Origin of the sequence: Streptococcus suis, assembly GCF_019794615.1 — a bacterium.
GTDB lineage: Bacteria > Bacillota > Bacilli > Lactobacillales > Streptococcaceae > Streptococcus > Streptococcus suis_AI.
Map to the genome: position 1 here is coordinate 1 of NZ_JAIMDU010000015.1, position 52,453 is coordinate 52,453.

At 39.0% G+C, this 52,453-nt stretch carries 58 protein-coding genes; 37 read left to right on the top strand and 21 right to left on the bottom strand.

All coding sequences use genetic code 11. The annotated features are described in order from the left end of the window. The coding region (locus K6V43_RS05375; RefSeq protein WP_222382102.1) for a helix-turn-helix domain-containing protein at positions 1–191 on the bottom strand (191 nt) is incomplete at its 3' end. 173 nt (positions 192–364) lie between these two features. Here K6V43_RS05375 and K6V43_RS05380 point away from each other — a divergent pair. The 13 genes from K6V43_RS05380 (at position 365) to trpB (ending at position 9,884) form a co-directional block, all read left to right on the top strand. Then, on the top strand, positions 365–586 hold the full coding sequence (locus K6V43_RS05380; RefSeq protein ID WP_024405128.1) for a YqgQ family protein: 222 nt from the start codon (positions 365–367) through the stop codon (positions 584–586). Next, positions 583–969 (top strand): rhodanese-like domain-containing protein, encoded by a 387-nt coding sequence (locus tag K6V43_RS05385; RefSeq protein WP_024405129.1) that lies wholly within the window; start codon positions 583–585, stop codon positions 967–969. The genes K6V43_RS05380 and K6V43_RS05385 overlap by 4 nt, the downstream gene beginning before the upstream one ends. A 99-nt stretch (positions 970–1,068) precedes the next feature. Then, the gene (locus K6V43_RS05390; RefSeq protein WP_024405130.1) at positions 1,069–1,692 is read left to right on the top strand and encodes a hypothetical protein; all 624 of its coding nucleotides are present in this window, start codon (positions 1,069–1,071) and stop codon (positions 1,690–1,692) included. After that, complete coding sequence (locus K6V43_RS05395; protein WP_172016049.1) at positions 1,664–1,876, top strand: hypothetical protein; 213 nt, start codon at positions 1,664–1,666, stop codon at positions 1,874–1,876. The genes K6V43_RS05390 and K6V43_RS05395 overlap by 29 nt, the downstream gene beginning before the upstream one ends. Before the next feature lie 2 nt (positions 1,877–1,878). After that, entirely contained in the window at positions 1,879–2,310 is a 432-nt protein-coding gene (locus K6V43_RS05400) for a protein-export chaperone SecB (RefSeq protein ID WP_172016050.1), read from the top strand. Between the two features lie 201 nt (positions 2,311–2,511). Beyond that, positions 2,512–3,303, top strand: coding sequence for a hypothetical protein (locus tag K6V43_RS05405; protein WP_024405133.1), 792 nt, complete (start codon positions 2,512–2,514; stop codon positions 3,301–3,303). Positions 3,304–3,400: 97 nt separating this feature from the next. Next, positions 3,401–3,940 carry a 16S rRNA (guanine(966)-N(2))-methyltransferase RsmD gene (gene rsmD / locus K6V43_RS05410; protein ID WP_172019433.1) on the top strand — a complete coding sequence of 180 codons (540 nt, stop codon included), beginning with the start codon at positions 3,401–3,403 and terminating at the stop codon, positions 3,938–3,940. After that, positions 3,930–4,418, top strand: a complete 489-nt coding sequence (gene coaD / locus K6V43_RS05415) for a pantetheine-phosphate adenylyltransferase (RefSeq protein WP_222382104.1) — start codon at positions 3,930–3,932, stop codon at positions 4,416–4,418. Before rsmD ends, coaD begins: the two co-directional genes overlap by 11 nt. Next, entirely contained in the window at positions 4,405–5,454 is a 1,050-nt protein-coding gene (locus tag K6V43_RS05420; RefSeq protein ID WP_222382107.1) for a SepM family pheromone-processing serine protease, read from the top strand. The genes coaD and K6V43_RS05420 overlap by 14 nt, the downstream gene beginning before the upstream one ends. A gap of 284 nt (positions 5,455–5,738) precedes the next feature. Continuing rightward, positions 5,739–6,392: a YutD family protein gene (locus K6V43_RS05425; RefSeq protein WP_222382109.1), complete on the top strand. Its 654-nt coding sequence runs from the start codon at positions 5,739–5,741 to the stop codon at positions 6,390–6,392. An 8-nt stretch (positions 6,393–6,400) separates the two neighbouring features. Further along, a complete protein-coding gene (gene rlmN, locus K6V43_RS05430) occupies positions 6,401–7,513 on the top strand; it encodes a dual-specificity RNA methyltransferase RlmN (RefSeq protein WP_024391183.1) in 1,113 nt (370 codons plus the stop codon). Then, positions 7,510–8,034, top strand: coding sequence for a VanZ family protein (locus K6V43_RS05435; RefSeq protein WP_222382111.1), 525 nt, complete (start codon positions 7,510–7,512; stop codon positions 8,032–8,034). The genes rlmN and K6V43_RS05435 overlap by 4 nt, the downstream gene beginning before the upstream one ends. 674 nt (positions 8,035–8,708) lie before the next feature. Beyond that, positions 8,709–9,884: a tryptophan synthase subunit beta gene (gene trpB, locus K6V43_RS05440; protein WP_222382114.1), complete on the top strand. Its 1,176-nt coding sequence runs from the start codon at positions 8,709–8,711 to the stop codon at positions 9,882–9,884. Between the two features lie 35 nt (positions 9,885–9,919). Here trpB and nadE read toward each other — a convergent pair whose 3' ends face one another. The 4 genes from nadE to K6V43_RS05460 form a co-directional block, all read right to left on the bottom strand. Continuing rightward, positions 9,920–10,744 carry an NAD(+) synthase gene (gene nadE, locus K6V43_RS05445; protein WP_222382116.1) on the bottom strand — a complete coding sequence of 275 codons (825 nt, stop codon included), beginning with the start codon at positions 10,742–10,744 and terminating at the stop codon, positions 9,920–9,922. A 12-nt stretch (positions 10,745–10,756) separates the two neighbouring features. Beyond that, complete coding sequence (locus tag K6V43_RS05450) at positions 10,757–12,217, bottom strand: nicotinate phosphoribosyltransferase (protein ID WP_222382118.1); 1,461 nt, start codon at positions 12,215–12,217, stop codon at positions 10,757–10,759. Between the two features lie 104 nt (positions 12,218–12,321). After that, positions 12,322–12,966 carry a prepilin peptidase gene (locus tag K6V43_RS05455; protein ID WP_024396740.1) on the bottom strand — a complete coding sequence of 215 codons (645 nt, stop codon included), beginning with the start codon at positions 12,964–12,966 and terminating at the stop codon, positions 12,322–12,324. Between the two features lie 40 nt (positions 12,967–13,006). Then, a complete protein-coding gene (locus tag K6V43_RS05460) occupies positions 13,007–13,825 on the bottom strand; it encodes a cation diffusion facilitator family transporter (protein ID WP_222382120.1) in 819 nt (272 codons plus the stop codon). A 121-nt stretch (positions 13,826–13,946) separates the two neighbouring features. On the opposite strand from K6V43_RS05460, the gene K6V43_RS05465 reads away from it, so the two are divergent. Genes K6V43_RS05465 through K6V43_RS05475 form a run of 3 tightly spaced genes read left to right on the top strand, consistent with a single transcriptional unit; the run spans position 13,947 to position 17,057 of the window. Then, positions 13,947–14,465, top strand: a complete 519-nt coding sequence (locus K6V43_RS05465) for a TetR/AcrR family transcriptional regulator (protein WP_222382122.1) — start codon at positions 13,947–13,949, stop codon at positions 14,463–14,465. A 9-nt stretch (positions 14,466–14,474) separates the two neighbouring features. Continuing rightward, positions 14,475–15,023 (top strand): tRNA 5-(aminomethyl)-2-thiouridylate-methyltransferase MnmM, encoded by a 549-nt coding sequence (gene mnmM, locus K6V43_RS05470; RefSeq protein ID WP_222382124.1) that lies wholly within the window; start codon positions 14,475–14,477, stop codon positions 15,021–15,023. Positions 15,024–15,080: 57 nt separating this feature from the next. Continuing rightward, the gene (locus K6V43_RS05475; RefSeq protein ID WP_496108337.1) at positions 15,081–17,057 is read left to right on the top strand and encodes a cation:proton antiporter; all 1,977 of its coding nucleotides are present in this window, start codon (positions 15,081–15,083) and stop codon (positions 17,055–17,057) included. Positions 17,058–17,186: 129 nt separating this feature from the next. On the opposite strand, the gene K6V43_RS05480 is transcribed toward K6V43_RS05475, so the two are convergent. After that, positions 17,187–17,969, bottom strand: a complete 783-nt coding sequence (locus tag K6V43_RS05480) for an ABC transporter ATP-binding protein (protein WP_222382126.1) — start codon at positions 17,967–17,969, stop codon at positions 17,187–17,189. A 134-nt stretch (positions 17,970–18,103) separates the two neighbouring features. Here K6V43_RS05480 and K6V43_RS05485 point away from each other — a divergent pair, with 134 nt between their 5' ends. From K6V43_RS05485 to K6V43_RS05500, 4 genes are all read left to right on the top strand, one after another. Then, on the top strand, positions 18,104–19,441 hold the full coding sequence (locus K6V43_RS05485; RefSeq protein WP_172024943.1) for a hemolysin family protein: 1,338 nt from the start codon (positions 18,104–18,106) through the stop codon (positions 19,439–19,441). 109 nt (positions 19,442–19,550) lie between these two features. Continuing rightward, entirely contained in the window at positions 19,551–20,153 is a 603-nt protein-coding gene (locus K6V43_RS05490) for a dihydrofolate reductase family protein (RefSeq protein ID WP_222382128.1), read from the top strand. Between the two features lie 54 nt (positions 20,154–20,207). Further along, positions 20,208–20,999 (top strand): pyruvate formate-lyase-activating protein, encoded by a 792-nt coding sequence (gene pflA, locus K6V43_RS05495; RefSeq protein ID WP_024391193.1) that lies wholly within the window; start codon positions 20,208–20,210, stop codon positions 20,997–20,999. A 20-nt stretch (positions 21,000–21,019) separates the two neighbouring features. Next, positions 21,020–22,162, top strand: coding sequence for a glycoside hydrolase family 3 N-terminal domain-containing protein (locus K6V43_RS05500; protein WP_222382130.1), 1,143 nt, complete (start codon positions 21,020–21,022; stop codon positions 22,160–22,162). A 38-nt stretch (positions 22,163–22,200) separates the two neighbouring features. Here K6V43_RS05500 and K6V43_RS05505 read toward each other — a convergent pair whose 3' ends face one another. The 4 genes from K6V43_RS05505 to K6V43_RS05520 form a co-directional block, all read right to left on the bottom strand. After that, positions 22,201–23,043: a VOC family protein gene (locus K6V43_RS05505; protein ID WP_222382132.1), complete on the bottom strand. Its 843-nt coding sequence runs from the start codon at positions 23,041–23,043 to the stop codon at positions 22,201–22,203. 86 nt (positions 23,044–23,129) lie between these two features. After that, positions 23,130–23,531, bottom strand: a complete 402-nt coding sequence (locus tag K6V43_RS05510) for a nuclear transport factor 2 family protein (protein WP_222382134.1) — start codon at positions 23,529–23,531, stop codon at positions 23,130–23,132. A gap of 14 nt (positions 23,532–23,545) precedes the next feature. Then, complete coding sequence (locus tag K6V43_RS05515) at positions 23,546–24,166, bottom strand: thioredoxin (protein WP_222382136.1); 621 nt, start codon at positions 24,164–24,166, stop codon at positions 23,546–23,548. A 167-nt stretch (positions 24,167–24,333) separates the two neighbouring features. Continuing rightward, positions 24,334–24,873 carry an NADPH-dependent FMN reductase gene (locus K6V43_RS05520; protein ID WP_099780129.1) on the bottom strand — a complete coding sequence of 180 codons (540 nt, stop codon included), beginning with the start codon at positions 24,871–24,873 and terminating at the stop codon, positions 24,334–24,336. A 155-nt stretch (positions 24,874–25,028) separates the two neighbouring features. On the opposite strand from K6V43_RS05520, the gene K6V43_RS05525 reads away from it, so the two are divergent. Further along, positions 25,029–25,376: a winged helix-turn-helix transcriptional regulator gene (locus K6V43_RS05525; RefSeq protein WP_014736211.1), complete on the top strand. Its 348-nt coding sequence runs from the start codon at positions 25,029–25,031 to the stop codon at positions 25,374–25,376. 24 nt (positions 25,377–25,400) lie between these two features. On the opposite strand, the gene K6V43_RS05530 is transcribed toward K6V43_RS05525, so the two are convergent. Further along, positions 25,401–27,098 carry a M3 family oligoendopeptidase gene (locus K6V43_RS05530; protein ID WP_222382138.1) on the bottom strand — a complete coding sequence of 566 codons (1,698 nt, stop codon included), beginning with the start codon at positions 27,096–27,098 and terminating at the stop codon, positions 25,401–25,403. Between the two features lie 136 nt (positions 27,099–27,234). Here K6V43_RS05530 and K6V43_RS05535 point away from each other — a divergent pair, with 136 nt between their 5' ends. From K6V43_RS05535 to nmlR, 3 genes are all read left to right on the top strand, one after another. Next, the gene (locus K6V43_RS05535) at positions 27,235–28,170 is read left to right on the top strand and encodes a manganese-dependent inorganic pyrophosphatase (RefSeq protein ID WP_024411200.1); all 936 of its coding nucleotides are present in this window, start codon (positions 27,235–27,237) and stop codon (positions 28,168–28,170) included. 86 nt (positions 28,171–28,256) lie between these two features. Then, entirely contained in the window at positions 28,257–28,721 is a 465-nt protein-coding gene (locus K6V43_RS05540) for a DUF8821 family protein (RefSeq protein WP_222382139.1), read from the top strand. Between the two features lie 97 nt (positions 28,722–28,818). Then, on the top strand, positions 28,819–29,229 hold the full coding sequence (gene nmlR, locus K6V43_RS05545) for a stress response transcriptional regulator NmlR (protein WP_172006559.1): 411 nt from the start codon (positions 28,819–28,821) through the stop codon (positions 29,227–29,229). A 12-nt stretch (positions 29,230–29,241) separates the two neighbouring features. Here the strand turns inward: nmlR and K6V43_RS05550 are convergent, their stop codons facing one another. Continuing rightward, complete coding sequence (locus K6V43_RS05550) at positions 29,242–29,559, bottom strand: DUF3270 domain-containing protein (RefSeq protein WP_172065951.1); 318 nt, start codon at positions 29,557–29,559, stop codon at positions 29,242–29,244. Between the two features lie 159 nt (positions 29,560–29,718). Between K6V43_RS05550 and K6V43_RS05555 the strand changes: the two genes are divergently transcribed. Next, a complete protein-coding gene (locus K6V43_RS05555) occupies positions 29,719–30,648 on the top strand; it encodes a peptidase U32 family protein (protein WP_222382140.1) in 930 nt (309 codons plus the stop codon). 111 nt (positions 30,649–30,759) lie between these two features. Continuing rightward, positions 30,760–32,046 (top strand): peptidase U32 family protein, encoded by a 1,287-nt coding sequence (locus tag K6V43_RS05560; protein ID WP_222382141.1) that lies wholly within the window; start codon positions 30,760–30,762, stop codon positions 32,044–32,046. Between the two features lie 203 nt (positions 32,047–32,249). On the opposite strand, the gene K6V43_RS05565 is transcribed toward K6V43_RS05560, so the two are convergent. Then, on the bottom strand, positions 32,250–32,606 hold the full coding sequence (locus tag K6V43_RS05565) for a hypothetical protein (protein ID WP_171988873.1): 357 nt from the start codon (positions 32,604–32,606) through the stop codon (positions 32,250–32,252). 92 nt (positions 32,607–32,698) lie between these two features. Between K6V43_RS05565 and K6V43_RS05570 the strand changes: the two genes are divergently transcribed. Beyond that, positions 32,699–32,914, top strand: a complete 216-nt coding sequence (locus K6V43_RS05570) for a YdbC family protein (protein WP_024391204.1) — start codon at positions 32,699–32,701, stop codon at positions 32,912–32,914. Positions 32,915–33,173: 259 nt separating this feature from the next. Further along, entirely contained in the window at positions 33,174–33,950 is a 777-nt protein-coding gene (locus K6V43_RS05575) for an InlB B-repeat-containing protein (protein WP_222382142.1), read from the top strand. Between the two features lie 257 nt (positions 33,951–34,207). Here the strand turns inward: K6V43_RS05575 and K6V43_RS05580 are convergent, their stop codons facing one another. Beyond that, entirely contained in the window at positions 34,208–35,002 is a 795-nt protein-coding gene (locus tag K6V43_RS05580) for a LacI family DNA-binding transcriptional regulator (RefSeq protein ID WP_172019183.1), read from the bottom strand. A 63-nt stretch (positions 35,003–35,065) separates the two neighbouring features. On the opposite strand from K6V43_RS05580, the gene K6V43_RS05585 reads away from it, so the two are divergent. The 4 genes from K6V43_RS05585 to K6V43_RS11495 all read left to right on the top strand — a co-directional run bounded on the left by K6V43_RS05585 (position 35,066) and on the right by K6V43_RS11495 (position 40,373). Then, entirely contained in the window at positions 35,066–36,766 is a 1,701-nt protein-coding gene (locus K6V43_RS05585) for a glycoside hydrolase family 13 protein (RefSeq protein WP_222382143.1), read from the top strand. A 9-nt stretch (positions 36,767–36,775) separates the two neighbouring features. After that, positions 36,776–38,230, top strand: coding sequence for an extracellular solute-binding protein (locus K6V43_RS05590; RefSeq protein WP_222382144.1), 1,455 nt, complete (start codon positions 36,776–36,778; stop codon positions 38,228–38,230). An 8-nt stretch (positions 38,231–38,238) separates the two neighbouring features. Then, positions 38,239–39,549 carry a carbohydrate ABC transporter permease gene (locus K6V43_RS05595; RefSeq protein WP_222382145.1) on the top strand — a complete coding sequence of 437 codons (1,311 nt, stop codon included), beginning with the start codon at positions 38,239–38,241 and terminating at the stop codon, positions 39,547–39,549. Between the two features lie 290 nt (positions 39,550–39,839). After that, a complete protein-coding gene (locus tag K6V43_RS11495) occupies positions 39,840–40,373 on the top strand; it encodes an ABC transporter permease subunit (RefSeq protein WP_261311785.1) in 534 nt (177 codons plus the stop codon). A 77-nt stretch (positions 40,374–40,450) separates the two neighbouring features. On the opposite strand, the gene K6V43_RS05605 is transcribed toward K6V43_RS11495, so the two are convergent. Further along, positions 40,451–40,990: a biotin transporter BioY gene (locus tag K6V43_RS05605; protein ID WP_222382146.1), complete on the bottom strand. Its 540-nt coding sequence runs from the start codon at positions 40,988–40,990 to the stop codon at positions 40,451–40,453. Positions 40,991–41,195: 205 nt separating this feature from the next. On the opposite strand from K6V43_RS05605, the gene K6V43_RS05610 reads away from it, so the two are divergent. Further along, complete coding sequence (locus K6V43_RS05610; protein WP_222382147.1) at positions 41,196–41,933, top strand: cyclase family protein; 738 nt, start codon at positions 41,196–41,198, stop codon at positions 41,931–41,933. Positions 41,934–41,982: 49 nt separating this feature from the next. Here K6V43_RS05610 and gorA read toward each other — a convergent pair whose 3' ends face one another. Continuing rightward, positions 41,983–43,332, bottom strand: a complete 1,350-nt coding sequence (gene gorA / locus K6V43_RS05615) for a glutathione-disulfide reductase (protein ID WP_024404440.1) — start codon at positions 43,330–43,332, stop codon at positions 41,983–41,985. 218 nt (positions 43,333–43,550) lie between these two features. Here gorA and K6V43_RS05620 point away from each other — a divergent pair, with 218 nt between their 5' ends. The 4 genes from K6V43_RS05620 to K6V43_RS05635 all read left to right on the top strand — a co-directional run bounded on the left by K6V43_RS05620 (position 43,551) and on the right by K6V43_RS05635 (position 47,834). Beyond that, positions 43,551–44,714, top strand: a complete 1,164-nt coding sequence (locus tag K6V43_RS05620) for an efflux RND transporter periplasmic adaptor subunit (protein ID WP_222382148.1) — start codon at positions 43,551–43,553, stop codon at positions 44,712–44,714. Further along, positions 44,695–45,390: an ABC transporter ATP-binding protein gene (locus K6V43_RS05625; RefSeq protein WP_024396781.1), complete on the top strand. Its 696-nt coding sequence runs from the start codon at positions 44,695–44,697 to the stop codon at positions 45,388–45,390. The genes K6V43_RS05620 and K6V43_RS05625 overlap by 20 nt, the downstream gene beginning before the upstream one ends. Beyond that, positions 45,391–46,641: an ABC transporter permease gene (locus K6V43_RS05630; protein WP_222382149.1), complete on the top strand. Its 1,251-nt coding sequence runs from the start codon at positions 45,391–45,393 to the stop codon at positions 46,639–46,641. A gap of 128 nt (positions 46,642–46,769) precedes the next feature. After that, the gene (locus K6V43_RS05635) at positions 46,770–47,834 is read left to right on the top strand and encodes an LLM class flavin-dependent oxidoreductase (protein WP_222382150.1); all 1,065 of its coding nucleotides are present in this window, start codon (positions 46,770–46,772) and stop codon (positions 47,832–47,834) included. A gap of 634 nt (positions 47,835–48,468) precedes the next feature. On the opposite strand, the gene lysS is transcribed toward K6V43_RS05635, so the two are convergent. The 5 genes from lysS to K6V43_RS05660 all read right to left on the bottom strand — a co-directional run bounded on the left by lysS (position 48,469) and on the right by K6V43_RS05660 (position 52,347). After that, positions 48,469–49,959, bottom strand: a complete 1,491-nt coding sequence (gene lysS, locus K6V43_RS05640) for a lysine--tRNA ligase (protein WP_024391212.1) — start codon at positions 49,957–49,959, stop codon at positions 48,469–48,471. A 101-nt stretch (positions 49,960–50,060) separates the two neighbouring features. Beyond that, positions 50,061–50,687, bottom strand: a complete 627-nt coding sequence (locus K6V43_RS05645) for a histidine phosphatase family protein (protein WP_222382151.1) — start codon at positions 50,685–50,687, stop codon at positions 50,061–50,063. Continuing rightward, positions 50,684–51,169 (bottom strand): aminoacyl-tRNA deacylase, encoded by a 486-nt coding sequence (locus K6V43_RS05650; protein ID WP_222382152.1) that lies wholly within the window; start codon positions 51,167–51,169, stop codon positions 50,684–50,686. Before K6V43_RS05650 ends, K6V43_RS05645 begins: the two co-directional genes overlap by 4 nt. Continuing rightward, positions 51,169–52,011: a DUF368 domain-containing protein gene (locus K6V43_RS05655; protein ID WP_172055391.1), complete on the bottom strand. Its 843-nt coding sequence runs from the start codon at positions 52,009–52,011 to the stop codon at positions 51,169–51,171. Before K6V43_RS05655 ends, K6V43_RS05650 begins: the two co-directional genes overlap by 1 nt. 102 nt (positions 52,012–52,113) lie before the next feature. Further along, positions 52,114–52,347: an energy-coupled thiamine transporter ThiT gene (locus K6V43_RS05660; protein WP_337250528.1), complete on the bottom strand. Its 234-nt coding sequence runs from the start codon at positions 52,345–52,347 to the stop codon at positions 52,114–52,116. Positions 52,348–52,453 lie beyond the last annotated feature (106 nt).

Here is a 52,453-nt window from a genome sequence, read left to right on the forward strand (position 1 = left end):
TTAAGTAGAGGGCAGGCCTCACAATTAGAGGTCGTAGAGTTCTCTTTAACCACCCTATTTCTCCGAACTTCTTTTGAGATTGTGGACGGGTCTTTTCCTAACTTAGCAGCTATAGCTGAGAAGGGCTTTAGCTGTTCAATTCCTATTTGAATATCATTGCGATCAGAGAGAGTTAAGTGTTTGTTTTTCATTGTCAGTTACCAACTTGTCCCATAGTAAGTTCTACCTTATTTTTTTGTCTCAGTCTAATTTCCAGCTTTTGTGTTAGACTAGAACTTACTTTGAGAAGTTAGCAATAATAAAACTGTAGGTATCAGATAAAGTCATTCTTGAAAAAATACTAAAATTCTGCTACAATTTTTTTATGAAAAGACTTTACGATGTACAACAATTGCTCAAACGTTTTGGTATCATTGTTTATATGGGGAATCGTCTGTACGACATTGAAATGATGCAGATTGAGCTCAATCGAGTTTATCAGGCAGGTTTACTTGAACGATTGGACTATTTGGAAGCTGAACTTGTTTTGAGGCGTGAACATCGTTTGGAGTTAGAGTATCAGAAATTGAAGGAGAGTAGAAAATGAACACATTGTGGGTATTTTTAGTATTTTTAATTATTTTGGGAGCCTGGATGGGCTTTAATTATTGGCGACTACGCCGTGCGGCATCTGTAATTGATAATGCAGAATTTGCAGAGAAAATCCACGGGGGCCAGTTGATCGATTTACGCGATCCAAGTGAGTTTAATAGAAAACACATTCTCGGGGCCCGTAATATTCCTTATCAACAGTTGAAAATGAGCACAGCTGCTCTTCGTAAAGATAAACCTGTTTTGATTTATGAAAATGACCGTGGTCAGTTGGTAACACCAGCAGCCCTCCATTTGAAGAAACAGGGCTTTAATGAAATCTATATTTTAAGCTATGGTTTGAATGGTTGGAATGGGAAAGTGAAGGCAAGTAAATAGTTCGTTATTCATGTATTTGAATAGTGTTTTTTAAGTTTTTCATGTCTATTTTATGGTAGAATGGATAGAAAACATCTTGTTCGGAGGAGATAATCTTTTATGGCTGTAGATGTGATTCACGCGTGGCATGGAACCACGCAGAAAAACGCACAGCAAATAAGGAATCAAGGTTTCAAAAAAACAACCATTGACTTTAATAACACAAATCTTCGAAATCCAAATGATTTGGGAGAAGGGATTTATTGTTTTGTTGATTCGATGTATGGGAATGGAAAACAAATGGCAGCGCGATATGCTCATAGCTACCGCGATAGCATCGCAAAAAAACAAGGTTGTTCAATTGAAGTTATTGAAGTAGAGGCTGCAGTGCAGTCTTCTATGATGTTAGATTTAGATGATGCAGATACAAGGGAAATATTTATTCAGTTTTCTCAAAAACATGAAATGGAGCGGACAAAGATACAATACCGTCTTCGAAACGATGGAGCAAATCGTAGAAAAAATTACGATGGGATTATGGTTGAATTGTTCGTGCGTCATATAAATAAACAACTGAAAGAGAATACGGTTCAGGCTGTAAAAAAAGACACTTGTACAATATTTGATGGGATTATTAGCAATTTTCCTAATGGTACAGAACTTTGTATTAGAGATACAACATGTGTTACTTTAATAGAAAAGGAGAAGATGAGTCATGGGGATGAATTTAAAAAATTTCTTTGATTTAGATAAGGTCAAATTTACCGATTGGGAATTAGAAGCTCCTTATGAGACTTATGATCTTTCTAAATTGAAGTACAGGAATTTTAGCTACACGTCGGCTGAACTACCTGTTTATACTACTCTTCCTCCTAAAAAGGTTGTTGTTCGTCCATCACAACATTCACAGAGAGGATGGGTTGCTTGATTATGGCAAATGATTACTTATCGACTTTAACATTTGATAATTATTTGGTTACAGAATTATCTTATAAACAAAATAGAAAATTTGATTTTGATACGGATGAGCTTGATGTTCCTTTTACTATTCATGCGAAGGTCCAATTGTCAGATGATAAAGAATCAGCTGTTACATTAACTGTTCATTGTGGAGATGAGGAAAATTCTGCTTGTCCATTCTTAATTAGTGTCGAGGTTCTTGGTGTATTCAAATTTGAGGAGATAGGCGAAAGCATGGAAGAACTAGCCACTACAAGCGCCCTAGCAATTTTGTTTCCCTATGTACGAAGTCTTGTAAGCGATTTGAGTAGCAGAAGCAACGTATATCCTCAATTTAAATTGCCACTAATGAACGTGGTTGAATTTGTTAATGCCAACAATACTTTGGAAGTAATTAAATAGTTCGGGGAACTGTGTTACTTCCGTGCCCATTTTAAAATGATGTGGTTTTCCATTTTTATTTCAGAATTTATTGCCATTCCCTAATAGTTATGGCAAAGATTTTTCAGAATCCTTGTTTTGCATGGTTGGAATGGGAAAGTGAAGGCAAGTAAATAAGATTTTAATCGTATATCGCATATATAGAATAGAGTGAAGTAAATAATGATAAGAAAAATCCAAGAATATTTTAAAAATACCAATCTAGCTGAGCGTGTCTTCACTCTCATTGCATTAGCCTTATTAGTGATTACTGTATTGATTTGGTTTGTTGGGACACGTTCAAATGATACTAGTTCATCACAAGCTGTGTCTAGTACCAAAACACTAGAAGCTAATAATGTATTAGCGGCTGAGAAAGCTGTCAAAGCTTTAGAAGAGTCTAATACAGATGAGAACTTACTGTCCGCACAAGCTGCAGTTGATAAGTTGACTGACAAAAGTAAGAAAGACGCACTTCAAAAAAGAATTGATACGGTCGCTACTGCTATGAAGAAAAAAGCGGAGGACATTCAGAAAGCTAAGTTAAAAGCAGAGTTAGTTCGAGCAGAAGCTGCTAAAAAATTGGCAGAGGAGCAGAAAAAAACTGAAGAAAGTTCGACAACGGCTGAATCAACCTCTTCAACTGAAGAAGTAATTGCTAATGAAGCAACTACTGAGACATCAACTGAATATTCAGAATCGTATGTTGAAGATACTTATTCAGAAGATTCCTATACATATCAACCTTCTTACGATTATGTTGAACAAGGCAATTCATCTGTTTATACTCCATCAAGTAGTTCTTCAACAACACAGTCGTCTAGTTCTTCAACGACAACAGAAGTCGTTCCTCCAAGTAGTTCGGAAACTGTTGTTCCGAGCACACCAACACCAGTTGAGCCATCTAGTTCTACTGAAACCGATGTTCCGGCAGATTCGTCTTCAACGACAACAGAAGACCTATCGCAGAGGTAGAAATGAATATGAGGAGAATATGAGGAGAGATATTTCTCCTCTTTTAATTTTCCCTAAGTTAAGTGATTTTCATTTGATTTGTGCTATAATGGTGTTTATGAGAATTGTATCAGGTATTTATGGTGGAAGACCGCTCAAAACATTAGAAGGGAAGGTAACACGTCCTACTTCTGATAAGGTTCGCGGTGCCATGTTTAATATGATTGGTCCATATTTTGAGGGTGGGCGGGTCTTAGATTTATACGCTGGTAGCGGTGGCTTGTCTATTGAAGCGATATCCAGAGGGATGAATCAGGCAGTCTTAGTAGAACGTGACCGGAAAGCACAAGCTGTTATCAAAGAAAACATTCAGATGACTAAGGATTCAGATAAATTTCAACTCATGCAGATGGATGCAAGGCAAGCATTGGCGACATTGAGCGGAACATTTGACCTTGTTTTTCTGGATCCGCCATATGCAGAGCAGGAAATTGAGGCTGTTATCTCAGAGCTTTGTCGTCGTCACTTATTGGCAGAGGATGTGATGGTTGTCTGTGAGACAGATAAGAACGTCCAGCTCCCTGAAGAGATTGCAGAGCTCGGAATTTGGAAAGAAAAAGTATATGGAATTAGTAAGGTAACTGTATATGTCAGATAGAATCGGAATGTTTACAGGGTCTTTTGACCCGATTACAAATGGACATATGGACCTCATTGAGCGAGCAAGTGGCTTGTTTGAAAAATTATATGTCGGAGTGTTTACCAATCCGAAAAAGTCTGGCTTGATGACAGGTGAGGAACGATTGGTTATTTTGAAAAGACTTTTTGCCGGCTTAGAGAACATCGAGGTCATTCTCGTTGAGAATGAATTAGTTGTCGATGTTGCCAAACGATATGGTGTGACTCATTTGGTTAGGGGCTTGCGTAATGCAACGGACTTGGAATATGAATCTAATTTTGATTTTTACAACCGTCAGCTAGCACCAGATTTGGAAACGATCTATTTGATTGCAAAGCCAGAGCTCAAGTTCGTATCATCCAGCCAGGTTCGGGAGTTGATCTATTTTAAACAGGATATTAGTTTATATGTACCTGCAGTTGTAAATGAGGAGATAAAAAAGTATGAAGAAAAATAAGAAATGGCTTTTGATTGTTTCAATTATTATGGGGACGTTATTGATATGGTTTTCCGTTTTTGTTCGACTACCATATTATATTGAAAGTCCTGGAGGGGCTTCGGATATTCGGGAAGTATTGACAGTCAACAATGAAGAAGATAAAGAGCCAGGTTCTTATAATTTTACCTATGTATCAGTCTTGCAGGCAACAGCCTTACAGTTGCTGATTGCTCAGTTTAACCCTTACGCAGATATTGTTTCTGCAGAAGAAATGACGGGCGGTGCAGACAGTGAAGAATACTATCGGATAGCTCAATTTTATATGGAAACCTCTCAAAACATGGCTAAATATCAAGGTTTAACCTTGGCAGATAAGGATGTGGAGATGGATTTCTTCGGTGTTTACGTGTTGGACTTAGCAGAAGATTCTACATTTAAAAATGTTTTGAATATCGCTGATACGGTTGTTAGTATAAATGGTCAAACGTTTGAATCTTCTCAGGATTTAATCAAATATGTTTCAGGTTTAGAACTGGACAGTGATGTGACAGTGGGCTATGTTAGTGGTGGAGAAGAGAAGTCTGCTGACGGAAAAATTATCAAACTATCAAATGGTAAAAACGGTATTGGTATTACTCTGGTGGACCATACGGAGGTAAAAAGTTCTGTCCCAATTGACTTCCAAACAGGAGGAATTGGTGGTCCAAGTGCTGGTCTGATGTTTACATTAGCTATTTATACACAGCTGGCTGAGCCAGACTTGCGTGATGGACGTGTTATTGCTGGAACTGGAACGATTGAACAAGATGGTTCCGTTGGAGATATTGGAGGAGCAGATAAAAAAGTATTATCTGCGATTAATGCTGGTGCAAGTGTTTTCTTTGTTCCAAATAATCCAGTGGACCCAGAAATTTTGAAAAAGGATCCAACAGCTAAAACAAACTACGAAGAGGCAAAAGAAGCAGCAGAAAAGGCCAATGCTGATATTGAAATCGTACCAGTGACGACTGTTCAAGAAGCCATTGATTATTTGAAGAATACTAAGAGCGAGTAAGTCGCTCTTTTTTGCATCAGTCGTTCGAATTAGCTTTGATACATTGTCACGTTTGGCTTGCCGTACTCTACGAATGTGACTTGCTGTGTATGTCTTATTTCTACCCTAGAACATACTAGAGGCTGTTCTGGCTAACGGCACCCAGGAAAGTAAATTCAATCAACCATGCTAAAATTAAAATCGTCTGAAATTTCTCTGAAATGGTTGAAGAGTGCTATTTCAGCTGGTTTCATGTTATAATAATAAGGTTAGATATACGAATATTTCATTAGATAGGAGGAACAATGAAGAAAGAAATTTCACCAGAAATGTATAATTACAATAAATTTCCAGGTCCGAGTTTTGCACGTGTTGGGAATAAGGTTGTTTCAGAGAATATTGAACTCAATGTTGTTGATGATTTCAAAGATGCTTTTGATCAGACTGCTTTTGGGCAACGCTTTTCGCCCATCATGTTGAAATTTGATTATATTGTTGGAGATTGGGGAAATGAACAACTTCGGTTAAAAGGGTTTTATCGTGATGAGAAACCGGTCAAGTCTGATTTAAAAATTGGGCGGTTAGATGATTATTTAACCGAATTTTGTAATTTTGGATGTGCCTACTTTGTTCTTGAAAATCCAAATCCACAAGAGTTAGAAGAAGAACCTGAAGAAAAAACAAGTCGCAAACGTCACCGTAGTCGGAATCGAAACCGACAAAAACAACGTACAGAAGAATTGGTATCGAAGGATAAGAAAGTCAGCCGTAATGAACCAAAACGATCTAAGTCAACTTTAGATACTTCAAAAGAACAGGGCCGTCATTTTACCGTAAAAAACAATAAACCGTCCACAGGTAAGCAACAGAAACAAGAGCGAGCGCAAAAACACGATAAGAAACAGCACCATCGTGAAATGAATGAAGCCAAACGTGGATTTGTCATCCGCCAAAAATAGGGAGAAACATGAAACCATCAATTTATGCCTTTACACAAGCCAATCTAGTTGATTGGATTATTGAAAATGGAGAAAAGAAATTCAGGGCCACTCAAATTTGGGAATGGCTCTACCGGTCCCGTGTCCAATCGTTCGCGGAAATGACCAACTTACCAAAATCTTTAATCGAAAAGCTTGAAGAAGAATTTGTCGTCAATCCACTCAAACAACGAATAGTACAAGAGTCCAAAGATGGTACTATCAAATACTTATTTGAATTACCTGATGGAATGTTGATTGAGACAGTGTTGATGAATCAACATTATGGACTCTCAGTCTGTGTAACGACTCAAGTTGGTTGTAATATCGGCTGTACATTCTGCGCATCTGGTTTGATTCCTAAGCAAAGAGATTTGACGAGTGGTGAGATTGTAGCACAGATTATGTTGGTACAAAAATACTTAGATGAGCGCAATCAAAATGAACGTGTTAGCCATATTGTCGTGATGGGGATTGGTGAGCCACTCGACAACTACGATAATGTTATGACCTTCTTGCGTGTTGTGAATGATGACAAGGGCTTGGCAATTGGTGCCCGTCACATTACGGTATCTACTTCTGGCTTAGCACCAAAAATTCGTGATTTCGCACGTGAGGGAGTTCAAGTGAACTTGGCAGTTTCTCTACATGCGCCAAATAATGACCTTCGTTCGAGCATTATGCGGATTAATCGCAAATTCCCGATTGAAGTATTGTTTGAGGCAATTGAAGATTATATTCAGACAACCAATCGTCGTGTTACATTTGAATATATTATGCTGAACGAGGTCAATGATGGTGTGGAACAGGCTCAAGAATTGGCTGATTTGACCAAGAACATTCGTAAATTGTCTTATATCAACCTGATTCCTTATAACCCAGTTAGCGAACATGACCAATATAGTCGTTCAACCAAGGAACGTACTCTTGCTTTCTTTGATGTTTTGAAGAAAAATGGTGTTAACTGTGTCGTTCGTCAGGAACATGGTACAGATATTGATGCTGCCTGTGGTCAATTGCGCTCCAATACGCTCAAGAAAGACCGTGAAAAAGCACGTGCTCGTATTGCAGCCGCAAAAGCTAAGGCAGGTATTCGTGCATGAGAAAATTCTTTCAAGTAGACGGCAACTTGACCAAGCTTGGGAGACGGATTTGTACAACTTTAGCTGGGGTTTACGCTCTGGCTATTGTTTTACTCTGTTTTCTTCCTCAGACTTGGTATCCACAGTATAAGGATTTCTCGACCCCAGGAATTATTCAAATCGGGCGACTGTATCTTTTGCCAACTCCGTTTAATAGTATTGTCAATGGAGACAAGGTAGATAGTCTAGGAGACTTTGGTTGGATTATCCTACAAAATGCGACCAATATTTTTCTTCTCTTTCCTCTCGTTTTTCTGCTTCTTTTTCTTCTAGAGGAATGGCGGAGCCTTAAAGCAGTTCTTTCTTATACATTTTGTTTCAGTCTGTTTATTGAATGTACACAGTTGTTACTTGATTTGCTGATTGATGCCCAACGTGTTTTTGAAATCGATGATTTATGGACCAATACATTAGGAGGAGTATTAGCCTATTGGCTTTATCGTCTGAGTGTTAGAGGATGGAATCTATCAAAGAGTTCATAAATTATCAGATTGTTTAGAAAATTTAGAAAAGATGCTTGACATTGTCTTATGATTACCGTATAATCTTTTTAATCAGAAGAAGTAGTAAAGCAGAAGACTTCAGGGAGCCTGTGGTACTGAGAACAGGTGTCGGAGTTTTATGAAATGGGCTGATGTGCAGAATTGTCTATTTGTAGACATAGATGTGCAAATGATTGTTTGGTAAAAAATACTTTGAGTGACTGTTTTGACTTCGTGCAAGGCAGGTCGATATATCTTATACTGGTAGTATAGCAAGGGTAGCTAACGAAGGTTTTAGCTGAAACAGTCAAACAAAAGAACTTAAAACAATGATAGTTCGGTCAGCACACCTTACAGTGCAACTCCTTGTTAGAGGAGATGAGATATGGGAGGATTCTAGATAATTCCCATAAGTGAGGTGGCACCGTGTCATTGACGCCCTCGCAGGTTGGTTTTTCCTGCGGGGGCTTTTTCCTATTTGTCTTCGTAGATTGCTTTTATAATGCGTCACGTTCGGCTTGCCTAACTTGAGTTATGTCTGCGCCTCCGTTCCTAATCTAAAAGCAATCTACTTTGACAATTACTAACAAAATGAGGTAATCAAGATGAAACGATGGCGAAGCTAAAATGAGATAATCTAAAAAATGTTTAAATAAATAGAAAGAGGAATGAATATGGCAAATAAAGGTTATTTTGGACAATTTGGTGGTAGCTTTGTACCAGAGCAAATTCAGGTTTTGTTGGATCAGCTGGAGGAAACATTTGAACAGTATCGTAATGATCCAGAATTTTTAGCAGAGTATCAAGCATATTTAAAAGACTATTCTGGGCGAGAAACTCCACTTTATTTTGCAGAATCCTTGACCAATGAACTGGGTGGCGCGAAAATCTATCTGAAACGGGAAGATTTAAATCATTTAGGATCCCATAAGCTGAACAACGTCCTCGGACAGATTTTGCTAGCAAAAAGAATGGGGAAAACTCGAGTGATTGCAGAAACTGGTGCTGGTCAACATGGGGTTGCGACGGCTGCTGTTGCGGCACGATTTGGCTTGGGATGTGATGTCTATATGGGGGCTGAAGATGTCAAACGCCAACGACTCAATGTTTTTCGAATGGAGATGATGGGGGCGCGTGTTCATGCTGTAACGGATGGCACTCAAACCTTGAAAGAGGCAGTTGATGCAGCATTCGGTGCTTGGATGGCAGATTTAGATGCCTTCTATGTTTTGGGATCAGCAGTCGGTCCTCATCCTTATCCGACTATTGTACATGAGTTTCAAAAGATTATTAGTCTAGAATCTCGACGTCAGATTTTAGAAAAAGAAGGTCATTTGCCAGACTACGTTATTGCCTGTGTGGGTGGCGGTTCCAATGCTATTGGTGCGTTTTCTCAATATCTACCAGATGAGTCAGTCAAGCTTATCGGTGTAGAAGCTGCTGGTAAAGGAGTTGATACAGAGCTACATGCAGCGACTATGACTAAGGGAACAGTTGGTGTGGTTGATGGTATGAAGACGATCTCCCTCTTTGATGAAAATGGTGGAGTTGCACCCGTTTATTCCATTTCAGCAGGTTTGGATTATCCTGGTGTCGGTCCAGAGCATGCCCACTATAAGGAAACTGGTCGAGTTCAGTATGTAGCGGCAACAGATGATGAGGCAGTTAATGCACTTCTGACCTTAAGTCGTACTGAAGGCATTCTGCCTGCTATTGAAAGTTCTCATGCAATTGCAGAAGCTATTCGATTAGCACCACAACTAGATAAAGATAAAATCATTATCATCAATATTTCTGGTCGTGGTGATAAGGATGTAGCAGCTATTGCAGATTATTTGGAGAATAGATAAAAGAAATCCCCTGACGGTCGTCAGGGGCTATTTGTTTATTTCCAAAAGTCATCAAAAATAGTAATTGGCAAGTGGCGTTTATGGGCTGTCTTATTCCACCAGCCTTCGATAATGGTTTGCGCTTGAGGATCAATGGTTTTTCCTTCAAGGTAATCATCAATTTGATTGTATGTGACACCAAGTGCGACCTCGTCAGCAAGGCCTGGTTTGTTTTCCTCCAAGTCAGCAGTAGGAACTTTGAGGTAGAGTTTTTCATCAGCCCCCAATTCAGCGAGCAGTTGCTTGCCTTGGCGTTTATTTAGGCGGAAGAGGGGAAGGATATCAGCACCACCATCACCGTGTTTGGTGAAGAAGCCAGTAATGTTTTCAGCTGCATGGTCGGTACCAATAACAGCTCCCTTGCGTTCACCAGCGATGGCATATTGGGCGATCATGCGCATGCGGGCTTTAGCATTTCCCTTATTAAAATCAGACATTTCTAGTCCATTTGCATTGACTGCAGCTACCATGGCATCTGTTGATTCCTTGATGTTGATGGTTAGGCTGATATCTGGTTTGATAAAGGCTAGAGCTGCTTGGGCGTCCGTCTCATCAGCTTGCACACCATAAGGTAGGCGGATAGCGATGAATTGGTAGCTATCGTCACCTGTTTCTGAGCGCATTTCTTCCATGGTTAGTTGGGCTAAGCGTCCGGCCAAGGTTGAATCTTGTCCACCAGAGATTCCTAAAACATAGGTTTTCAAAAAAGGATGCTTTTTGAGGTAGTCTTTGAGAAAATCGATGGAACGTCGGATTTCTTCTTTTGGATCAATCGTTGGTTTTACACCTAATTCTTTGATGATTGTTTCTTGTAAAGTCATATGGCACCTGCCTTAAATTGCTTTTGTTTGGCTTTGTTGACGGATACGATTGATGAGGTTCATCTTATTATCCCATACGTCTTGAGCCAGGTCCACTGGATAGAGTTGTGGATTGAGCACACGCTTGTATTCATCCCAGAGTTTATCAAATTCCTGGTTGGCGTAGTCTTGAATTTCCGCTAAACTTGGCAACTCGTAAACTTGTTTACCATTCTCAAAAATAGGAACGAGAAGTGGACGTGCTTCAAAGTTTTCAATGGTTTTATTGATGTAGGTGTAGGTTGGATGGAACATGTAGATACTGTCTAGATGAGTGACATCTGTATCAGCGAAGGTAATGTAATCCCCTTCAGATTTCCCTTTTTCTTTAGAGGTGATTCGCCACACTTGTTTTTTACCTGGAGTAGATACTTTTTCCGCATTGGAAGACAACTTAATGGTATCGCGCATATTTCCATCTTCATCTTCAATGGATACAATCTTATAGACTGCTCCCAATGCTGGTTGATCATAAGCAGTGATGAGTTTTGTGCCCACACCCCAGACATCAATTTTTGCTTTTTGCATTTTTAGGTTCAAAATGGTATTTTCATCAAGATCATTGGAGGCATAAATTTTTGCATCTGTAAATCCAGCATCGTCTAATTGTTGACGAACTTTTTTAGAAATGTAAGCCATGTCTCCAGAGTCGATACGGACTCCTCTAAAGTTTATCTTGTCTCCCATCTCTTTTGCAACTCGGATAGCTGCTGGAACACCAACGCGTAGCGTATCATAGGTGTCTACTAAGAAGACACAGTCTTTATGTGTTTCCGCATAGGCTTTGAATGCTTTGTAATCATCGCCATAGGTTTGAACCAAGGCATGAGCATGGGTACCAGCTACAGGTATGCCAAAGATTTTTCCTGCTCGAACATTGGAAGTCGCAGACGCTCCACCAATAAAGGCTGCCCGTGTACCCCAAATTGCAGCATCCATTTCTTGAGCACGACGGGTTCCAAATTCCATCAATGGCTCATCTTCAATAACTGCCTTGATACGACGAGCTTTTGTAGCAATGAGTGTTTGGTAGTTGACGATGTTTAACAAAGCTGTTTCAATCAATTGGCATTGTGCCAAAGGACCTTCGATTTGGAGAATAGGTTCGTTCGCATAAACCAAATCACCTTCTTTTGCAGATCGGACGGTTAAGGACATTTCTAATTGAGCTAAATAATCTAGGAAATCCTGTGGATATCCCAATTCTGTTAGGTAGTCAATATCTGTTTGACTAAAACTAAGATTGTTAAGGTAGTCCACCACGCGCTCCAAGCCTGCAAAGACCGCATAACCATTTTTAAAGGGTTGAGAACGGAAGTACACTTCGAAAACGGCATTTTTATTGTGAATATTTTGGTCAAAATAGACCTGCATCATATTGATTTGATAAAGGTCGGTGTGCAGTGTCAAACTGTCATCCTGAAATAGTGTCATAAGATTTCTCCTTTTGTCTTCCTAAGTGAAGACCATTCAGTTACTATTGAAACTGAACTCTAATATGCCTACTATTATAACAAAAAAATCGAGAAAAACTCGATTTAGATGCACAGAATGACGAAAATACTCGCAAGAAAAAGGAATGGTATGTAAGGGATGGATCTTGGCTTGTATATTGTAAAGACGAGTAAGCCTAAAAGTGAGCTGATTTGAATAATCCATAGGATTTCAGTCAAGCCACAAATTAGGGACAGACTAGCCAAATATAGAAAATCACCCGAACCGATATTGAACTGCCATTTCTCTGTCAGAAAAGCCAAGGCTAAAAAGCAACAAAAGAGCCAGTTTAGCTGGGAGAGTAACAGAGCTACCAAAGTAAAAACGAGCCAGACGGCAAAAGGATATTCCTGATGCTTGATGTCGTAAATGGTCAAAACCAACCCTGCAAGGATGAGGATGGTTTCGGTTAGGCTTAGGAGTTGAAAATGGCAGAGCAGGACAGCCAGTCCAGTTAAGAATTCTAGTCCAGCATACCAATAGGGAATATTTACCTTGCAATAACGACATTTGGATGCGGTTGAAAGCTGAGAAAGAATGGGAATTAGGTCCCAAACCTTGAGTTGCTTCTTACAAGAACCACAATGACTAGAGGGTCGGATAATGGATTGTTCAGGGAACCGGTCAATGACCAGTCCCAAAAAGGAGCCAATTGAAGCTCCGAGGAAAAATAGGATACAGATCTTCATACCTATTTATTCGTAATCCATTTGGAAAATGAAGAGAAAGTTACACCGTTTCAATGGTCGTTTGGAGAATTCCATAGGTGATAAGAGAATTCCGTATTCTTTCTTTGGTCTTGCCTGCCAAAGCATGGTTAGTAAGTTTGACAGTCAGTGTAGCACAATGGTCATATCCATCCATTGTCCATACTTTAAGTTGAACGATGGATTCCACATTTGGTATAGACAACAACTCAAGAGCCAGTTCATCACTCTTTATTCCAGACGGAGTTTGTTCAAGAAAGATTTTCAGAGTATTCCATGCCTTAGGAAGGGCCTGGCTAAGGATAAATAGAGAAATAATGATTGAAAGCAGGGGATCAAGGAAGTACCAATCAGTGAATTGGAGAATAATGGAGACAAGAATGACCGCCAGCCATCCTAAAATATCCTCTAGAAAGTGCAAACTAAGAATGGATTCATTATGGCTATGGCCATTTTTTACAATACGGGAAGCGGCGAAATTGATGATGATAGCGATCACTCCAAGTACTAGCATTCCATCTTGGTTGACAGGTTGGGGATGGAAAAGATTGGGAATGTTTTCCACAAGAATTAGGCTAGAACCGATAATCAGAATGCTTGAGGTCAAGAGTGCTGCCAAAATATTCCATCTCTTGTAACCAAGGGGATAGGTGCGATCAGCTGGTTTATTTGCGAAGGTCTGCATCAATGCGGAGCTGCCAATGGCTAGAGCATCCCCAAAATCATGGACAGCATCTGCTAAAATGGCGCTGGAGTGAAAGAGAGCTCCAAAGATACATTCAATGATAGAAAAACAAAGATTCAGCAAAAAAGCAATGAAAGTATTTTTACTAGACGACATGACAAACCCTTTCTATGTTATACTGTTTATAGGTTCATTATGCTATTAAATGAGCCAAATAACTAGAAACAAGTAAAACATTTTGTTTGTTTTTGAACATAATGTTTGAAATGTACGAGAGATGGATAGACGAATTGCAAAAACACGAAAGGCGATTTTTCAGGCGTTTTTGAGCCTATTAAACGAAAAAGGGTACGATGACATGCGTGTGCAGGATGTCATTGATAAGGCAGATGTTGGCCGTTCTACTTTTTACGCCCATTATGCCAGTAAGGAAGCTCTTTTGGAAGAACTCTGTCATGACCTATTTCATCATTTGTTTACAGGTCGTGAAGATAGTGATGTAACAGTTTTGCTGGCGCATATTTTCAAACATTTTCGGACAAATCAAGACCGAGTAGCTAGCCTCTTGTTATCACGCAATACCTATTTTTTAAAGGAATTAGAGACAGAGCTCAAACACGATATTTATCCAAAAGTGATGGAAGATTACATGCAGGATAAACGGAGTCTTCCAGAGGACCTATTGCTGCATTTTGTTGTCACTACTTTTGTGGAAACCGTCAGCTGGTGGCTAAAACAACGTAAAAAGGTAGATGAAGTGACCTTGACAACTTACTTTTTGAAATTATTAGCCTAAGGAGAAAATATGCTTAGACCATTACATATGGCACATGCCTTTTTAGATGAGATTTTAACAGACCAAGACCTTGCTGTCGATGGGACTATGGGAAACGGACATGACACTTTATTTTTAGCTCAGCGAGCAGGAAAGGTCGTGGCATTTGATATTCAGGAACAAGCCTTGAACACAACGGCTGAAAAACTAGAAAAAGCTGGCTTGACCAATGCCCAATTGGTTTTGACAGGACACGAAAGCCTAGATCAGTTTGTGGATCAATGTAAGGCAGCTATTTTTAATCTTGGCTACCTACCTTCAGCGGATAAGTCAGTCATTACCTTGCCTGAAACCACCCTTCAAGCCATCAAAAAAGTCCTAGATCGACTGGTTGTTGGTGGTCGTCTTGCTATCATGATTTATTATGGCCACGAGGGCGGAGCAGTAGAAAAGGATGCGGTCTTAGACTTTGTCAGCCAGCTGGACCAGGCCGTCTTTACTGCCATACTTTATAAACCGCTGAACCAAGTCAATACTCCACCGTTTTTGGTGATGATAGAACGTATCAACAACAATTAAGGAGGTGATTGTATTACAAGTTTTGTTCAAATCATTATATTTTTAATCCTATTAGTTATTTCCAATACCATTTATCGATTAAATCCCAAATTTCCACTTCCATTTATTCAAGTTTTATTGGGAGTTGGTGCAGGTCTACTATTTGGAGTCGGGAATCTCACCCTAGATCCTTCATTGTTCCTTGCTTTAGTTATTGCTCCCTTGAACTTTAGAGAGGGTCAGCAAAGTAATGTCGATGACTTGATGGAAAATTGGAAAGTTATTGCCTTCCTAATTTTTCCGTTGGTCTTTTTAACAGCCTTGGGAATCGGATCTTTGGCTGGCTACTTATTACCAGTAGAGGTTCCTCTCTCTGCAAGTTTTGCCCTTGGGGCTGCACTTGCGCCGACTGATGCTGTAGCCTTTTTAGTGTTATCAAATCGCTTTGCTTTTCCAAAACGATTAGAAACCATTTTGACCCTAGAGGGCTTGCTGAATGATGCGAGTGGACTTGTTGCGTTTGAGTTTGCTGTGCTTGCTTTGACGACAGGGAATTTTTCACTCATTAATGCAAGTGGTCAATTTATTTGGGCACTTGTCGGTGGAATGCTCGCAGGACTTTTTCTTGCTTTTGGTCATCGTGGTTTGGTTTCATTACTTGAAAAACTGGATGCGGCAGATATTCCTGGAGTCCTGTTGCTCGAACTCTCATTACCATTAGTGGCTTATTTTGTGGCTACCTCTATTGGTGGTTCTGGAATTATTGCAGTGGTCATTGCAGGTCTGTTTCAATCGAAGCAGTTGAAAAAAATGACTTTGTTTGATGCGCGTGTGAATCGTGTGAACCAAATTGTTTGGGATACTCTAAATTTCTCATTAAATGGGTTGGTTTTTCTTGTTTTTGGGTATGAATTTACTCGAATCATTCAGCCTGCTTTGAGGAATCCATTGATTAGTAATGGTCACTTGTTAGGGATAGTTATTCTCTTAACCATTAGTCTGTTTCTGATACGCTTTATTGGCTTACTCTGCTTGAATGCTTATCGAAAAGCAAAATCTTCTAAGAGTGTTTATAGTGTGCATGAGCTGGGGATTCTAACATTTTCAGGGATGAAAGGGTCGGTCTCGATTGCTACGATTTTGTTGTTACCAGAATTTGATAGCTTAATTTACAGTCTGATTCTATTTACTGTCGGAATGGTAACCCTGTTGAGTTTTTTGGTGGGATTATTCGTTTTGCCAAGGTTTGCAAAACAGAAGTCCGAATCTCCGATTTTAGAAGGTTCTGTCCGAATTTCTATTCTGCAAGTGGTGGTAAACGAATTGGAACTAGATATTGAGGATGCCACAAATCCAAATGGTATTTACATTGTTATTGGTCAATATTATAGGCGGATAGAACATCTTCATCGCCAGTTGATGTCTGTAGACATGCGCAAAGAGGTGGCCAGTTTAAGGTTGAAACTGGTAGAAATTGAACAGAGGGGGTTAGAGACTGCATTTGCGAAAGAACACCTTAGTTTGTCTTCCTACCGTCTCTATCAAAACTATTTAAGAACCTTGGAACAGGATATTAATCGCGACCTGGTTCCAACCTTCAAATACTTATGGCTAATCAGTCGAAGGGTCATCAATAAGTGGTATCATGAATGGATTAGTATCGGAACTAGTATACGGAAAAGGAATCAGAATGCAGTTGCTAAAAAGAATGAGCATAATCCAGCATTGTCTGAATTATTCTTGGCCAATACCGCAGAGATTATTCAATTTTTAGAGAAAAATCAGTTGAGGTGCTCTGCAGAATACATTCAGCAGCTAAAAGAATTCTGCTTATACCAAGCTCAATTGATTCATGCAGGAATCAAGGTGGAAGATGTTATCGGACGGATGAAACCCGAAAGTTTAGATGATCTGTTACGAGGGTATTATTTAGAAAGAAAAGTGGTTGCAGAATATGAAAAGTATGGTCATTTATCACAAATGGCAGCCAAGCAAATGCGACGCAATATTAACCAACTAGAAAGTTATGCGCTGACAGAGTTTGATTCTTTTTAAATGCATGGATATTGAATCAGACACGTGCGGGTGGTAAAAAGATAAATAAGAGTATAAGAAAAGGCCTAGAACCAATGAGTGAATTTTCAGCATTCTAGGTCTTTTCTTTTCTGATTTATTTGAATTGTGCTAGTTAAGAATTGGCTTAATAAACAATCGCTCATCTCCTAGTTCAATCAATTCAACTTGATTACCATAAAAATCACTGAGCAATGCAGGAGTTAGAATTTCTTGTTTTGGTCCCTGTGCCAAGACTTTCCCTTCTTTTAGAAGGAGGACGTGAGTAAAGTTGTTTGTGATTTCTTCTGCGTGGTGGGTGACATAGATGATGGCAGGAGCATTTGGGAGTTGACAGATAGAATCGATATGATGAAGAAGGCATTCGCGTGCCAATAGGTCAAGTCCAACGGTTGCTTCATCTAATATCAATATAGCGGGATCTTCCATGAGGCTACGGGCAATGAGCAGGAGTTGGCGTTCACCCTGTGAAAGGCTCGCATAAGTCCGACCAATTAGGTGACTAGCCTTAATAGACTTAAGCATATCTTTTGCTTGGTTGAGCTCCGCTTGCCCATATTCACGATATAGGATGGAGGACTTATACTTACCTGTCAATACGATTTGTTCTGCTGTTAGGTCAATGGGAAATCGTTCTGCTAGAAAAGAACCGACCACTCCAATTTTCGTACGAAGACTGGGAATGTCACCTTTACCAAATTCAACCCCTAATACTGTCAAATCACCAGAGGTTTTCCAAAATTCTGCCATTAGAATACGCAAGAGTGTTGATTTGCCAGCACCATTGAGACCCAAAATGGCCCAACGTTCTCCTGGTTGAAATTCCCAGTTTACATCTTCTAAAATTGTTTTACCCTGTCTCTTATAATAGACATGTTTCATTGAAAGAATCATTGCTTATCTCCTATTCCTTTTGATTATTGTATCATAAAAATGTCAGCAAAAGATGATTTCTAACAAGATATATGGTATATTTCAGATTTTATGGTATAATTGAAATGTTATAAATTTTATTATAGGAGAACATCATGGAAGACCCTGGTAGTCAGACCATCTATTTACAACTATTTATTTTATTCTTATTGACCTTGTTCAATGCCTTTTTCTCAGCATCTGAAATGGCTCTAGTTTCCCTTAATCGTTCGAGAGTTGAACAAAAAGCCGCAGAAGGGGAAAAGAAGTTTGTTCGACTTTTGACGGTGTTAGAAAATCCAAACAATTTCTTATCTACGATTCAGGTCGGAATCACCTTTATTTCAATCCTTTCTGGTGCTAGCTTGGCCAATGATTTAGGGGCTGTTTTTGCAAAATGGATGGGAAATTCTGCGACAGCTCAGACAGCTGGTTACTGGCTAGCTCTGGCGATGCTGACATTTGTATCTATTGTTCTTGGTGAATTGTATCCGAAACGAATTGCCATGAATATGAAAGAAAACTTGGCAGTTGTCACAGCACCAGTCATTATTTTTCTTGGGAAAATTGTAAGTCCATTTGTCTGGTTGTTATCAGCTGCGACAAACTTGATTAGTCGTATTACACCTATGAATTTCGATGATGCAGATGAGCAAATGACTCGAGATGAGATTGAGTATATCTTAACCAAGAGCGAACAAACCTTAGATGCTGAAGAAATCGAAATGCTTCAAGGAATATTCAATTTAGATGAAATGATGGCTCGTGAAGTCATGGTACCGCGTACAGATGCTTTCATGGTAGATATCGAAGATGATATTAACGTCATCATGCCAGAAATTCTTCGCCAAAATTTTTCTCGAATACCTGTTTACGAAGGGGATAAAGACAATATCATTGGCCTCATTCATACCAAGAAAATTCTTGCTGAAAGTTTCACAAATGGATTCGATCAGTTAAAGATTCGCCGTATTATGCAGGAACCACTATTCGTTCCTGAGACGATTTTTGTGGATGATTTGCTGAAGTCTTTGCGAAATACTCAAAACCAAATGGCCATCTTACTAGATGAGTATGGTGGCGTATCAGGGATTGTTACTCTCGAAGACCTGCTTGAAGAAATTGTCGGGGAAATTGATGATGAAACTGACAAAACAGAAATCTTTGTGCGTGAAATTGCGGAAAATACGTTCATTGTCCAAGGCAGTATGACCTTGAATGATTTCAACGAGCACTTTGATTTGGATTTGAGTAGTGATGATGTTGATACCATTGCAGGATTTTACTTGACAGGGCTTGGAACCATTCCAAGTCAGGATGAAAAAGAAGCCTACGAATTAGATAACAATGGTTTCCACATTGTGATGGTCAATGACAAAGTGAAAAATGGCCGTGTAACAAAATTGAAAATTCTCATCACACCACTTGATGATGAGAACGAAGAGAAGGACTAGTTTTGGTCTTTCTTTTTTTATTCTTTTCTAAGATCAACCTTATCATTGAGTATTGTCTTGAAAATGTGTTACACTTATTTTCAGAAAATGAAAGACAAAGGGAAATTGAATGAGAAATTTAGTTGTTTTTTTACACACATCCTTGGATGGGATTGTTGAGGGACCAAATGGGGCTATGGATATTGGTTTTGTCCACTACAATGAAGAACTTGAGCAGTTTGCCCAAAAAGTGACTGCCAATGCAGATACGATATTATGGGGAAGAGCAACCTATGAGATGATGTACCAGTATTGGCCGAATATGTTGAACAATGAGGAAGCAAGTGAGCATGAACGTGCTCATGCTGCCTGGATAGACGCTGTTGAGAAAATTGTTTGTTCAAAAACGTTACAAGAAACTACTTGGAATCATACAACATTGATTCATGAACAAATTACTGAAAAAATTCATGAGCTGAAAGCAGTGAATGCTAGAGATATTTTAGTTTTAGGAAGCCCTCGTCTGGCTAAATTTCTCCTGAAAGAAAACCTAGTAGATATTTTGAAATTGACTGTGTCGCCAGTCATTGTTAGGAATGGCCTACGATTTTTTGAAGGGATAGAAGAGCACCTTGAATTAGTAGACACTCAAATAATGGAGTCGGGTGTGCTTGGCTTAACATATCGGATACGAAAGGATAGAGAGTTGTCGAATGAAGCAGATAGTCGATAATAGAAGCGTTTCCATTTTTGTGTTATACTAGAGGCATAAAGTTGTGAGGAAAAGATTATGACAGAGGTTGATTATCGTAAAGTAACTGGTTTGGTTCATTCAACAGAAAGTTTTGGTTCCGTTGATGGTCCTGGTGTACGTTTTGTTGTCTTTATGCAAGGTTGCCATATGCGTTGCCAATATTGCCACAATCCGGATACATGGGATTTGGTCAACCCTGCTGCAACGGAACGTACGGCAGAGGATGTGTTAAACGAGGCACTTCGCTTTCGTATGTTTTGGGGAAAGGAAGGCGGAATAACTGTTTCTGGTGGTGAAGCTACCATTCAGATTGATTTTTTGATTGCCTTATTCACACTTGCAAAGGAAAAAGGCATCCATACCACATTGGATACCTGTGCCTTAACCTTCCGTTCAACGGAGCGTTATTTGGAAAAATACAATCGTCTCATGGAAGTGACGGATTTGGTGCTTCTTGATATTAAGGAAATTAATCCTGAACAACACCGAGTTGTGACTGGACATAGTAATAAAACTATTTTGGAATGTGCTCGTTATTTATCCGACATTGGAAAACCTGTTTGGATTCGTCACGTTTTGGTGCCAAATTTAACTGATCGAGATGAAGATTTGATTGAGCTTGGTAAATTTGTCAAAACTTTAAACAATGTAGAACGTTTTGAGGTATTGCCATACCACAATCTTGGTGAATTTAAGTGGCGTGAACTTGGTCGTCCATATCCACTCGAGGGAACAAAACCTCCAACACGAGCTAGAGTGGAAAATGCTAAAGCCTTGATGGAGACTGAAACTTATCAAGAATATCTGAATCGAATTAAGGGATAATATTGATAAAGTAGGAGATTATGAGAAAAAGATTTAGTATTGTAGGGACGGGCTTAACTTGTCTCTTATTTGTAGGGATTTTATTGGGTCTGTTTTTCCTAGGGGATAGGACAGAGCAAGAGCAGACAAAGGTTACAACGACGTCATCTAGCCAAGAAATATCTGCTAGGGACAAAGTGATTACAAATTATCTAGATCAGATGACCTTAGAAGAAAAGGTCGGACAGATGATTTTTGCTCGAATGCCATCTGCAGGACAAGCTGAGGCATTGGAAACTTATCATTTTGGGGGCTATATCTTATTTGCAAGTGATTTTGAAGGTAAGACACTGGAGCAAGTTAAAGAAGAGATTGCTTCTTATCAATCACTTTCAAAAGTGCCGCTATTAATGGCTTCAGATGAGGAAGGTGGGACGGTAACGAGGATTAGTCAACTTCTGGAAACACCTTTTGCATCGCCTTTGGAACTGTACCAATCTGGCGGCATTGAGGCGATTTTGTCGGATGCCAAGCAGAAGTCCAGTCTTTTAAAGGAAGAGGGAATCTATGCAGGTTTCTTCCCTGTTGCAGATTTATCCACTGATCCATCCTCTTTTATCTACGATAGGACCATTGGACAGGATGCGAAAACCACTTCAGACTATATTGGTCAATTGGTTACATTGTTGAAAGAGGAACGATTTGCTTCGACCTTGAAGCATTTCCCGGGTTATGGGGATAATGCTGATTCGCATACGGATTTGGTCTATGACAACCGCAGTTTAGAAGAATTGCGGGCCAATGATTTTCTTCCCTTTAAAGCTGGTATTGAGGCAGGTGCAGACTCCATCATGGTTAGCCACAATATCGTATCTGCCATTGATGATGTCCCATCATCCATTTCACCTGAAATCAATAAAATTCTTCGGAATGAGCTTGGTTTTGAGGGTGTCATTATGACGGATGATTTTGATATGCAAGGCTTGGTCCAATTTGTAGATCAAGATACAGGTGCCCTGCAGACCATTCAAGCTGGGACTGATATGATATTGTCTTCAAGTTATGCCAGTCAAATTCCTTATATTATCGACCAAGTAAAGGCTGGTACAATTACAGAGGAGCGGATTGATCAATCCGTCAAACGGATTTTGGGAATGAAAAATGATCTTGGCTTAATCAAATAAACAAAGAAAAGGAAGTGCTAGATTCTTCCTTTTTTGTATTATTCTAATACAAGCTTAGTTTTTATGCCATCCACATCAACAAAAGCTGCGCTATTGTCTAGTCTGTGAAGGTTTAGGTTTGCAGCAATGGCACGATTCAAGGTTGCTTCAAATACTTCTGGATTGGAATAGATGACTGTATAGTAGGCAAGTCCTGGCATGCCTTCTTGTCTGGTTTTCAGATTTTTTCCTCCCCATTCATTGACAGCTAGGTGGTGATGGTAGTCGCCAGAAGCTAACCAGGATGCAGATGGAACGGTGAAATTATCTCTGACAGCTAGAACTTCTTGGTAAAATTTGCTAGAAGCAGCGCTTTCTCGGACAGATAGATGGACATGGCCTATACGACTACCAGCAGGCATCTGATAGGCTGCGTCAGCTTTTTTCCCTAAAGCATAGATCGTTTCAGCATCCATAGGCTCAGTGATACCAACAATTCGTCCATCTGGGCGGACATCCCAAGTGTCTTGAGGCAGGTCGCGGTAAATCTCGATGCCGTTGCCTTCGGTGTCGGCTAGGTAAATGGCTTCGCTGTAACCGTGGTCGCTGGCACCTTGGAGGGGAACTTTGTTGTCGATAAAGTAGCGGAAAATGGTGCCTAAGTCCTCTCGGCTAGGTAGGACAATGGCTAAGTGGTAGAGTCCGTAGCTGTGGCTGACTTCGCCTTTCTGCTCTGTTTGAATCAGGCGGACAAGGGCGGTCTGTCCGACACCAAGGTCAATCTGTTTAGAGTTTTCAGTCAGAACTTGGAGACCCAATACCTGCTGGTAAAACAGACTTTGAAGCTTCAGATTGCGAACATTGAGGGCAACTAGGCCCAGTTCAAATTGGGAATTGTACATGGGAATTCCTGGCTTTCTGATACAATTTATAGGAATTTTCGAGTTACTTAGTAACGTGTGACGAATAGACTTTTGAAAATTGATTTTTATCTCATAGCTTTCTCAACAAGTGCGCTATCTACGATTTGGATAAAGTGTGTAATTCTATTTTCAGCATTAAAATCGTAAATATGGACAAAGCCTGCTTGAAAGGATTTCTGAGTAAGGTTGTAGGTCCCCTTGTAGTAGCCATAAACCATGACACGGTTTCCTGAAAAGGCGTAATCAACAGGTGTGGCACTATAATTGGTCCATTCAGAACCTAGTCTTGCATGGACGTTTTCAATCACTGCATCTGGACCGATATAGGTACCAGCATAGGGAAAGCCTGCAGCTTCTGTCCAAGAGATATCAGCAGCCAAATGGCTTTTGAAATCTTCTATTCGACCTTGAGCAGTAGCTAGATAAGTCTCTTCTAAAATATTTTTATATAATTGATTTTTTGACATAGGTATTTTCTTTTCTATTGAGCAACTGCCTCTTGGAAATATTTTTCCAAATCGTCTACTGTGCGAACTTTATTGATAAGATTAAAGAAGTTTCCGTCTTTTTCGAGTAACAAGGTTGGGAAAGAGGTTACCCCCATTTCATAAGCCTTGATAAAGTCTGGGTGTAGATTTTCTGGTTGATTCAAGATGCTTGATAGTTCTTCCATAGCCTTTGTAGGTAACTGATAGGTACCAATTAGGCTGGTGTAACTATCTGCTTTATTGAGGTCTAACCCATCTTCAAAAAATAAGGCTTGAATGTCTAATGTTAGCTGAGCATGGTTAGGTGTCTCAACATAGTTTTTCAAGACTGAGTAGGCTCTAGCAGGACCAAGGGAGTCCATGGTAAAGTCCTTATCCTTAAACAATTGATTGTAGTTATCGCCAAAAGACATTTGGTAATAGCTTTCGATTTGTTTGTTGATGGTCTGTGCCTGCTGGAAATCAACCATTTTCTTTTTGTTATCTCCGACAAACAAGCCTCCGTTAATGACCTCTATTTCTATGTCAGGATGGTCTTGCATGAATTTTGTGAAAATGTGGTTAAAGCCGTAGGTCCAACCACAATAAGCATCGATGATGTAATATAGTTTCATTTTAATTTTCTTTCATCTTATTTTCTTGGTTTTTGATTAGAATCTAGCATTGCTATTGACAGTTTTGGAATTTTCCTCGATTGGTACAACAACATCCCAGAGTTCTGCAATTTTATCATCTTCAACTCGATAAAGGTCATAGAAGGATGTATATTGACCTGTAGAATCTAAGCTTCTAACAAAGCTTGAGCTTGAGCTTGCAGACCGGCGATGGCTTCCTCTGACAATACCAACTGTCCAGTTCCCCATGCTTCTGGATTGACAGTTGTACCTGTAAATTCACCAACGACTTGCATGCGAACAAATGGTAGGAGTGCCTGGTAGCTAGCAAACATTGGCTCGTGTCCAGCATTGGCAACAGATGATACAGTAACAATTTTGTCTTGTAGTGCAGATGGGCCACGTGTTTCTGACAAGTCTAGGGCACGGCTGAGCCAGTCAATCAAGTTCTTCACAGTACCTGGAATAGCAAAGTTGTAAACTGGTGAGAAAATCCAGATAGCATCTGCTGCCATGATGGCATCGCGTGCAGCTTGGACAGCTGGCAAGACTGGTGTTTCAAAATCTTGGTTCATAAGCGGGATTTCTTTATAGTTAAGATAAGATACAGTTGCTTGACCTTCTAAGATGCTTTCAGCCTGTTTAGCCATTTGGTGGTTGAATGAACCTTCACGTAGTGAACCGACGATAAATAGAATGTTTTTCATGATGTTATACCTCTAAAAATTTTTTCTTTTCTGCTTTCGCAGTTTATGGTATTATTGTAACAGGTACTAAAAATATTACAAGTACGATTTTTTTGAATAGTCACTATCTTTTTGTGAAGTAATGTGTAGTATCAAGGGAAAATAAAGGAGAAATTATGGCAACTTTCACACAACATACGGTTCCGGAGTGTCCTTATGTGACCACTCAGAGTGTCTTATCTGGGAAATGGAGTATCTTATTACTACATCATATCGAAGAAGGTCCTATTCGGTTTAATGAAATGCACCGTCGATTGACAGGGATTTCCCAAGCAACCCTGACCAAGCAGTTACGTCAATTGGAGGATGATGGTTTAATCACTCGGAAGGTTTATGCACAAGTACCGCCAAAGGTCGAGTATGAACTGAGCGAGATTGGTCAGGAATTCAAGATGGTTCTTCAACAAATTGAAGTTTTTGGGGATAAGTACATCAACTTTGTCAAATCAAAAAAATCTGAATGAGCTGTTCATTCAGATTTTTGCATTCTATAGTTCGTCATCCTTAACGGCTTCTAGCCAGCTAGCAGCAGCTTTGGCTGTACTTTCAAGGGCACCTTCTTTGAACGGTGATTGGAGGTTTGCGGCTTCAACCACTTGCAAGAAGGACTTGGTACCACCCAAATCACAGATGCGGATGTAGTCTTCCCAAGCCTTTTCATCGTGATCTACCTGCGTACGTTTCCAGAATTGTAGGGCACAAACTTGGGCCAAGGTGTAGTCAATGTAGTAGAATGGGCTAGCAAAGATGTGCCCTTGACGATACCAGAAGATACCACGGTTGAGGGCTTCTGACTCAGAATAATCACGGTCTGGCAAGTAGAGGTCTTGGAGTTTTTTCCAAGTCGCCTTGCGTTCTGCTGGTGTCATCTCAGGGTGTTCATAGACTTCGTGCTGAAAGTGGTCCACCAAAACGCCATATGGCAAGAAGAGCAGGGCGCTTGCCAAGTGGGTGAATTTATACTTATCCACTTGTTCCTTGAAGAAACGGTCCATCCATGGCCAGGTCATAAATTCCATAGATATGGAGTGGATTTCACAGGTTTCGTAGGTTGGCCAAACAACTTCTGGACTTTGGATCCAACGGGAACGATAGACTTGGAAAGCGTGTCCTGCTTCGTGGGTCAAAACATCAATATCACCGCTGGTTCCGTTGAAGTTGGAGAAGATGAATGGGCTCTTGAAGTCAGGGATATAGGTACAGTAGCCACCGCTGTTTTTGCCTGGTTTTGCGACCAAGTCCAAGAGTTCATGCTCTATCATGAAATCGAAGAACTCGCCTGTTTCTGCGGATAATTCGCGGTACATGTCTTGGGCTTGGCTGACGATAAAGTCAGGATCACCTTGAGGAACAGCATTTCCGTCCAAGAATTCAAGGTTGAGGTCGTAGTGTTTGAGGCTTGGCACCTGCAAGCGATTGGCTTGGCGTTGACGCAAATCTTGCACAATCGGTACGATATGTTTAAGGATTTCTTCACGGTATACCTTGACCATATCACGATTGTAATCAAAACGGTTCATCTTTAGGTAGCCGTATTCCACATAGTCCTTGAAGCCAAGTTTGTGGGCGATTTCCGTGCGGACTTTTACTAATTCGTCGTAAACTCGGTCAAAATCAGCTTCCTTGCTTTCAAAGAAGGCAGTTGTAGCAGCAGAAGCAGCCTTGCGGACGTCACGGTCGGTTGATTGACCGAATGGGCCCATTTGTGCCAGATTGTAGGTCTGACCTTGGAAATCAATCTCTGCACCAGCAATCAATTTGCTGTACTCATCGGTCAATTCATTTTCCTTTTGGAACAAGGGAATCACGGCTGATGAGAAGGTTTTGAGCTTGTTTTCTGCCTGCATGAAGAAGGTCTGAGGCAAGATGTCTGAAAGCTCAGCCTTATAAGGTGTTTTTACAATGACACGGTAGTAGTTGGTGGTCAATTCTTCAAAAAGTGGTGAATATTCATTCCAAAACTTGGTTTCTTCATTGTAGAACTCATCGTTCATGTCAATAGTATGACGGATCATCCAAAGATTGTACTGAGTATCGATGAGGCTAAGTAATTTGGTAACGGCTGCCACAAGTGTACGAGTTGTTTCCAAGTCACTTGCCTGAGCCAACTGGTCGGTCAGGTCAGAAAATTGAGCCTTGATGGCTTCATAATCGGGACGGACATAGGTATAGTCTGAAAATTTCATATGTTTCTCCTTTTGTATTGCTACCTTCTATCTTACTCTTTTTGAAAACGTTTGGCAAATCCCGACCCGTCCATGTTCACAAGTCTATCTATTTGTGGTAAAATGTAGAAGATTATTAGAAAATGAGGTTGTAGACATGTCTAAATTTTTAGTTTTTGGTCACCAAAATCCTGATACAGATGCCATTGCATCATCATACGGCTGGGCTTACTTGGAGCGTGAAGTGTTTGGTCGTGATGCGGAAGCAGTTGCACTTGGAACGCCAAATGAAGAAACAGCGTTTGCGCTTGACTATTTTGGTGTTACTGCACCGCGCGTGGTTGAGTCTGCTAAGGCAGAAGGCGTTGGCCAAGTCATCTTGACAGACCACAATGAATTCCAACAATCAATCGCAGACATCAAGGATGTGGAAGTTGCAGCTGTTATTGACCACCACCGTGTCGCAAACTTTGAAACGGCAAATCCATTGTACATGCGTTTGGAGCCAGTAGGTTCAGCATCTTCAATCGTTTACCGTGCCTTCAAAGAAAATGGTGTAACACCTCCAAAAGAAGTAGCTGGACTTCTCCTATCAGGTTTGATTTCAGATACCCTCTTGCTTAAATCGCCAACCACTCATGCAACAGATCCACAAGTAGCAGCTGAATTGGCGGAAATTGCTGGTGTGAACTTGGAAGAATACGGCTTGGCACTCTTGAAAGCTGGTACCAACCTTGCTAGCAAGTCAGCAGAAGAATTGATTGACATCGACGCAAAAACCTTTGGTTTGAACGGAAATGATGTGCGTGTGGCACAGGTCAACACAGTGGACATTGCTGAAGTCTTGGAACGCCAAGCAGAAATCGAAGCCGCTATGACAGCAGCATCAGCAGCAAATGGCTACTCTGACTTTGTTTTGATGATTACAGACATCGTTAACTCAAACTCTGAAATCCTTGCGCTTGGTAGCAACATGGACAAGGTAGAAGCAGCTTTCAACTTCAAGTTGGAAAACAACCACGCTTTCCTAGCTGGTGCTGTTTCACGTAAGAAACAAGTGGTGCCACAGTTGACTGACGCTTTCAACGCCTAATGATTTTATCCACCGACCTCGAACGTGAAGACGGTAGGAGGCCTTACTTAGCACCTTCGGGTGCTTTCTTTATAGAAAGGAAACTCATGTCTTATACAGTAAATTTTAAAGAAGTAGAGACGACAGGCTTGGAAACTAGTCCAGTGGCAGATGTTCTTGCAGGATTGCGGGCCAATGAAGCTCGCTACTTCTGGAACAAATACAAACAGGAGTATGTGGTATACACACCAGATGAGAAACCTGAAATCCTGCCTTTTATCGAGAAAGTATTAGCAGAGCGGGAGATGGTTTTTCCTTATACTCCACTCAATGTCGCTCAGCTTGAGGTAGATGGCATTCTCTGGTCATTTGTCTTTTATGACAATGGCTTGGCAGTTAATGTCCTCTATACGCTTGAAGAAGGCGGCAAACGAGCGGTCGGTTTCAAATTGTCAGACGGCATTGAGATTCCCAAAGAATTTGAAGGTAAATTCAAGTTTGCCCGCCAACGCTCAAAACTAGCTGGGGAAATCCGTGGCACTTTCTTCGTTGTCAAGGGAGAATATTTGTAAGTAAGAATCTGGGATTTCCCAGATTTTTTATATAATGACTGGACTTGGAGTGGACTTCAAGGTGTATAATAAGCAAAAACATAGAAAGGAGCCTAGAATGAATATCAAAGAAGTTTGTCAAGTGACTGGTCTATCAGCTGATACCATTCGTTATTATGAGCGGATAGGGCTTGTTCCCAAAATTGCACGAAAATCTTCTGGAGTGAGGGACTTTGCGGAAAATGATATAGCCATCTTGGAATTTGTTCGCTGTTTTAGGAGTGCGGGTATGTCGATTGAGCGCTTGATTGAGTACATGGGTTTGGTGCAGGCTGGAGATAGTACAGTGGAAGCTCGGATCGAGTTACTAAAAGAAGAGCAGGAAGAGCTACGGTCTCGATTAGTAGAAATTCAGCAAGCTCTAGACCGTTTGGATTATAAAATTGAAAATTATCAAACCATTCTAAGAGAAAAAGAAAGTGAATTGTTTGATGAGGGGAGAAGAGCAAGCAAAAAGAGCGGGGAATAGTCCACCGCTCTACTATTTTTTGTTCTGTTTACGTGTCTGTTTCGGTCTAAATTTCTTTTTAAGTCCAAACTGAATTAAACGAAGTCCGATAAAGCCTGTTACACTTGCTAAGGTAAGTGCGACAAAAACCGGCATACCTAAGGATAGGTAAACATAGCTTGAAATCACTGTTAGTAAGCTAAATAATACAATATTAACAAAAAATAATAATTCTTTTACACGATCATTTCTATTATTTCTTGTCTGATATGTTTGGTAAGTAGCTTGTTTCTCTTTCGGGGTATACTCTTCGTACTGGTATTCATGGGACTGATAGTGTCTTTGTGCCATATCGTCTCCTTTTCTGCTTAGTAAAGAATACCATAACATTACTGTATTTTTATGTCATTTATATTACAAAAATATTACAAGAAACAAATTAGAAAAGTCTGAATATTAAAATCAACTAGTTGGTTATCAGAAATTTTCATTTTTGATATAATTATCTTTATGAAGAAAATTACCATTACAGCAACAGCTGAAAGTATAGAACAGGTCAAGGAACTGATAGTAGCAGGCGTTGATCGTATTTATGTAGGTGAAGCAGACCACGCTCTTCGTATTCCAACAAATTTTTCATATGATGAACTGAGGGAAATTGCAGAGCTTGTACATGGAGCGGGCAAAGAATTAACAGTCGCTGCCAATGCATTGATGCACCAAGATATGATGGATCATATCAAGCCTTTTATGGAGCTCATGCGTGAGATAAAGGTTGATTATTTAGTAGTTGGTGATGCGGGTTTATTTTATATCAACAAACGCGATGGCTACAATTTTAAACTAATCTATGATACATCAGTTTTCGTTACCTCTAGTCGTCAAATTAATTTTTGGAAAGATCACGGAGCTGTAGAAGCCGTTTTGGCACGTGAAATTCCATCTGAGGAGCTTTTTGATATTTCTAAAAATTTGGAAATTCCAGCGGAAGTATTGGTTTATGGTGCGTCAGTCATCCACCATTCTAAACGAACTCTGTTACGAAATTATTATAATTTTACAAAGGCTGATGAGACTGATTTATCGCGTCAACGCGGTTTGTTTTTAGCAGAACCTGCTGATCCAGAGAGTCATTATTCTATTTTTGAGGACAAACACGGTACTCATATTTTTATTAACAATGATATTGATATGATGACTAAGTTGGCAGAACTTTATTCACATGGTTATTGCAATTGGAAATTAGATGGTATTTTTTGCCCGGGTCAAAACTTTGTTGAAATCGCGAAATTATTTGTTCAAGCGAAAGAGTTGCTAGAGCAAGGAACTTTTACTTACGATCAGGCCTTTCTTTTGGATGAACAAGTTCGTAAACTCCATCCAGCTGAACGTGGTTTGGATACTGGTTTCTATGAATTTGATCGCAATAAAGTCAAATAAATTTAAGATTTGATTTCCTATCCTAACAGAGCTGATAGATCTAATAAGCAATGATCTAATCTCTGCACAGGTTTTCAATCATAAACCATCGTTAATAGAAAGAAGTTAATTATGTCAAAAACACTGAAACGTCCTGAGGTCTTGTCACCTGCTGGGACTTTGGAAAAATTGAAGGTAGCCATTGATTATGGTGCTGATGCTGTTTTCGTTGGCGGTCAAGCTTACGGTTTGCGGAGTCGCGCTGGGAACTTTAGCATGGACGAGATGAGAGAAGGTATTGAGTATGCCCATGCTCGTGGAGCCAAGGTTTATGTGGCTGCCAACATGGTAACTCATGAGGGTAATGAAGAAGGTGCAGGAGCTTGGTTCCGTGAATTGCGGGATATGGGCTTGGATGCTGTCATTGTATCTGACCCCGCCCTCATCGTGATCTGTGCAACAGAGGCACCGGGTCTTGAAATTCACTTGTCTACCCAAGCTTCGTCGACCAACTACGAAACCTTTGAGTTTTGGAAAGAGTTGGGCTTGACCCGCGTTGTTTTGGCTCGCGAGGTAACAATGGAAGAAGTAGCGGAAATTCGCAAACGAACAGATGTTGAAATCGAAGCCTTTGTCCATGGAGCCATGTGTATTTCTTATTCAGGACGTTGTGTCCTATCTAACCACATGAGCAAGCGAGATGCAAACCGTGGTGGTTGTTCTCAGTCTTGTCGTTGGAAATACAATCTCTACGACTTACCGTTTGGTGAAGAACGTCGTTCGATTAAGGGCGAAATACCAGAGGAGTTCTCCATGTCTGCGGTGGATATGTGTATGATAGACCATATCCCAGATATGATTGAAAATGGTGTCGATAGCTTGAAGATTGAAGGCCGAATGAAATCAGTTCATTATGTATCAACTGTTACAAACTGCTATAAAGCAGCAGTAGATGCTTACCTAGAAAGTCCAGAGAAATTCGAAGCCATCAAACAAGACTTGATTGATGAGATGTGGAAGGTTGCACAGCGTGAATTGGCGACTGGATTTTACTACAGTCCACCAAGTGAAAATGAGCAACTCTTTGGAGCTCGTCGTAAAATTCCAGAGTATAAGTTTATTGGTGAAGTCGTTGCATTTGATAAGGATACGATGACTGCAACTATTCGTCAACGTAATGTGATCAATGAAGGTGATCAGGTAGAATTTTATGGACCTGGCTTCAGACATTTTGAATCAACGATTCAAGATTTACATGATTCAAATGGTGATAAAATCGACCGTGCCAATAAACCAATGGAATTATTGACCATTAAACTAGACCGTGAAATCTATCCTGGTGACATGATTCGTGCTTGTAAATCAGGTTTGATCAATCTTTATCAAGAAGATGGCCAGTCATTAACTATTAGAGCATAAAACATTCAAAAAAGATTCGCAACCATTCCAGTTTCGATATTTAGGGTGTGTCCGTCGAGTATCGTTGTGGATTCCCGTCAGAATCATTGACTAGTGGGAATGGGAGTGTTCATCAAAAAGACCTATTCTCTACTTTTGGTATTCATTGAGCATGAGATAAATCAACAAAAAAACGCATATCATCAACGTTTTCCTGCTTGATTTTATGCGTTTTTTCTATTTCCGGTATGTTGCTCAGTTTTTTTCTCTTGTTGCTGTGATGTTTTTACACTTTCTGGAACAAGGGTAATTTTCTGGATGTCTTCTAGATTTATAATGCTGGTCACCTGGCGCTTGAAATTTTTCATAATAATCCGTTGGCGTTCCGTATCGTATTTGACGATGTCTCCAGTAAAACTGCGGTTCCCGTAGATGACATGGATAGAAGCATTCTTGTACAGGGCAAGTTCTATGTTGTTTTTTATTTCTTCCTTGCTATCTGGTTCAATAGCCTTAGAAGCTCTGCTATTGCCTAAAAAGATAGAGGCATGTTCCAAAATGACTTCGATAAATCTCTTCATGGCATAATCCTTTCAAACTTGATATAATCATATTATCCAATTTTTTTAAAAATGACAAGTTTTTTCGAATAGATGATTGAAGGAGGTCACAAATGGCAACATTTACTTTTGAAATTGAAGAAAAATTATTGGTCCTATCTGAAAACGAGAAGGGATGGACCAAAGAGTTGAATCGTGTATCTTTTAATGGTGCACCTGCAAAATACGATATTCGAACTTGGAGTCCGGACCATAGCAAGATGGGAAAAGGGATTACTCTAAGCAATGAAGAATTCCAGGTTCTTCTAGACGCATTTGCCAATAAATAAACGAATGAAGCCTACGCGAAGAAGGAGTAATTCTACAAAGTGAATAATGATTAGAACATTATGGATTAGATTATGTATCCATAATGTTTTTTATTTGAAATTCGGAAAAACATAACTAATTTAATATTTTTTCGATATTCAATAAAATTTATAAAAAATAGGAAAAAAAGTATTGACATTTGTAAGCGATTGCAATAAAATTAACTTAACTTAAACGTTTAAGCTGAGTTGAAAAAATATTAATATACGAGGTGGTATCATGAAAAAATGTCTATATTTTTTGACTATTGCAGCACTTTCTCTAAATCTGGTTGCCTGCACTCAAGCTTCCCAAGAAGTAAATTCGACTAATTCAGTTGTTTCTGAAGTTTCAACCTACAAAGTTACTTACTATGATAGTGATGGCACAACAGTTTTAAAAACTGAGCAAGTAAAATCAACAGGAGATATACTAAAATACACTCCTACAAAGGAGGGAAAAACCTTTGTTGGATGGTATGTAAAACCAGATTTTTCACGAAAATTTACTGAGAGTAGTCATCTTACTAGTGATTTATCCTTATACGCTGGTTTCTCAGCTTATAAAGAAGATACTCGGAGTTTTATTGTTGTAGGAAATGGAAGTAGTGAGATTCTTAAAGAATCAAATTGGGGGGCAAACGTAAGTGATAAGCATAAACTCGTAAAAGAGGAAAGTAACGAAAGCAATATTTATTCGATTACAATGAATTTAGAAGAAGGCGACGAATTTCAATTTGCAATAAATAGTAGTTGGGAAAATCAAAGAGGGTTTGGATATTTGGAGACAATTGAGAAAGATGGTGTAACTTATTTTGAAAATTCTGGGGGTCTTGGTGAAACTTCAAGCAAACGGTCGAATATTAAGATTGCAAAATCAGGAACATATACATTTACTTTAATTACACATCCTGCTGAAGATACTTATGACACTGAAAATTCCGAATATACAGAAGCAAAGAAAGAATCCTTTAATATAAATAATTTTGATACGATTGCTTGGACGTATGAAAACTAGTAAGTTTAAAAAATGAATTAGATTATCTAACCGTTTGTGAAATTTAAAAAAAGCGAGTTTTTTCAACAAGATAAAAAATTTGTTGAAAAACTCGCTGACACAGGAGTGAAGGAATTTTTAAGGGAGAAAATTGTTTCATAAATAGTTAGAGTTAGTACAATAAAAAAACAAAATGGTGGTGCTTCATATGTCTGAGGAGGGACTTGAAAATGAGTAAGTATTAGCGTGTAATCTCGAGAAATAGCTACTCTAACTTTCTAAACAACAATGTTATGATTATTGATTTCAATACGCTGTGAAGCCCACTCGATAGCTTGAAAAATTTTTTCAAATTTTTCAACTGAGAAACCTGAGATGTACAATTTGTTGTAAGAGTTCGAGATTAATTGTTCCAAGATTGAATCAATAATTAAAACATTTTTGTAATCAAAGCTATCTAGTTCTTCCACTGATTTAACGTATTTAATTGAAGAAAATGTATTTTGGATTAATTCTTTTCTTTTGCTATCATTTATTGGCAGAGATACAAAAGTAAAAGTAGTCTCTCCAAAATATTTTATAGCCTGTTTTTTTAGTTTATGAAAATCTGAATTTATTTGAAAAAACACAGGATCATCAATAAAACTATCAATGGCAATTAGTGGCGCGAAATTGGCATTCCCGATTTTATAGAAATCTTCCTTAGCCACGTCAAGAGTTAATATTACATCAGCTAAATCTATTTTTTCAATGTAATGTTCACTAAGACACATTAAATGGTAATTTTTATTATGTAAAAAGTTCGTTAATTTATTGATGAAATGAAGTTGCTCGGCTTTTTGCAAATAGGACTCGGCTTCCTTGTAGTGAAGGGCAACAATTTGCGATTTTTGAGTTACAAGCGACTTTGCGGCTTGGTTAGGAGTATAGTCCAATAAATTAATAATTTGTAGAACTTTATTACGCGTTTCAGGACTGATTTTTTGGTCTTCACGATTGTTGATAATGTAGGAAACAGTAGCAACGGAGACCCCGGCCTCACGTGCAACGTCTTTCATGGTAATCTTTTTCATAGGATTGTTATATAAAAAAAAAAACAAAAAGTCAACTTAAAAATAATGTAGGAGATATAAGTGATGAATGAAGCAGGAATTTTGCATATTCCAGATTCAAGATATTGTTTTGCAATAAATCAAAATGAAGTTGTAATTAGGATACGAACGGCCAAAGAGGATAGAGACACACATATCTATCTTGTATATGGAAAAAAATATGATTATCATTTCGACAGGAAGGAGTTAAGAGTTCCACTTCGTTATGAGGATAATACATTTGCATATTTTGAAATAAATTTAAAAGTTAAGGATACAAGATTAGCATATATCTTTAGACTAGAAAAAAATACACAAAGTTATTTTTTCAGTGAAGATGGGTTAACTGAGCATTATCATTTTGATACTGGTTTTTATAATTTTTTTCAAATGCCATACATTAATCAAATTGATATTTTTCCTACAGTTGACTGGTTGAAGGAGAGTACTTTCTATCAAATTTTTATTGATCGATTTGCTAAAGGTGATAACTTAAAAGACCAGTCATACATTGATATGTCTTGGGGGGAGCTGCCAACACCTAAAAGTTTTGCTGGTGGAGATTTGAGAGGAATTATTAATCAATTGGATTATCTTTTAGATTTGGGTATTAATGCTTTGTATTTAACTCCTATTTTTAAATCACCCACCAATCATAAGTATGATATTGAAAATTATTATGAGATTGATGAACAATTTGGGACTTTAGCAGATTTAAAAGAACTTGTTAGTAAGTGTCATCAGCGAGGTATAAGAGTTGTTCTGGATGCTGTTTTTAATCATTGCAGTATGAATTCAAAAGAATTTATTGATGTAATCAACAAAGGTAAGGATTCTCCGTATTATGATTGGTTTATGATTGATGGTGATTTCCCTGATATTGAAAAGGTTAATTATGAATGTTTTGCTTCGTGCTACTATATGCCAAAATGGAACACCTCGAATGCAGAAGTTAGAAAACATTTGATAGATATTGGACTGTACTGGATTAAAGAAGCAAATATTGATGGATGGCGATTGGATGTATCTGATGAGGTTTCTCATCAATTTTGGAGACAATTTAGATTGGCAATCAAAGATGTGAAGCAAGATTGTGTTTTAATTGGTGAAAATTGGCATGATGCATATCCGTATTTAATGGGAGATCAATATGATAGTATAATGAACTATGCTTTTACAAAAGCAAGTTTAGATTGTTTTGCATTTGACCGATTTAAGGCTAAAGATTTAGTGGAACGACTGAATCATATTTTGATGAGGAATCAAACACAGGTGAACCAAATGAACTTAAATCTATTGGATTCCCATGATACACATCGAATCTTTACACAGGTTGGAAATTCAAAAGATAAAGTATTAGCTGCTTTGGCTTTAATGTTTATTTTTCCTGGTGTTCCATGTATCTATTATGGAACAGAAATATGTTTGGAAGGAGGATATGATCCCGATTCACGTAGGACCTTTAATTGGAACACAGCGGAATGGGATAACGAATTTTTAAACAATATTAAAGCAATCATATCTATAAGAAAAAATACCTCAATCCAGAATGGTGATATATCGATTCTGAATAAAGGAGAATTGGTTCATGTGGAGCGTAAGTGGCAAGAAAAGAGTGTGCATTTACTCTTAAATTTGGATGAAAAAAAACAGGAAATTTTCTTTGAAGGTACTCCTCTTGTAGCTAGGGGATTAGATAGTGATGGATTCTTGTCACGATATGGGTATATTTTTTATGAATTTTAGGTGAAAAAAATGAAACTCAAAACACTTTATGCTATATCTGTAACTGCAATTACAAGCTTATTTTTAGCTAGTGTTAGTCCACCGATTATTTCTAATAAGAATCAATCAACGAACGACAGTATGATATTTACTGGAAATCTTGAAAATGGGGCTATAATTAAAGTTCTTGAAAACAATACAGCAATTTCAAAGGGATATTTTGCTGAACTTATTGCAGCGTTTAATGAAATGTATGCTGATGAAAATATTATAGCAGTAGATGCAAATATAGATCAGTATGTTGATTTGGCTAATGATGGTCCTTATGGTTATGGACCGGATGTTCTGTATCAGGCTAATGATGTCATTATGAAATATGCAGAAGATAAACATATTTATCCCCTCCCAATAAAAGAATTGGATGCTTATGAAACAACTTCTTCAATGGCATGGAAAGCATTTGAATATCATTTAGATGGAACAACATATACTCTAGGTATACCTGTAAATGTTCAGACACCAATGCTGTATTATCGCAAAGATTTACTACCAGTCGATTGGGAAAGTAAGTGGGATGACAATAAAAATCAAATCCCAGACATGGTTGAAACTTGGTCAAGTTTACTGAGATTTTCACAAGAACGTCATGCTGCCGATTCTTCTAAATATGGCTATATGAAATCCTTGTATGATTCATATTTTTCAAGCGGTTTCTTGTTTTCTTATGGTGCATATATTTTTGGAAATGATAATTTAGATACAAATGATATTGGATTTGCATCAGGGGATGCGGAAAAAGGTGCAAAAGTTATACAGCAATTGGCTTCAGCTATGAATGAAGAAAGTATTGATGATACGATAACTACAAGTGCATATAGTAAGCTTGCAGATGGGACTTTTTTTGCAACAATGTCGACACCAGATGTTTATTCAACCTTTCTAGATGAATTGATTCAATATTATGAACACCAAGGGATGTCTACAATTGAGGCAGAGACTTTAGCAAGTGAGAATCTGGTAATGGTTAATTTACCTCAACTACCTAAAAGTGGTGATCTAACGGATGTGAATTCGGAGTTGATTGATACAAAAACAATGGGAGGAGTGAATGGTTATGCAATTAGTGCTTATACTCCTTGTCCAAATGCAAGTCTTGCCTTCGTAAATTTTGCTACAAACTATGAAAATATTTTGAAACGATATGAAATGTTGGGTATTGTGCCTACCAGATCAGATGTAATAAAGGAAATCGGCGGAATTTCAGAAGCAGTGTATGGAGAGCTCGAAAATAATAATATTGTATTAATGCCATCAAATTCGGCTGTATCACAAATTTGGACCCCTACTCAAACATTTTTTGCTGATATTACTAAAGATGTTTTTCGCGCAGAATCAGAGAAAAAATTTAGAACCAATCAAGATCTTAAACAAGGACTTGAAAAAGTGACTCAGCAAATTAGTGATGCCATTCATACACTAGAATAGGAGAAAATATGTTTAAGCATGGAAAAATAGATTTGAGAAAAGCATCTGTCGAAGCTAAAACATCTTTATTTTGCATGGGTTTTGGCCAATTTCTTCTCGGTCAAAAATTTAAAGGAATACTATTTTTTGGAATTGAATTATTATTCTTAAGTTATTTATTCTTTAGAGGATTCAGAGATATAATAGGATTCTTTACACTTGGAACACAAAAAGCAGACACATGGTTTGGAATAGAAGGTGACAATTCGATTATCATGTTACTCATGGGAATTTTGGGTTTCATAATATTTTCACTAGCTATATATTTGTATGTTATTAATATCAAAGATGCATTATATGTTGATCAATTAATACGTGAAGGAAAAAAGATTCCATCGTTCCGTGAGGAGATAAAAATTTCAATTGATAGAAACTTTCCAGCTTTTGTCCTATTTTTTCCAGTTTTAGGAATTATGGTGTTTAGTGTCCTTCCAATTATTTTTATGATATTAATTGCCTTTACGAATTATGGTGGAAAAATAGTTCCTCCAGAATTAGTAAGCTGGATTGGACTAAAAAATTTTGTAAAAATAGTCTCTTTGACTCAATTTGCTCCAACTTTTTTTAAAATCTTAAGCTGGAATATTTTGTGGGCTGTTCTGTCAACAGGTTTAAACTTTTTTGGTGGTTTATCCTTAGCATTACTTTTTTCAAATAAACGTGTCAAATGGAAAGTGGTTTGGAGAGCTTTTCCTATTTTGGCTTATGCTATACCTGGTTTTATTAGCTTGTTGGCATTTAAATTCATGTTTTCTTATGGTGGTCCAATCAATCAACTTTTGCAAAACCAGGGGTTTCAAGCAATAGGCTTTCTTGATGTTGATGCCAAGTGGTCAGCTCGTATCATCGGCCTTTTGGTAAACGCTTGGATTGGAGTACCATCCATTATGCTATTAGCAACCGGTTTGTTATCCAATCGAGACGCATCACTTTATGAAGCAGCAGAAATTGATGGGGCAAGTAAGTGGGCACAATTTACAAGAATTACTTTTCCCTATATATTGACAGCGACAACGCCAGTCCTTATCGGTCAGTTTGTCGGTAATTTCAATAATTTTGGGATCTTTTATTTCCTAAGAGGTGGATTATATTTAGATGATTATTTTCTAGCAAGTGATACAGATTTACTTATTAATTGGTTATACAATCTTTCAATTGATAATAATTATTATAGTATAGGGGCTACTATTAGTCTAATAATCTTCTTATTAACTTCTGTTATTTCACTTTCTGTCTACGTTCGAACATCTTCTTATAAGGAAGGAGGTAGATTTTTATGAGAAAATGGTCTCACTTTTTACAAAGCACAGGGATATATTGCATACTTATTTTGGTAAGTTTTATCTTTCTCTTTCCCTGTATTTGGTTGGTATTAGCCTCATTTTCTCAATCAGGCACTATTTATTCATTTGATGGCTTTTTTCCAACATCTTATAGTTTAAAAAGTTTTTAAACTTTGTTTACAGATACAGATCTATATAACTACCCGAGATGGTTCTTAAATACGTTGTTTATTGCAAGTATGAGCTGTATACTGGGAACATTTTTAGTCATATTAACAGCATACGCAATGTCTCGTTTTTATTTTAATGGAAAGAATGCATTAATGAAGACAACAATGGTACTAGGTATGTTTCCGTCATTTATGGGGATGATTGCTGTTTATTTGCTGATGACTCAATTTAACCTAATTAATCAATTGTGGGGATTGGTATTAATATATAGTGCAGCAGCTCCAATGGGTTATTTAACCCAAAAAGGTTTTTTTGATACCATTTCTTATAGCATTGATGAAGCAGCCCGAATGGATGGAGCTACGAGTTTTCAAATTTTTTTGCATATCCACTTGCCGTTGTCTAGGCCGATTATTACATATACAGCGTTAACCAATTTTGCATGGCCATGGAGTGACTTCATATTACCAAAATTATTATTGAAGGAAAAAAATCTTTATACCGTTGCTGTTGGCTTGATGAATTTAGATGAGACAGAGTTTGCACGTTTTGCAGCAGGAAGTATATTTATTGCGGTTCCAATTATAGTGTTATATTTCTTGCTAATAAAAAATATGGTCAATGGTTTGACCGCTGGAGCAGTAAAATAAGAGGTGAATAATGAAGAAATTTTAAAAAATAATTGATTGATTATTGTGTGTTTCATCAATAAATAAACGAATGAAGCCTACGCGAAGAAGGCTTCATTTTTTGTGATTGGTTGTAATAAGCGATGACAGACGGTTACCAGTGTAATTTTTGCTAAATCTGGAAGAATAAATGGAAGGACAGTCCAAGCAATGGTGTCAGACCAAGTAGCACCAGATACTATTTTAAAAATAAGTACTCCAGGTAAAAAGCATGCTACAGATCCAAATAAACAAGCTAGGAATACAATTACAGAGGATGAATTTGCCCTGGTAGCTATTGAGGTTAATCCTGCAAAAAGTAGGAAGCCCCAGAGGAATCCAGCTGTTGGACCCACCAGTGCAGCAAATCCACCAGAAAAACCAGCAAAAACAGGAAAACCAATAGCACCAAGTACTAGATATAACCCAACGCTAGCAAGGGCATCTTTAGGTTTGTAAAGACAAGCAACCAAGCCAACAGCTAATGTCTGGAGAGTAAATGGAACTGGGCCAATAGATAAGCTAATTTGCGAAAGTGCAGCAATCAAAGCTGTTCCGATAGCGATATAAACAAGTGATTTTGTTGATGTTTCGGTCATTTTGTTATCCCCTTTATTTTTTATGGTTAACAAAATTATAGTGAGAATCTATAAGAAAGTCAATGAAGTTTCATCGGCTGTAACAGTTTTATAGGTAATTTTTATAGCACTTGATAAGAAAATTATATAAATAACAAGCATATAATACGAAGGAATATTGGAATTTACTGTGCTACAATTGTAAAAAAAGAAAGCGAGATTCCTTATGACAGAATTACTTGATATTTATCGTACCCTAAAGTCAAAAAAGTGGGTTGATCTTACTCATCAGATTGATGAATCAAGTCCACATTTTCCGGCACTGCCAGCTTTAGAAAAAAGACCTATTTTTACTCATAAAGACGGATTCTTTGTTCAGCAATTTACAGTTGTCGGACAATATGGAACGCACATTGATGCTCCAGTTCATTTTGTTGAAGGTGCCCGTTATCTTGATGAAATTGATTTGAAAGATTTTCTACTCCCTCTTTTTGTCATTGATAAGTCGGATGCGGTGGCAGCTAATCATGATTATGAGATTACAAAACAAGATATTTTAGATTTTGAGGCTGTCTATGGCCCTATTGCACCAGATTCATTCGTTGCTTTTCGTTCCGACTGGTCAAAACGTTGGCCAAGCCAAGATGCAATTCGAAACTTAGATGAGCAGGGTATTCAACACACACCAGGTTGGAGTCACGAAGCTTTGGAATATCTGATTGAAGAGCGTCATGTGAAAGCAGTGGGCCATGAAACATTAGATACGGACTCAGGTGCTTTAGCTGCAAAAAATAATGGAAATCTAGTGGAGGAATACTACCTCTTGTCCAAAGATATTTACCAATTGGAAGTACTCACTAACCTTGATCAGGTGCCGGCCTCAGGTGCCTTGATTTCAATTGCCTTTCCACATTGGGAGAAAGCATCTGGGTCACCAGTGCGTGCTGTAGCTATTTTACCTTAAGAAAAAATCCAGACACGGATCAAATCTTCCTTGTCTGGATTTTTTTGTCTTAACGCATGGTAACAAATTCTTCTGATCCTGTAGGGTGAATTGCAACAACAGCATCAAAATCTTCTTTTGTAGCCCCCATTTTGATAGCTACTGCAAACCCTTGAATCATTTCATCAACACCATATCCGATACCATGTAAACCAACAACCTGCTCGTTTTCTCCAGCGGTTACTAATTTGAATTTCGCCATTTGTCGATGATTTTCTAGGGCAGTGTACATAGAGGTAAAGGCTGATGTATAAACTTTTACATTATCTTTTCCGTATTGAGAAATTGCTTCGTCTTCAGTTAGACCAACTGTTCCGATTGCTGGATGAGAAAAGACAACGGTTGGAATAGTATTGTAATCCATCTTAGCAGTTGGTTTATTATTAAACAGACGTTCTGCCAGAAGGCGACCGGCCTTGATGGCTACAGGTGTCAATTCTTTTTCACCAGTTACATCACCGAGGGCATAAATGCCGGAAATACCAGTCTCCTGAAATTCATTGACTGCAATATGGCCAGATGGAGTGAGTTGAACACCGGTTGCTTCAAGATTGAGCTTATCTACATTTGGTTTACGACCGATAGCCCAGAGAACTTGCTGAGCAACATGGCTACTACCGTCTTCAAAATGAATTTGGATGTGACCATCCTGTGTTTTTTCAAGTCTAATTGGTGTTTTTCCAGTATGGAGGGGGAGATTTGTCCGTTTCATTTCATCCATTAATGCCTCGACAATATAGATATCAAAACTCCGAAGCGGTCGGTTTCCTCGAACAAAGAGGTCTGTTTGAACACCTAGTCCATGAAGGAGTCCAGCCATTTCAACCGCAATGTAACCAGCTCCTAATACCGCTACTGAAGATGGTAATTCTTCCCAAGCGAATACATCATCGGAAACAATTCCTAGCTCACTACCAGGGATAGATGGCACTGCAGGTTTGGCACCAGTAGCAATGACAATGTGTTTGGCACGAATCAGTTCACCGTTTACTTCTACGGTTTGATGGTCAATGAAATGGGCAAAGCCTTGGATGACTTCGACTCCGTTATTGTTAAAGGTGTTTCTATAGGAAGCGCGTGAACGTTCAATATAGGCCTCACGATTTTTTCGTAAGGTAGAAAAATCAAAGGTGACTTCTTGACTAGTAAAGCCATATTCTGGGCCATAGTCTTGAATGGCCTCTGCTATTTGAGATCCGTACCACATAATCTTTTTAGGGACACAGCCAAGATTGACACAGGTACCTCCTAGGTAACCAGCCTCAATGACTGCAGCCTTGGCACCATACATTGCAGCACGGTTCATTGTTGCAATACCTCCGCTACCTCCACCAATAGAAATAATATCGAATTCTTTCATGAATATCCTCCCAACTCAATTGATTTCTACATTCATTGTAACGTTTTTGTGAGTGTCAATCAAAAATCCGCTACGGATTTCTTACAAAAGTGTAAGTGGGCATATCTTCAATTTTTTTGTAAAATTATTAAGAAAACACTTGCATAAATTGATGTATTTGTGTATTATAGTTTTAACACAAAATAAGTATGTTTTTCGCAAACTAAAAGGAGAGATCTATGTTAAAGTCAAAAAAGGCTAAAATTGCTTTATTTTCTGGATTGGGTGTTGCAGCAGTTGCACTTGTTGGAGGAGCATTATTGTTCTCAGGTGTCATGGGTGGATCGACAGTTAGTGAGGAAACGATGCCTACAAGTCTTAGTTATCAAGTCGTTCAAGAGGGTTCAATTGCTTCATCTACCCTATTGACTGGTGTGGTTTCAGCAGCTGAGGAACAATATGTTTATTACGATCCTTCTAAGGGTGACATTAGTGAGATTCTAGTTGAGCCAGGTAGCCAAGTTGAGGCAGGAACAGCCCTTCTTCGTTACGATAGTACAGAACTACAATCTGCTCTTGATACAGCAGTTCGTGCACGAGATAAGGTTGGGCGTCAAATTGATGAGTTACAACAGAATTATCAAACTGTAACCGTTCCAGCTGATGCTACAACAGGCGAAGACACTCAGTCAACTTCCCAACAATCATATGATTCACAGCTAGCTGATCTTAACGATGCCTATGCCGATGCACAGGCGGCTGTTGATAAAGCTTACACAGCCGTTTTAGAGGCGACTGTAACCAGTACAGTTTCAGGAACCGTTGTGGAAGTGAATAAATCTGTTTCTAAAAATGCAACAGGTAGTCAAACAGTCATTCACATCGTGAACCAAACTAGCCTAGAAGTAAAAGGCAACTTAACTGAGTATGATTTGGCAAATATCGCTACTGATCAAGCAGTCAAATTGACTACAAAAGTATATCCAGACCAAACTTGGGATGGGAAAATCTCCTATATTTCAAATTATCCTGCGACAGACCAAGAAGCTAGTGCTGTTGCCGGTGCAACAAGCGGAACTAGTGCAAAATATCCTTTCAAGGTTGCTCTTACGAGTGAAGTTGGGGATTTGAAACAAGGGTTCACTGTGAATATTGAAGTAGTGAATACAAGCAAAAATATATTAGTTCCTGTGACAGCAGTTGTTTATGAGGAAGATAAGACATTTGTTTGGACAATTGTAGATGGGAAGGCTAAAAAAGTAGAAGTTACTTTAGGAAATGCTGATGCTACTAATCAGGAAGTGAAGACAGGATTGGCAGTTGGAGATCATGTCATTTCATACCCAACATTGGACTTAGAAGATGGAAAAGAGGTAGAAGCCTATGAAGAACCAGCTAATTAAGCTGACTAATATCAATAAGTCCTATAGAAATGGTGATCAAGAACTTCGAGTCCTTAAAGATATTGACTTAGAGGTAGAAGAAGGTGAATTTCTAGCGATTATGGGACCATCGGGCTCTGGTAAATCCACTTTAATGAACATAATAGGTTTATTAGATCGCTCTAGTTCAGGTAATTATTGGTTGGAGGGGGAGGAAGTTAGTCAGTTATCTGAGAAAAAATTAGCTTCAGTTCGAAATGATCAAATCGGCTTTGTCTTTCAACAATTCTTCTTGTTGTCTAAATTAAATGCATTACAAAATGTTGAATTGCCGTTGATATATGCAGGTGTTCCCTCAGCAAAACGAAAAAAATTAGCCAAGCAATACCTGGAGAAGGTCGAATTGGCAGAACGTATGACCCACTTACCGTCTGAATTATCAGGTGGTCAAAAACAGCGGGTAGCTATTGCGCGTGCCTTAGTAAATACTCCTGCGATTATTCTTGCTGATGAGCCAACAGGTGCTTTGGATACGAAGACCGGTCAGCAGATTATGGAATTATTAATAGAACTCAATAATGAAGGTAAGACGATCATTATGGTAACTCATGAACCTGAAATCGCTGCATATGCGAAACGAACAATTGTTTTACGAGATGGTGTCATTACTGAAGATAGACGTAGAGAGGAGATTTAAATGGAAAATTGGAAATTTGCCTTAAAATCAATCCTCGCACATAAAATGCGTTCTTTACTGACCATGTTGGGGATTATTATTGGTGTGGCGGCCGTGGTTATCATCGTTGCCTTGGGATCTGGTATGAGTAAGAGTATTGAAAAAGCTCTTGCTGGAGACCAAAACAATGTACAGGTCTACTTTTCCCCAATTTTTGGAGAAGAGGAAGTCAATAGTGGTGGCTTTTTCTATACAACTGGTGGTGAAATGTCAATGGAAGAAGAACCTGATTTGACAGATGCGATGCTTCAGGGCTTATTAGAAATTGATGGGATTAGTAATTACTATATTAGTTTTTCAAATACTGCTGAAGTATCTGCAGGGAGTAAGAAAGCTGATAATGTCTTTATTAATGGTGTTAGTCAATCCTATTTTGATGTGAAAGAATTAGAGATATTAGCTGGTAGAAAGTTTATGCCAAATGATTATTCTCGATATTCGCGCATTATGATGTTAGATGTCAATTTAGCTGAAAAACTTTTTGGTAGTATGGATGCAGCCCTTAACCAGACAGTTAGTGTGAATCAAAACGTTTACCTTGTCGTTGGTGTCTATAAAGATCCACAAGCTGGCTCAGCCCTTTACGGAATGAACTCTGGTGGGAATGCCATCATGACCAACACTCAATTGGCTACGGAAATGGGAGTAAATGAGAATAGCGGTCTCTATGTTCACGTAGATGATGTTAGTCGTGCAGGGGAAGTTGGTCAAGCAGCAGCAGATTATTTAACGAAAGTTACTGGCTTGAAAGAAGCAAGATATGACATTTATGATATGTCAGCTATGCTGGATTCCTTTAGAAGTGAGATGGCTGGTGTCACAATGTTTATTGGTGCAGTTGCAGGGATCTCTTTGCTTGTTGGTGGTATTGGTGTCATGAATATTATGTTGGTTTCTGTCACTGAGCGAACTCGTGAAATTGGTCTCCGAAAAGCACTAGGAGCAACCCGAGGAAATATTCTCTTGCAATTCTTGATTGAAGCGATGGTGCTGACTACTCTGGGGGGAGCGATCGGCTTAGCTATTGCCCAAACTATCGTGTTTATTCTCAACGCTACAAAGGTGATGGGGGAAAATATGACGGCAGAAATCTCCATACCAGTTGTACTTGGTAGCCTGGCCTTTTCTGCAATTGTTGGTATAGTATTCGGGGTATTACCAGCCAATAAAGCTTCGAAACTTGATCCGATTGAAGCTCTGCGTTATGAGTAATACAACAGGAACGATTAGGTTATCCTAGTCGTTTTTCTTTTTTGAGCAAATCAATTGACTATATCACTAATTAGAGATAAAATAAACGCATCAATTAAGAAAATAATGAGTTCAAAGGAGAACACATCATGATAGAATTAGGTATTTCAACATTTGGCGAAACAACTCCATTAGAAAAAACTGGCGAGACTTACAGCCATGACGAGCGGATACGTCAACTTGTTAAAGAGATTGAGCTAGCCGATGCGGTGGGGCTTGATGTTTATGGAATTGGGGAGCATCACCGCGAAGATTTTGCGGTTTCTGCACCTGAGATTGTGCTGGCAGCTGGTGCCGTCAATACCAAGCATATCAAACTAACATCAGCAGTTTCAATCCTTTCCTCCATGGACCCTGTAAGGCTCTATCAGCAGTATACCACCATTGATGCTTTGTCAAATGGCAGAGCGGAAATCATGGCGGGTCGTGGTTCCTTTACGGAGTCATTCCCCTTGTTTGGCTATGATCTCCACGACTATGAAGAACTCTTCGATGAAAAGCTAGATATGCTTCTGGAAATCGACAAGGAAACCAATCTCAAGTGGGATGGGCATTTTACACAGTCAGTCGATAATAAGCCAGTCTATCCACGTCCTGTTCAGGAAGATTTTCCAATCTGGGTCGCAACTGGGGGCAATGTAGAATCCACCATCAAGATTGCTAAGAAAGGCCTGCCTATTGTGTATGCAGTCATTGGTGCAGGTGCCCATCGCTTTAAACCTTTGGCAGATGCCTATCGTAAGGTAGCCCGCAACTCAGGTCATGATCCAAAGAAAACGAAAGTTGCAGCCCATTCTTGGGGTTGGATAGCTGATGACCATGACAAGGCAGTAGAAGATTATTTCCATCCTACTAAAGTTGTGACCAATAATATTGCAAAAGACCGTCCACATTGGAGCGAGATGACCAAGGCGCAATATCTCTACTCCCTTACAGATGAGGGAGCGACCATCGTCGGAGATCCAACACATGTTGCAGCTAAAATCATTAAGACCATTGAAACACTTGACCTGGACCGTTTCTTCCTCCATCTCCCAATCGGATCTATGCCACATGAGGATGTCCTCCATGCCATCGAACTCTATGGAACAGAAGTTGCGCCAATCGTTCGAGATTATTTTGCTAAGAAGGAAGAGAATCGGTCCCAAGACTGATGAGATAAAAAGGAGGGACGATATAATAGCCTCACTTCTCTAAAGTGGAGTCAACATCTCAGCGCAGTGGTTGATTGGCTTTAACAGTCCAGTGGACTGTTAAAGGTTGGAGATAAGATTTGCGAAGCAAATTTCAACAATTCGTGTTTTACACTCCACATCTTCCTCTACGTCTGAAGCGAACGGTGTTCGCTTTATTTCCAACCTCCAACAGTCACTACTCTGACTTAACGACTGATGCGAACTTTGTTCGCTATATCTCCAACCTCTAAAGGTTCCCCGAACCTTTAGAGCTATGCGGGGGTGGGACTAAAATAGTCTAGTGGAGTGAAACAGTTCGGGGAACTGTTTCAGCTGGTCACCTGAAAATAAGAAAGTGACCATAGAGGCTCGAACTACTGTTTGGAAGTGAGGGGAACTCTCTATGATTATTTGAGTTCTGTCCCACTCCCAATCCTAAATATTTTTCATAATCTCCTTAAAAGCTTGGTCAGTTGGCTAGGCTTTTTTTGCATGCAAAAACACTCTCGGAATTGCCAAGAGTGTTTTACATATCTGTGTTAAACAGTTTGTTATTTTTACTTCATCATCGGGAGTGACAAGGTCTGGTAGGCCATTTCAGCCAATCTCCTTCCTATTTCATGGTAGGGAATAGGAGCACATCTCGAATAGTAGTAGTATCTGTCAAGAGCATGCAGAGTCGGTCGATACCGATTCCGAGGCCACCTGTTGGTGGCATACCGTACTCAAGAGCTTCGATGTAGTCGTAGTCAACGCCTGTCGCTTCGTCATCACCGAGTTCCTTAGCTTTAGCTTGGGCTTCAAAGCGTTCCAATTGGTCAATTGGGTCGTTCAATTCGGTAAAGGCGTTTCCGTATTCTTTGGTCATGATAAAGAGCTCGAAGCGATCCGTAAAGCGTGGGTCTTCATCGTTTTTCTTAGCCAAAGGGGAAACAGCTACTGGATGGCCGTAGACAAAGGTTGGTTGGATTAATGTTTCTTCTACGAATTCTTCAAAGAAGCTGTTGATAATTTGTCCAACTTCTGTGTGGTGTTTTTCTACAGGAACCTTGTGTTCATTTGCCAAGGCGATAGCTTCTTCTAAGCTCATTTCCTGCCAGAAGTCCACACCAGTTTGTTCCTTAATTGCATCGACCATATGGATACGCTTGAATGGTTCGTGGATAGCAATTTCAGTTCCTTGATAGGTAACAGGACCGTCGCCAACAACTGCCTTAGCAGTATGTTGGATAATGCCCTCGGTCAAGTCCATAATGTCTTGGTAGTCAGCGTAGGCTTGGTAAACCTCGATAGAAGTGAATTCAGGGTTGTGGGTCGCATCCATTCCTTCATTACGGAAGATACGGCCAATTTCATAAACGCGTTCCATACCACCGACAATCAAGCGTTTGAGGTGAAGTTCCGTCGCGATACGAAGTACCATATCAATGTTTTGGGCATTGTGGTGGGTGATGAATGGACGAGCCGCGGCACCACCAGCTTCATTGTGAAGGACAGGTGTTTCAACTTCCAAGAAACCAAGTCCATCAAGGTAACGACGGATTTCTGAAATGATTTTTGAACGTGTTACAAAGCGTTCAAAACTTTCGCGATTGGTAATTAAGTCTAAATACCGTTTGCGGTAGCGAGTTTCAACGTCAGTCAAACCATGGAATTTTTCTGGCAATGGGCGGAGCGCTTTAGACAAGTGAGTTAATTTACGAGCATGAATGGTCAATTCACCAACATTGGTCTTCATGACATCGCCTTCGACACCAACAAAGTCCCCAAGGTCTGCTTTTTTGAAGATTTCATAGTTTTCTTCGCCAACGTCATCTTTACGAACGTAAATTTGAATTTGTCCTTCGCGGTCTTGGATATGAGCAAAACCTGCTTTACCCTTACCGCGTTTAGTCATAATACGACCTGCAATGGTTGCAGTTTGAGCCAATTCTTCCAACTCTTCTTTTTCTTTATCTTCATATTGTGCTTTCAATTCAGCAGAGTTAGTAGAACGTTCAAAACGTTTACCGAATGGGTCAATACCCTGTTCAGCCAATGCCGTCATTTTTTCACGACGGACAATCTGTTGGTCATTTAGTTCTTCAAAATGTTCAGTTGACATAAAAAATTCATTCCTCCAAAGTCTGTTCCTTCTATTTTATCATAGAAGAGGTAAAAAATCAGCATAAATTACGAGTAGAATGGGAAAAACAGCAGAAAAATCTACTGTTTTTCTTGATAACTAGTGTCATTCCAAATCAGTTCGGTAAAGTTTTCAAAATCATCTGTCTCTAAAATGGTTACAGATGCATTGTCTAAACCTCCTCGATGGCGTAAGAGCGCTGGTGGATAGCCTAACAGGGTTCGGATTGAGGCTGTTAGAATAGCTCCGTGGCTTACGACAAGTATCGTTTGATCTGTCTCGTGAATAGATTCTTTCAAAGTAGTGATGAAGCGTGAAGTAGCCTGTGAAACAGTCTCTCCTTCGAACATATCTGCTCGGAAGATGGCCACATTCTGTTTAAATGCATGGTACTGCTTGGGATAGATATCGCGGAAAAGTCCAATTTTTGTTCCTTCCAATCGACCAAAATTCCATTCTCGAAAACCAGCTTTTGTTTCTACTGATTTACAGTAATGGTTCAGGTCAGCAATTCGCTCGGCTGTGATATGGGCTCTTTGTAAATCACTAGAGTAAATCTTGTCAAAAGGAACCGTAGCTAAATATTCCCCAAGTGATTCTAAATCAAGGAAAGATTCCTCCAAAAGCTTGGAATCTCCAGAGTAACCTTGAAAGCGTCCCTCAAGATTCCACTCGGTTTTACCGTGACGGACAAAATAGATTTTCACTCGTTCTTCCCTTCAATAATATCTGCAAAATTAGCTTTCACGAAATCAGCTAATACTTGACTGTCAATTCGAATTGACCGACCAACTTCACCAGCTGAAACAATCATCTTGCCTTTTTCGAGTGCAGATTGATCGATATAGATTGGAAAATTGTGTTTTTGACGAATGCCCACGGGGTTGTTGGCGCCATGTATGTAGCCTGTTGTTTTTTCCAATTCTTTTTGAGGGATCATACTGACTTTTTTATTGCCAGAAATTTTAGCCAGTTTCTTTTCAGATAGGTGCTCAGTGATTGGGACAATTCCAATAACCGGCCCAGTTTTATCTCCAGTCAGTGCTAGGGTTTTATAAATATCGTTTTCTTCAATACCTTGTGGAAGTTGACCTTCAAGAGCATTTAAAACAAGGCTATCATGATCGATCTTAGCCTTGTCTAAAATTTGGTCAACTAAGGTTTTCTTTATTTTGACCTTTTTTGCCATTATTTATATTTTTCCTCTAATTTGCTCATCCAAAGTCCCAACCATACTCCCAGGACAAATAGAACAAGGGCAGCAATCCATGTAATAAAGTTAGCTCCAGCATAAGAGATGGATTCTTTGTTGCTAGCCTGTGGAATCAAAATTAAGAGAGTAGATGATGAGACGATACCAATTATAAAGTGATAAACTCGTGAGTGGTAGACTTTAAGGGCATGATCCATTGCTTTTGAGAAGGCAACCATTGCAAGGACTCCACCAATTGCGATAGGTAGGAAAGTTCCAAATAGATCAAGTGATTTGAATCCGTTGAGCATTGGTGTATAAATTCCTAAAATCAAAAGCAAGTTTGAAGGACTGAGTCCGGGAACAAGTACGCCTAATGCAATCAAGGCGCCTGCCAATACAAAACTTGCGAAGTTTGCAGGAAGTGTTCCGACAAGATCACTCAAGTTGTAGAGTAAGAGTCCAGAAATGATGAAGGTACCAATCAACCAAGCCAAATCAATACGATCCCGTTTGCTTTTCTGAGTGGATTCTTTTAGTAAGCTAGGAATTGTACCAACAATTGCACCTGCAAATGCCCATAAAACAGGAACTTGAAAATGTTGTAAGAGGTATTCAACAGGGAAAGAGAAGAGGGCAATTCCCAAGATTCCACCGATTCCTACAGGAACAAAGTAGAGAAAGTTTTCTTTGAAATCTTTTCGAATATTTGCTAAAAAGCCTATTAATCGTTCGTAAATCCCGAGGATCGCAGCTAGTACGCCCCCAGAAACACCTGGTAAGATAAAGCCAAGGGCAATAATCATACCTTTAATTATTCTTGATATCCAAGAAGTCATGTTGTCCTCCAAAATGTATTTATAATGTTCTCATTATAGCATAAAACCAGTAAAAATCATTAAAAATAATGCCTGATAGAGGAATCTAACAGGCATTATCTATTAACCACGAAAGAAATTTGGTCTTGCTTTATAGAGGAGAATCAGTAAAATGCAAGCAATTGCTGTTGAAGGAAGTATATAGCTGATATTGTAGGTAAAGGAATAAATCCAAACGGGTTTGTCAGCAGGAGCGTAGTCAGCATAGAAAATAATTCCAGACAAATAGGTAGCTAATAATCGAATGCTTCCTCCGAGTAGGCTAGCTAGGCTGATAAATAGACTGGCTTGAGACACGGGAGTTTGACAGTTTGAATGACACAAAAGTGCTCTAATCGTTGATATAGCGCTATTTTTTTGTCAAATTTTTGTATATATTTCTTGCGTACTTTCTCGTACTGTA

What these genes read in the sequence shown, in the direction of transcription:
- K6V43_RS05555 (WP_222382140.1), top strand. Translation starts at nt 29,719, where the DNA reads ATGAAGAAAATTACCATTACAGCAACAGCTGAAAGTATAGAACAGGTC.
- K6V43_RS05505 (WP_222382132.1), bottom strand. Translation starts at nt 23,043, where the DNA reads ATGTACAATTCCCAATTTGAACTGGGCCTAGTTGCCCTCAATGTTCGC.
- trpB (WP_222382114.1), top strand. Translation starts at nt 8,709, where the DNA reads ATGGCAAATAAAGGTTATTTTGGACAATTTGGTGGTAGCTTTGTACCA.
- K6V43_RS05550 (WP_172065951.1), bottom strand. Translation starts at nt 29,559, where the DNA reads ATGGCACAAAGACACTATCAGTCCCATGAATACCAGTACGAAGAGTAT.
- rsmD (WP_172019433.1), top strand. Translation starts at nt 3,401, where the DNA reads ATGAGAATTGTATCAGGTATTTATGGTGGAAGACCGCTCAAAACATTA.
- K6V43_RS05490 (WP_222382128.1), top strand. Translation starts at nt 19,551, where the DNA reads ATGAGAAATTTAGTTGTTTTTTTACACACATCCTTGGATGGGATTGTT.
- K6V43_RS05630 (WP_222382149.1), top strand. Translation starts at nt 45,391, where the DNA reads ATGGAAAATTGGAAATTTGCCTTAAAATCAATCCTCGCACATAAAATG.
- lysS (WP_024391212.1), bottom strand. Translation starts at nt 49,959, where the DNA reads ATGTCAACTGAACATTTTGAAGAACTAAATGACCAACAGATTGTCCGT.
- K6V43_RS05585 (WP_222382143.1), top strand. Translation starts at nt 35,066, where the DNA reads ATGAATGAAGCAGGAATTTTGCATATTCCAGATTCAAGATATTGTTTT.
- K6V43_RS05405 (WP_024405133.1), top strand. Translation starts at nt 2,512, where the DNA reads ATGATAAGAAAAATCCAAGAATATTTTAAAAATACCAATCTAGCTGAG.
- nmlR (WP_172006559.1), top strand. Translation starts at nt 28,819, where the DNA reads ATGAATATCAAAGAAGTTTGTCAAGTGACTGGTCTATCAGCTGATACC.
- K6V43_RS05510 (WP_222382134.1), bottom strand. Translation starts at nt 23,531, where the DNA reads ATGTCAAAAAATCAATTATATAAAAATATTTTAGAAGAGACTTATCTA.
- K6V43_RS05455 (WP_024396740.1), bottom strand. Translation starts at nt 12,966, where the DNA reads ATGAAGATCTGTATCCTATTTTTCCTCGGAGCTTCAATTGGCTCCTTT.
- K6V43_RS05515 (WP_222382136.1), bottom strand. Translation starts at nt 24,166, where the DNA reads ATGAAACTATATTACATCATCGATGCTTATTGTGGTTGGACCTACGGC.
- coaD (WP_222382104.1), top strand. Translation starts at nt 3,930, where the DNA reads ATGTCAGATAGAATCGGAATGTTTACAGGGTCTTTTGACCCGATTACA.
- K6V43_RS05420 (WP_222382107.1), top strand. Translation starts at nt 4,405, where the DNA reads ATGAAGAAAAATAAGAAATGGCTTTTGATTGTTTCAATTATTATGGGG.
- K6V43_RS05540 (WP_222382139.1), top strand. Translation starts at nt 28,257, where the DNA reads ATGTCTTATACAGTAAATTTTAAAGAAGTAGAGACGACAGGCTTGGAA.
- K6V43_RS05625 (WP_024396781.1), top strand. Translation starts at nt 44,695, where the DNA reads ATGAAGAACCAGCTAATTAAGCTGACTAATATCAATAAGTCCTATAGA.
- K6V43_RS11495 (WP_261311785.1), top strand. Translation starts at nt 39,840, where the DNA reads ATGTCTCGTTTTTATTTTAATGGAAAGAATGCATTAATGAAGACAACA.
- gorA (WP_024404440.1), bottom strand. Translation starts at nt 43,332, where the DNA reads ATGAAAGAATTCGATATTATTTCTATTGGTGGAGGTAGCGGAGGTATT.
- K6V43_RS05425 (WP_222382109.1), top strand. Translation starts at nt 5,739, where the DNA reads ATGAAGAAAGAAATTTCACCAGAAATGTATAATTACAATAAATTTCCA.
- K6V43_RS05535 (WP_024411200.1), top strand. Translation starts at nt 27,235, where the DNA reads ATGTCTAAATTTTTAGTTTTTGGTCACCAAAATCCTGATACAGATGCC.
- K6V43_RS05450 (WP_222382118.1), bottom strand. Translation starts at nt 12,217, where the DNA reads ATGACACTATTTCAGGATGACAGTTTGACACTGCACACCGACCTTTAT.
- K6V43_RS05565 (WP_171988873.1), bottom strand. Translation starts at nt 32,606, where the DNA reads ATGAAGAGATTTATCGAAGTCATTTTGGAACATGCCTCTATCTTTTTA.
- nadE (WP_222382116.1), bottom strand. Translation starts at nt 10,744, where the DNA reads ATGACTTTACAAGAAACAATCATCAAAGAATTAGGTGTAAAACCAACG.
- K6V43_RS05480 (WP_222382126.1), bottom strand. Translation starts at nt 17,969, where the DNA reads ATGATTCTTTCAATGAAACATGTCTATTATAAGAGACAGGGTAAAACA.
- K6V43_RS05380 (WP_024405128.1), top strand. Translation starts at nt 365, where the DNA reads ATGAAAAGACTTTACGATGTACAACAATTGCTCAAACGTTTTGGTATC.
- K6V43_RS05575 (WP_222382142.1), top strand. Translation starts at nt 33,174, where the DNA reads ATGAAAAAATGTCTATATTTTTTGACTATTGCAGCACTTTCTCTAAAT.
- K6V43_RS05655 (WP_172055391.1), bottom strand. Translation starts at nt 52,011, where the DNA reads ATGACTTCTTGGATATCAAGAATAATTAAAGGTATGATTATTGCCCTT.
- K6V43_RS05530 (WP_222382138.1), bottom strand. Translation starts at nt 27,098, where the DNA reads ATGAAATTTTCAGACTATACCTATGTCCGTCCCGATTATGAAGCCATC.
- K6V43_RS05400 (WP_172016050.1), top strand. Translation starts at nt 1,879, where the DNA reads ATGGCAAATGATTACTTATCGACTTTAACATTTGATAATTATTTGGTT.
- K6V43_RS05465 (WP_222382122.1), top strand. Translation starts at nt 13,947, where the DNA reads ATGGATAGACGAATTGCAAAAACACGAAAGGCGATTTTTCAGGCGTTT.
- K6V43_RS05605 (WP_222382146.1), bottom strand. Translation starts at nt 40,990, where the DNA reads ATGACCGAAACATCAACAAAATCACTTGTTTATATCGCTATCGGAACA.
- K6V43_RS05385 (WP_024405129.1), top strand. Translation starts at nt 583, where the DNA reads ATGAACACATTGTGGGTATTTTTAGTATTTTTAATTATTTTGGGAGCC.
- rlmN (WP_024391183.1), top strand. Translation starts at nt 6,401, where the DNA reads ATGAAACCATCAATTTATGCCTTTACACAAGCCAATCTAGTTGATTGG.
- K6V43_RS05570 (WP_024391204.1), top strand. Translation starts at nt 32,699, where the DNA reads ATGGCAACATTTACTTTTGAAATTGAAGAAAAATTATTGGTCCTATCT.
- K6V43_RS05525 (WP_014736211.1), top strand. Translation starts at nt 25,029, where the DNA reads ATGGCAACTTTCACACAACATACGGTTCCGGAGTGTCCTTATGTGACC.
- K6V43_RS05635 (WP_222382150.1), top strand. Translation starts at nt 46,770, where the DNA reads ATGATAGAATTAGGTATTTCAACATTTGGCGAAACAACTCCATTAGAA.
- K6V43_RS05520 (WP_099780129.1), bottom strand. Translation starts at nt 24,873, where the DNA reads ATGAAAAACATTCTATTTATCGTCGGTTCACTACGTGAAGGTTCATTC.
- K6V43_RS05595 (WP_222382145.1), top strand. Translation starts at nt 38,239, where the DNA reads ATGTTTAAGCATGGAAAAATAGATTTGAGAAAAGCATCTGTCGAAGCT.
- mnmM (WP_222382124.1), top strand. Translation starts at nt 14,475, where the DNA reads ATGCTTAGACCATTACATATGGCACATGCCTTTTTAGATGAGATTTTA.
- K6V43_RS05650 (WP_222382152.1), bottom strand. Translation starts at nt 51,169, where the DNA reads ATGGCAAAAAAGGTCAAAATAAAGAAAACCTTAGTTGACCAAATTTTA.
- K6V43_RS05395 (WP_172016049.1), top strand. Translation starts at nt 1,664, where the DNA reads ATGGGGATGAATTTAAAAAATTTCTTTGATTTAGATAAGGTCAAATTT.
- K6V43_RS05460 (WP_222382120.1), bottom strand. Translation starts at nt 13,825, where the DNA reads ATGTCGTCTAGTAAAAATACTTTCATTGCTTTTTTGCTGAATCTTTGT.
- K6V43_RS05500 (WP_222382130.1), top strand. Translation starts at nt 21,020, where the DNA reads ATGAGAAAAAGATTTAGTATTGTAGGGACGGGCTTAACTTGTCTCTTA.
- K6V43_RS05580 (WP_172019183.1), bottom strand. Translation starts at nt 35,002, where the DNA reads ATGAAAAAGATTACCATGAAAGACGTTGCACGTGAGGCCGGGGTCTCC.
- K6V43_RS05560 (WP_222382141.1), top strand. Translation starts at nt 30,760, where the DNA reads ATGTCAAAAACACTGAAACGTCCTGAGGTCTTGTCACCTGCTGGGACT.
- K6V43_RS05590 (WP_222382144.1), top strand. Translation starts at nt 36,776, where the DNA reads ATGAAACTCAAAACACTTTATGCTATATCTGTAACTGCAATTACAAGC.
- K6V43_RS05435 (WP_222382111.1), top strand. Translation starts at nt 7,510, where the DNA reads ATGAGAAAATTCTTTCAAGTAGACGGCAACTTGACCAAGCTTGGGAGA.
- K6V43_RS05610 (WP_222382147.1), top strand. Translation starts at nt 41,196, where the DNA reads ATGACAGAATTACTTGATATTTATCGTACCCTAAAGTCAAAAAAGTGG.
- K6V43_RS05390 (WP_024405130.1), top strand. Translation starts at nt 1,069, where the DNA reads ATGGCTGTAGATGTGATTCACGCGTGGCATGGAACCACGCAGAAAAAC.
- K6V43_RS05485 (WP_172024943.1), top strand. Translation starts at nt 18,104, where the DNA reads ATGGAAGACCCTGGTAGTCAGACCATCTATTTACAACTATTTATTTTA.
- K6V43_RS05620 (WP_222382148.1), top strand. Translation starts at nt 43,551, where the DNA reads ATGTTAAAGTCAAAAAAGGCTAAAATTGCTTTATTTTCTGGATTGGGT.